Source organism: Nocardioides sp. Z21_20, from assembly GCF_059766585.1.
On the sequence record NZ_JCBAJX010000004.1, the window covers coordinates 166,149 to 222,081 of the forward strand.

Here is a 55,933-nt window from a genome sequence, read left to right on the forward strand (position 1 = left end):
TCCATGACACTTACTCAATCAGCGACCACCGACAGTCCGGCCCCCACAAAGGCGCCCCGGTCCCAATCTGTGGACAACCACCCAGAAAAGTTTCTGTGGGCCTCGGCCAGGGTGGCGACGCCCCGTCCGTCGCGCCCGGCGCCCGCCACGCCGCATCCACCCGCCACGCCGCATCCACCCGCCACCCCGCATCCACCCGGCCCCCACCTCAGGCGACGACCTCCTCGGGGCTTCCACGCTCCCCGAGCCAGAAGGCGAGCCGCCCCTGGCGCCCCACCGCCCGCAACCGTCGTTCGGTCAGCTCGCGCACGTCGTCGGAGGCGACCAGCAGTAGGTGGTCGCCGCTGCGCAGCGTGGTGTGCGTGTCGGGCACGAAGATCTCGCCGTCGCGGTGCACCAGCGCGAGGGCGGCGTTCCCGGGCAGCCGCAGCTCGTGGATGTGCACTCCCGCCAGCCGCGAGCCGGGCGGCACCCGCAGCTGCAACAGGCTGGCGCCCATCTCCTCCAGCGGCGCGGACTCGACCTCGAGCTCCTGGGTGCCGGACGTCACCGCCACCCCGGTACGCCGCGCGAGCCACGGCAGCACGGGCGCCTGCAGCAGCGTGAAGACGACCACGAGGAGGAAGACGACGTCGAAGATCCGGGCGGCGTCCGGGATGCCCTGGGTGATCGGGATCGTCGCCAGCACGATCGGCACGGCACCACGCAGCCCCGCCCAGGACATGAACGCCTGCTCCCGCCAGGGGATGCGCCACCAGGACGCGCAGGCGGCGACCGACAGCGGGCGGGCCACGAAGGTGAGGGCAAGTCCGACCAGGGCCGCGGCGGGAAGCGCGTCGAGCAGGCGCCCGGGGCTGGCCAGCAGGCCGAGCAGCACGAACAGGCCGATCTGGGCCAGCCAGGCCAGGCCCTCGCTGAAGCCGGCCGTGGCCCGGCGGTGCGGCAGGGGAGCGTTGCCGAGCCAGAGCCCCGCCACGTAAATCGCCATCAGCGCGCTGGCCTGGAGGGCGCCGGCAGAGGCGAACGCGAGGAACATGATCGCGATCGTGGCGAGCGGGTAGAGCCCGGCCGAGGGCAGCGCGCTGCGCGAGAGCAGCCACTGGCCGAGCCGGGCCACGGCCAGCCCGATCAGGATGCCCCCGACGAGCTGGTAGACCACCTGTCCGCCGATCGTCCAGGGGTCGGCCGCCTCCCAGGCGTCGCTGGTGACCACCGTGACCAGGATGATCACCGGCGGGTCGTTGAACCCGGACTCCGCCTCGAGCGTGGCCCGGACGCGGGACCGGATCGGCAGGCGCCGCATCACCGAGAAGACGGCGGCCGCGTCGGTGGAGCCCACCACCGCCCCGAGCAGGATCGCGGTGCGGGCGTCCACGCCGAGCAGCCAGTGGGCCAGCCCGGCCGTGACCGCGACGCTGATCGCGACGCCGACCGTGGCGAGCAATCCGGCCAGCCCGACCACGGGCCGCACCACCGACCACCGGGTGGTGAAGCCCCCCTCACCCAGGATCACCGCGAGCGCCAGGGTGCCGAGCAGCATGGTGAGGTCGGCGTCCTCGAACTGCAGCCCCAGCCCGGCCTCACCGATCGCCAGACCGAGGGCGAGGTAGAGCAGCAGGCTGGGCAGCCCGGCGCGTACGGACACCCGCACCGCGGCCACCCCGGCGAGCAGGACGAGCGTTCCTCCGAGGATCGCCGGATAGAGGCTCACCGAGGCGGCCCGAGGTGGTGTGCGCTGCTCGACGGCATGGCTCGATCCTGGTGGCTCGCCGCTAGGGGCCCCATGGGGACCGCTCCCCACTTCCCGCGGGCGACCACCCGCACCGGCCGCGGGCCCGCGCGGCCTCCCGACCTCCGCCGTACGCCCTGTGCCGGGTGCGCGGACCCCGGCGTGGACAGCCGGGATCGGGGTGCGTGAGGGTGACGCCATGCCCGGTGTCCGCCCGCCCTCCCTGTCGCTGCGGGTGATCGCCACCAACGCGGCGATCTTCGCGGCCGGCACGGCCCTGCTCGCCTTCTCGCCGGCGACCGTCTCGTCGCGCCCGGTGGTCTCGGAGGTCGTCGTGCTCGGGGTCGGGCTGGTCGTGCTCGTCGCCGCCAACGCCGTGCTGCTGAGTCGTACCCTCGGGCCGCTGGACCGGCTGGTGCTCGATCTGGAGCGGACGCGCGGTGCCGACGGGGTGAAGCGGGTGCCCGATCCCGTCCCGGTTCCGAACGCTCCGGTGGCGCGGGAGCTGGCCGACGCGGTCAACGACCTGCTCGCGCGGATCGCCACCGCCCAGCGGGAGAGCGACGCGGCGGCGTTGGCGGCCCAGGAGGCCGAGCGCGCCCGCATCGCCCAGGAGCTGCACGACGGAGTGGGCCAGTCCCTGACCGCCCTTCTGCTCGACGTCAGCCTGGCGGCGCGGTCGGAGCCGGGCGAGGCCGGGCCCCACCTGGAACGGATCCAGGAGGCCACCCGCGCCGCGCTGGAGGAGGTCCGAGCGGTGGCGCGCAGCCTGCGTCCCGACGTCCTCGACGACCTGGGGCTGCGCAGCGCACTGGCCGCCCTGACCACCGACCTCTTCGGGCCCACCGACACCCTGGTGCGGCGCGGGATCACCCCCGGTCTGCCCGCGCTCGACCAGCGGTGCGAGCTCGTCGTCTTCCGGGTCGCCCAGGAGGCCCTGACCAACGTGGCGCGCCACGCCGCGGCGAACACCGTCGAGGTGCAGCTGGGACTGAGCGGGGACGTCGTCGAGCTCCGCGTCCTCGACGACGGGGTCGGGATCGCCCGCGATGCCCGGGGGACCGGCCTGCGGGGAATGCACGAGCGGGCCACGCTGGTCGGCGGCACCGTCGAGGTACGGCGCCGCGACGGCGGCGGGACCCAGGTGACGTTGCGGGTCCCGGTCCCGCACGCCGACGCGCCCACGCCGGGGCGCCGGTGAGCACCCCGAGCGCGGCGGGCCCCGAGCCCGCGCGGGTGCTGCTTGCCGACGACCACGCGCTGGTGCGCCGCGGCGTACGGCTGATCCTGGACCAGCAGCCCGACCTCGCCGTGGTCGCCGAGGCCGGGGACGGCGCCGAGGCCGTCGAGCTGCTGCGCACCACCGCGGTGGACCTGGTGGTGCTCGACATCGCGATGCCGCGACTGACCGGACTGCAGGCCGCACGCGAGATCTCCCGGCGCCCGCACCCGCCCCGGATGCTGATGCTGACCATGCACGACAACGAGCAGTACTTCTTCGAGTCGCTGCGCGTCGGGGCCTCGGGCTACGTGCTCAAGTCGGCGGCCGACCGGGACCTGGTCGACGCCTGCCGGGCCGCGCTGCGCGGCGACTCGTTCCTCTATCCCGGCGCGGAGAGCGTGCTGGTGCGCGACTACCTCGAGCGTCAGCGTCGCGGCGAGCGGCTGCCGCGCGCGGTGCTCACCGCCCGGGAGGACGAGGTGGTCAAGCTGATCGCCGAGGGCCACTCCACGCGCGAGATCGCCCGGCTGCTGGTGATCAGCGTGCGCACGGTCGAGCGGCACCGCGAGAACGTGCTGGGCAAGCTCGGCATGCGCGACCGCACCGAGCTGACCCGCTACGCCATCCGGGTCGGTCTGATCGAGCCCTGAAGCCGCGGCCCGAAGGACATCGCGAAGTCGTCGGCGACCAGGCTTGTCACCGGGCGGGCCTCGCGCAGCCAGTGCAGTGGGCCCTCGGCGGAGAACGTCCAGCCGGCGCGGGCCGTCCGGACCCGGCCGCCGGCCCGGATCCGGCTGGCCACGGTCGTCTCCCCGAGGGTCTGCACGACGCGGCCGGGCAGCGTGGGCAGCGGTACGGCGGGCGGCCGGCGCGGGGCGAACCAGGCATGGGCCAGGGGAGCGTGACCGGCTCCCGCGCCGGGGGCCAGCGCCGCCGAGCGCACGGTCCGGGCCGGCTCCGCGGTGGTGGTGAAGGCGGCCATCTCCTTGGGGATGCCCCACAGCGCACGGCCACCGGCGCGGGAGGCGGGGGAGTCGACCCAGATGTCGGTGATCGAGAGCGCGCCGCCGCGGCCGTGGCGCACCACGACGGCGGCGAGCAGCTCGTCGTAGGCCATCTGCCCGGCCTCGGAGTAGGAGACGAACGCGGTGACCGCCAGGGCCCGACCGCGCACCGCGAGCGGACGCACGCCGGTGGGCAACACCGGCAGCGCCGCGACGGGCACCCGCCACACGGTGATCTGGCCGGCGCCGGCCAGGTTCCACGGCTCGGGTGGGTACTCGACGGACTCGGTCACGAGGGCTCCTTGACGAACAGCGGCAGCCGCAGGGCGGCCGGCGCGGTGGGCGGTACGACGGGGTGCAGCGGCGCGACGGGGGAGACGCGCCGGTAGCCGGTACCCGGCTCGGGCCGGGGGTCGGGGGCGCCGGCGTTCGGCCACAGCGAGACGGCCCGCTCGGCCATCGCGGTGATCGTCAGCGACGGGTTGACGCCCAGGTTGGCCGACACCGTCGAGCCGTCGATCACGTGCAGCCCCCGGTAGCCGTGCACGCGATGGTAGGGGTCCACCACGCCCTCCTCGGCGCTCGCCCCCATCGGGCAGCCGCCGATCAGGTGGCCGGTGGTGGGGATGTCGAGGAGGTCGGCCCAGGTCCCGTTCGGGATCCCGTCGATGCGCTCGGCGACCCGGCGGGCGACCGCGTGCGCGGCCGGGATCCAGGTGGGGTTGGGCTCGCCGGTGCCCTGCCGGGTGGTCATCGTGCGGCCCCAGGGCCGCCACCGGGTGAACGTCGTGAGCGAGTTGTCGAGCGTCTGCATCACCAGCAGCGTGATCGCCTGCTGCGACCAGCGGCGCGGGTCGTGCAGCCGGCGCAGGTCGCGGCGGTCGCGCACCATCCCGCGCATCCCCAGCAACCAGCGCCGCCGGCCCTCCTCGACGTCGGTGAGCACCGCGCTGAGCAGCCCCATCGCGTTGCTGCCGGGGCCGTAGCGCACCGGCTCCACGTGGGTGTGCTCGTCGAGCTGGACCGAGGAGGTGATCGCCACCCCCTCGGAGTAGTCCACGTCGTCGCCGCGCGCGCGGACCGCGAGGATCGCCTCGGAGTTGGTGCGGGTCAGCTCGCCCAGCCGCGCGGAGATCGCGGGCAGGCTGCCGCGGTCGCGCAGCCGGTGCAACAGCCGCTGGGTGCCCAGAGCGGCGGCGGAGATCACCACCTGCTCGGCGGTGAAGGTGCGCCGCGTCGTCCGGCCCAGCCAGCCCGGCCGCCCGGTGCGCTGGGTGGTGACCCGGTAGCCGCCGCCGGGCAGCGGGCGGACGTCGGTGACCGTGGTCAGCGGGTGCACCACGGCGCCGGCGCGCTCGGCGAGGTGGAGGTAGTTCTTGACCAGGGTGTTCTTGGCGTTGTGCCGGCACCCGGTCATGCACTCCCCGCAGTTGCGGCAGGCGTTGCGCGCGGGGCCGACGCCGCCGAAGTAGGGGTCCTCGACCCGCTCGCCGCGCTCCTTGCCGAGGCTGTCGCCGAACAGCACGCCGACCTGGGTGGGGCTGAAGGTGTGCCCCACGCCGAGGTCCTCGGCGACGCCGCGCATCACCTCGTCCGACGGGCTCGTCCAGGGGTACGTCGCGGCTCCCAGCATCCGCTTGGCCTGGTCGTAGCAGGGCGCCAGCTCGTCGCGCCAGTCGGTGAGGTGGCTCCAGGACGGGTCGAGGAAGAACGCCTCGGACGGCTCGTAGAGGGTGTTGGCGTAGACCAGGGAGCCGCCGCCGACCCCGGCGCCGCTGAGCACCAGCACGTTGCGCAGCAGCGTCATCCGCTGGATGCCGAAGCAGCGCAGGGCCGGCACGAAGAGGTAGTCGCGCACCTTCCACGAGGTGGTGGCGAACTCGTCGTCGGCGAAGCGTCGGCCCGCCTCCACGACGCCGACCCGGTAGCCCTTCTCGGTCAGCCGCAGCGCGCTGACGCTGCCGCCGAACCCCGACCCGACGACGAGCACGTCGTAGTCGAAGCGGCCGCTCATCGCGCGCCCCCGACCCGCTCGCGCCGGGCCGGCGCGGTGACGGTGAAGTCGCGCAGGTCCAGGTTGGCCGTGCGTGCCTGGTACTCCTTGACCAGCCCCGGCCAGTTCGTGGTGACCCGGCCCCCGTCCTCGCGGTACCAGCTCAGGCACGCGGTCCACACGCTGTCGCCGAGCCGGGACTGCATCTCGGCGTCGAAGTCGTCGGCGATCTCGGGGCGGACGTCGAGGCGCTCGACGCGGCCCTCGGCGAGAGCCCGGACGGCCTGGACCAGGTAACCGGACTGGGCCTCCATCATGGTGATGATCGAGCTGCCGCCCAGGTTCGTGTTCGGCCCGTAGACCAGGAACAGCTGCGGGAAGCCGGGCACGGTCATCCCGAGATGGGCGCGGGCGCCGTCGGCCCAGTGCTCGTGCAGGTCGCGGTCGCCGACGCCGCGCACGGTCATCGGGGCCAGGAACTCGGTGGCGGCGAACCCGGTGCCCCAGATCAGCACGTCGGCCTCGTGGACGCGACCGTCGGTGGTGCGCACCCCGTGCGGCAGCACCTCGGCGACGTGGTCGGTGACCACGTCGACGTGGGGGCGGGCGAGGGCGGGGTACCAGTCGTTGGAGAACAGCATCCGCTTGCACCCCAGCGGGTAGTCGGGCACCAGCCGGGCGCGCAGCCCGGCGTCGCGCACCTGCAGGCGCAGCTGGGTGCGCCAGGCGAGCTCCATCGCCGTGGCGATCGGGGTGCCGGTGGTCAGGGCCGCGTTGAGCCGCTCGGAGAGCACCCAGGTGAGCCGCCGGCCGAAGCGCTGGGTGCGCGGCCAGCGCGCGAACGCCCGGTGGTGCAGGTCGGTGTAGGCCCGGTCCGGCTTCGGCACGACGTACGGCGCGGAGCGCTGGAAGACCGTCATCGCGGCGACGTCGTCGACGATCCCGGGCACGAACTGGATGGCGCTGGCGCCGGTGCCGAGCACCGCGACCCGCTTGCCGCGCAGGTCCACGTCGTGGCGCCACTGCGCGGAGTGGAACGCGGGGCCGGCGAAGCTCTCGCGGCCCGGGAGCTCGGGCACCACCGGACGGGAGAGCTGGCCCACGGCCGGGACCAGCACGTCGGCCTCGAGCACCTCGCCGCCGGCGAGCTCGACCTCCCAGCTGCGGGTCTCCTCGTGCCACGTGGCGCAGACGACCTCCGCGCCGGTCCGGACGTGGTCGAGCACCCCGCTCTCGCGGGCCGTGCGGCGCACGTAGTCGAGGATCTCGGGCTGGCCGGGGTAGCGCCGCCCCCAGTCGGGGTTCGGCGCGAACGACCAGGAGTAGAGCGCGGACGGCACGTCGCAGGCGGCGTTGGGGTAGGTGTTGTCGCGCCACACGCCGCCGACCTCGTCGGCCCGCTCGACGATGGTCAGGTCGCTGAACCCGGCCCGCAGCAGCGCCATGCCGGCGCCCAGGCCGCCGAACCCGGCGCCGATGACGAGCACCCGGGGACCGGGCGGGCGTGGCCCGGGGGAGGGGGCGCTGGACGGCTCGGTCTGCGGGCGCGCGGAAGTCGGCATGGGGTGACGGTAGGGCCCGCGGGTGTGACTCACGAGACATCCGCGGACAGATGGATCCATAATTGCGGCCATGACCTCCTCTGCGCCCGCGGCCACCCTGGAGGAGCCGGCCGCGCGAGGCTGGGACTTCCCCCGCAGCGTCAGCGGGGTCGCGCTGCTCGTCCAGTACGCCGCGCAGCGGGGCCTCGACGCCGCCGGCGCGCTGAGCGGCACCGGTCTCACGGTGGCCGACCTGGCCCAGCCCGAGCGCGAGGTCACCGCCGGCCAGGAGCTGCACGTGGTCCGCAACCTGCTCGCCGCCACCCGCGACTCGCTCGGGCACGCGCCGGGGGTGGAGGTCGGCAGCCGCTACCACGTGAGCACCTTCGGGATCTTCGGCTTCGCCCTGCTCAGCAGCCGCACCGTGCTCGACGCGGTCAACCTGGCCCTGCGGTTCATCGACCTCAGCTTCACCTTTGGGATCCCGCGGGCGCGGATCGAGGGCGATCTGGTCCGCGTCGTCGTCGACGGCGCCGGCCTGCCCACCGACGTGCACCGCTTCCTGGTCGAGCGCGACCTGGCCGCCATCCACACGGTGCTCGGCGAGCTCGTCCCGGGCGGGGTCCCGCTGCTCGAGGTCGAGCTGGCGTTCCCCGCGCCGGCGGACCCCGCGCCGTACCGCCAGGTGCTGGCGACGATGCCGCGCTTCGCCGCGCCGCGCACCAGCTTCGCCTTCGAGGCGGCCCACCTGCACCGGCCGCTGCCGCAGGCGAACCCGCAGACCGTGGCGCTGTGCGAGGCGCTGTGCCACGACGCGGTGGCCCGGCGCCGGGTCCGCAGCGGGATCACCCAGCAGGTGCGGGTGCTGCTCACCCAGCAGGTGGCCTTCGGCGGCGGGATGGAGCAGACCGCCGCCGCCCTGCGGATCAGCCCGCGCACTCTGCGCCGGCGCCTGGAGGAGGCCGGCACCAGCTATCGGGCCCTGCTCGACGAGGTCCGTCAGTCGCTGGCCGAGGAGCTGCTGGGCAGCCGAGGCGGCAGCGCGCTCACCGTCGAGGACGTCGCCCAGCGGCTGGGCTACGCGGAGGCGTCGAGCTTCATCCACGCCTTCAAGCGGTGGACCGGGACCACGCCCGCGGCGTTCCAGCGCGAGTCGCGCATCTCACTGCCAGGCATGGAGGCATCGCTAGGGGGGTAACGCTCCGATGGCCCGCACGCGCGGGTCCTGACTCCCGGGAGGACCGCGTGCTCACTGCCGCAGAACAATCGCTACGACTCGACGCGCAGTGGGTCGACTACCTGTTGGTGGCGATCTACTTCGCCTTCGTCCTGGGCGTCGGGATCCTGGCGCGGCGCTCGATCTCGAGCAGCATCGACTTCTTCCTCTCCGGGCGCAGCCTGCCGGCCTGGGTGACCGGCTTGGCCTTCGTCTCGGCCAACCTGGGCGCGGTCGAGATCGTCGGCATGTCCGCCAACGGCGCCAGCTACGGCGTGGCGACCATGCACTACTTCTGGATCGGCGCGGTGCCGGCGATGCTGTTCCTCGGCATCGTGATGATGCCGTTCTACTACGGCTCCCAGGTGCGCAGCGTGCCGGAGTTCATGCGCCGTCGGTTCGGCACCGGGGCGCACCTGGTCAACGCGCTCAGCTTCGCGGTCGCGCAGCTGCTGATCGCCGGCATCAACCTGTTCCTGCTCGCCTCGATCGTCGAGGTGCTGCTGGGCTGGTCGCTGTGGGTCTCGCTGGTGGTGGCCGCGGTGGTGGTGCTCACCTACACCGCGCTGGGCGGACTGTCCGCGGCCATCTACAACGAGGTGCTGCAGTTCTTCGTGATCGTCGCCGCGCTGGTCCCGCTGACGCTGGTGGGCCTGCACAAGGTGGGTGGCTGGAGCGGCTTCACCGAGAGGGTCACCGCCAGCCCCGGCGGCGCCGAGCAGCTCTCCTCGTGGCCGGGCACCGCGCTGAGCGGCTTCGACAGCCCGGTGCTCTCGGTGATCGGCATCGTCTTCGGCCTCGGCTTCGTGCTGTCGTTCGGCTACTGGACCACGAACTTCGTCGAGGTCCAGCGGGCGATGGCCTCCAGCTCGATGTCGGCCGCCCAGCGGGCCCCGATCATCGGCGCCTTCCCGAAGATGTTCATCCCGTTCATCGTGGTGATCCCCGGCATGATCGCGGCGGTCCTGGTCACCGAGCTGATCGACCTCAAGGCGGGGGAGGACAACGGGGCCTCCTACAACGACTCGATCCTCTACCTGATGCGCGACCTGCTGCCCAGCGGCATGCTCGGGGTCGCGATCGCCGGCCTGCTGGCGTCGTTCATGGCGGGCATGGCGGCCAACATCTCGGCCTTCAACACGGTCTTCAGCTACGACCTGTGGCAGACCTACGTGAAGAAGGACAAGCCCGACGAGTACTACACGGCGGTGGGGCGCTGGGCCACCGTCGGCGCCACCGTGGCCGCCATCGGCACGGCCGTGCTGGCCTCGTCGTACACGAACATCATGGACTACCTGCAGACCCTCTTCGGGTTCTTCAACGCGCCGCTGTTCGCGACGTTCATCCTCGGCATGTTCTGGAAGCGGATGACCGCCACCGCCGGCTGGGTGGGACTGGTCAGCGGCACCGCCGGCGCCATCACGGTGTGGCTGCTCAGCGAGGACGTCCTCGGCGTGATCGGCCTGGCCGGCCAGGGCGCGGCGTTCGTGGCCGCGGGCGTGGCCTTCGCGCTCGACATCGTGGTCAGCGTGGTGGTCAGCCTGGCCACCAAGCCGCGGGTGGAGTCGGAGCTGCGCGGGCTGGTCTGGTCGCTGACCCCGCGCAAGGACTTCCGCGACCCCGACGAGCCGCAGCTCGCGTGGTTCCAGCAGCCGACCAAGCTGGCCGCGGTGGGCCTGGCCATCGTGATCGGCCTCAACTTCCTCTTCTGGTGACCCGAGCAAGGGATCGAGACATGACTCAGCACGACAGCCCCTCCGCACAGCCGAAGGCCCAGCGGGCAGCCCGGGCCTTCGACATCCGCACCTTCATCGCCGCGCTGATCGGCATCTACGGGGTGGTGCTGGTGGCGATGGGCCTCCTGTCCACCAGCGACGCCGACCTCGACCGGGCCGGCGGGGTCAACGTCAACCTCTGGGCGGGGATCGGCATGGTCGTGGCCGCGGCGCTGTTCCAGGCGTGGGCGATGTGGCGCCCGGTGGTGGTGCCGGCCGAGCCGGAGCCCGAGACCGTTCTCGACAAGCCCGCACGCGACGACTCCGCGGGCTGAGCCCCGGCTCAGGTGATCGTCATCCCGCCGTCGACGGCCAGGGTCTGGCCGGTGACGTAGCCGCCGGCGGGGGAGACCATCCACACCAGCGTCGCGGCCAGCTCGCGCGGGTCGCCCTTGCGCCCCGCCGGGATCCGCGCCTGCTGGGACTCCAGGTAGCCCGGCGGGTACTGCTCGGTCATCTCGGAAGTGAAGAACCCGGGCGCGATCGCGTTCACCCGGATGCCCTTGCGTCCGGTCCACTGCTGGGCCAGGTCGCGGGTGAGGCCGATCAGGCCCGCCTTGCTGGCCGCGTACGCCGCCTGCGGCAGGCCGGCGGTGGTGAGGCCGAGCACCGAGCTGATGTTGACGATCGAGCTGCCCGGGCCCATCACCCGCCCGCAGGCCTGGGCCATCCAGTAGCAGCCGTTGAGGTTGACGTCGATGACCTGGCGGAACTGCTCGGGGGCCTCCCGAGTGGCCGGCACCGCGGTGCCGATGCCGGCGTTGTTGACCAGCACGTCGACGCGGCCGAGCTCGGTCATCGCGGTGTCGACGAGGCGCTGGCAGGCGGCCGGGTCGGCGACGTCGGTGGCGACGGTGACCACGCGCCGGCCGAGGTCGCGCACCAGCTGCGCGGTCTCCTCGAGCCGGTCGGTACGGCGAGCGCCGAGCGCGAGGTCCGCGCCCGCCTCGGCGAGGGCCTGGGCGAACGCGACGCCGAGACCGCTGGAGGCGCCGGTCACGATCGCGACCTTGCCGTCGAGTCGGAACATGTCGTTGACAGTCATGCTGGCACCCTAGAGGGTCCGCGCCGGCGGGGGCGGTGTCCCGCTCCGGCTCAGATCACCCAGCGCACCGGGTCGCGGTAGGCGTTGCGGGGGTTGGTGAACACCACGGCGTCCAGCGGCGCGCGCCGCTCGGTGAGGATCGGCACGCAGGCCGTCCACGTCGTGCCCACCGCCACGCCCGTGCCGTCGTAGGGCGGCGGCTCGTCGGAGCAGGGCGCGAACTCCTCCCACAGGATCACCGGCAGCACCGACTCGCCGTCCGCCTCGCCCTCGATGTTCATCCCGACCGACAGGTTCAACAGCGCCGCGCCCCGGCCCTCGAGCAGGGTGGCCCGGATCCGCACGTAGGTCAGGTCCCAGGCGCCGGGGGAGTCGGGGCGCTGCTCGGCGGGCAGGGCGCTCGCCGCGACGTTCTCGAGGCCGATGATCCGGTAGCGCACCAGCGCCTTGGCCCGGCCGAAGGAGACGGGCAGGTCGGCGGTGTCCCCGATCGCCAGCTCGGTGCCCGGCGGGGTGGGGGTGCCCGCGACCGGGTCGGCCGGGGAGGCCTCGCCCGACGGCGACAACGACGGCGACGGCGAGACCGAGCCCGAGGTCGAGCCCGACGGCGGCTCCGGCGCGGTACCGGCGGAGGAGTCCTCGCCGCACGCGGCGAGGGGCAGGAGCAGGGCGGCGGTGAGCAGCCCCGGCAGCAGACGCAGCCGGTGACGGGGCCGGCGTCGGGTGATGGGGGGCAAGGCGGCTCCTGACGAGCGGTAGCATGACCGACATGGGTACGCAGTTCCTGCTTCTTCCCCAGCCGCGCTGATCGCCAAACGACCGCGCGGCCGCCCCTCCGTGTGAGGGGTTTTTTCATGTCAGGAGCAGGGGCGCGACGCTCCGAGCACCCCGGAAAGGGCACACGATGAGCCAGGACGGCACGCAGCAGCACGAGGTCGAGCAGGACGGGGCCACGACGTACGACGTGGTGGCCGTGCAGGAGAAGTGGCAGCAGGTCTGGGACCGGCTCGACCCCTTCGCCGCCGACGACGACTCGCCGCGCGAGAAGAAGTACGCCCTGACGATGTTCCCCTACCCGTCCGGCGACCTGCACATGGGTCACGCCGAGGTGACCGCGCTGCACGACGTGCTCGCCCGCTACTGGTGGCAGCAGGGCTACGAGGTGATGAACCCGATCGGCTGGGACTCCTTCGGCCTGCCCGCCGAGAACGCCGCCATCAAGCGCGACGAGCACCCGGCGACCTACACCTACGCCAACATCGAGACCCAGGCCGCGTCGTTCAAGAAGTACGCGGTCAGCTTCGACTGGTCGCGCCGGCTGCACACCTCCGACGTCGAGTACTACAAGTGGACCCAGTGGCTGTTCCTGAAGTTCCGCGAGCGCGGGCTGGCCTACCGCAAGTCCTCGCCGGTCAACTGGTGCCCCAACGACCAGACGGTGCTGGCCAACGAGCAGGTCGTCGACGGCGCCTGCGAGCGCTGCGGCGCCGAGGTCACCAAGCGCGAGCTGACCCAGTGGTACTTCAAGGTCACCGACTACGCCCAGCGCCTGCTCGACGACATGGAGCAGCTCAAGGGCACCTGGCCCGAGCGGGTGCTGACCCTGCAGCGCAACTGGATCGGCCGCTCCGAGGGCGCCCACGTCGACTTCGACCTGACCCTGGCCGACGGCTCGACGCGCACCGTCACCGTCTACACCACCCGGCCCGACACCCTGCACGGCGCGACGTTCATGGTGGTCGCCGCGGACGCCGCGCTGGCCGGCGAGATCTGCGCTCCCGAGCAGCGCGCGGCCTACGACGCCTACCGCGAGCAGATCCGCAAGGAGTCCGACATCGAGCGGCTCGCCACCGACCGCCCCAAGACCGGCGTCCCGCTCGGGGTCACCGCGACCAACCCGGTCAACGGCGAGCAGATCCCGGTCTGGGCCGCCGACTACGTGCTGGCCGACTACGGCACCGGCGCGATCATGGCGGTGCCCGCGCACGACCAGCGCGACCTCGACTTCGCGAAGGCCTTCGACCTGCCGGTGCGCCGCGTCGTCGACACCGGGGAGGACAACCCGGAGGAGACCTACGTCGCCACCACCGGCAACGGCACCTACGTGAACTCCGGCTCCCTGGACGGGCTCAGCGACAAGGCCGCTGGGATCAGCGCCACCATCGAGGAGCTCGAGGCCGCCGGCCGCGGCAAGGGCGCGGTCAACTTCCGGCTGCGCGACTGGCTGCTCAGCCGCCAGCGCTTCTGGGGCTGCCCGATCCCGATCATCCACTGCGAGGCCTGCGGCGAGGTGCCGGTCCCCGAGGAGCAGCTGCCGGTGGTGCTGCCCGAGCTCAAGGGCGCCGACCTCAAGCCCAAGGGTGAGTCGCCGCTGGCGGCCGCCTCCGACTGGGTGAACGTCGAGTGCCCCTCGTGCGGGGCGCCGGCCAAGCGCGACTCCGACACCATGGACACGTTCGTGGACTCGTCGTGGTACTTCCTGCGCTACTGCTCGCCGAACTACACCGAGGGCCCCTTCGACGTCGAGGAGGTGCGCCGCTGGGGCCCCGTCGACCAGTACGTCGGCGGCGTCGAGCACGCCGTGCTGCACCTGCTCTACTCGCGCTTCTTCACCAAGGTCCTGCACGACATGGGGATGCTCGACTTCGTCGAGCCGTTCACGGCGCTGCTCAACCAGGGCCTGGTGATCAACGGCGGCAAGCGGATGTCGAAGACGGCCGGCAACGGCGTCGACCTGGGCGACCAGCTCAACGAGTTCGGCGTCGACGCGGTGCGCCTGACGCTGGTCTTCGCCGGCCCGCCCGAGGACAACATCGACTGGGCCGACGTCTCGCCGGCCGGCTCGCTGCGCTTCCTGCAGCGCGCCTGGCGGCTCTCGGGCGACGTGACCAGCGAGCCCGGCACCGACCCGGGCGCCGGGGACGTGGCGCTGCGCAAGATCACCCACAAGACCGTGCACGAGGCCGCGGAGCTGGTGGAGTCCTTCCGGTTCAACGTGATGGTCGCCCGGGTGATGGAGCTGGTCAACGCCACCCGCAAGGCCATTGACTCCGGCTGCGGTCCCGCCGACCCCGCGGTGCGCGAGGCCGTCGAGGTGGTGGCGATCCTGCTGTCGCTGGTCGCGCCGTACGCCGCGGAGGAGATGTGGGAGCGCCTGGGCCACCAGCCCACCGTCGCCAAGGCCGGCTGGCCGGTCGTCGACGAGGCGCTGCTGGTCGAGGACTCGGTGACCGCGGTCGTCCAGATCCAGGGCAAGGTCAAGGGGCGCCTGGAGGTGTCGCCGGACATCAGCGAGGCGGACCTCGAGGCCGCGGCGCTGGCCGACCCGACCGTCCAGCGGGCGCTGGAGGGCAAGACGGTGCGCAAGGTGATCGTGCGGGCGCCCAAGTTGGTGAACATCGTCGCGCAGTAGCCGCAGCCAGTAGCCTCCCCCCATGGACCAGGGTCGCCGGGTGATCGTCACCGACTCGACCGCCAGCCTGCCCGCGCAGCTGGCGGCCGAGCGCGGTATCGAGGTGGTGCCCCTACAGGTCGTCATCGGCGCCACGGTCTACGAGGAGGGCGTGGAGGGCGGCGCGACTCCGGAGCTGGTGGCGGAGTCACTGCGCAAGTGGGCCCCGGTCAGCACGTCGCGTCCCTCGCCGGCGGTGTTCGCCGAGGCCTACCGGCGGCTCGCCGCGCAGGGGGCGCAGGAGATCCTCTCGGTGCACCTGTCGGCGGACATGAGCGGCACGTTCGAGTCCGCCCAGCTGGCGGCCCGCGAGCTGGGGGCGGGGGAGTCGCCGGTGCGCGTCGTACCGGTGGACACCCGGCAGGTCGGGCCGGGCACCGGCTTCGCGGCGCTGGCCGCCGCCGACGTGCTGGACGCCGGGGGCAGCCTCGACGAGGCCGGCGAGGCGGCGCTGCGCCGTTCCGCCGCGACCACCTCGCTGTTCTACGTCGACACCTTGGAGTACCTGCGCCGCGGGGGCCGGATCGGCGCGGCCGCCGCGCTGTTCGGCAGCGCGCTGGCGCTCAAGCCGCTGCTGCGCATCGACGAGGGCCGGATCGCCTCCTACGAGCGGATCCGCACCTCGGGTCGTGCCCTGAGCCGGCTGGAGGACCTCGCGGTGGAGGCGGCCGGCGACGACCAGGTCGACGTCGGGGTCTACCACCTGGCCAGCACGGACCGCGCCGGGCAGCTGCGCGAGCGGCTCACCGAGCGGCTTCAGGCGAACCTGGCCGAGCGTGAGGTCGACTGCGGCGAGCTGGGGGCGGTGCTGGGCGCGCACGTCGGGCCCGGAATGGTCGCGGTCTGCGTGGCGCCCCGGCTCTGAGCCGGCACTGGCTATCCACAGGCGCGCGAACGCGCCTTCCGCGGCCGCCCGCGGCTTCCTAGGGTCGCTGCATGCGATCGCGCCGCCCCACCCCCCAGCAGGCTGAGGCGGTCGCGCGGCGGCTCGCGCAGCTGAGCGCGGAGCTGGCGGTGGTGCGCGCCGAGTCCGGCCCACCCGCCCGGATGACCGTCCCGACGCCTGACCGGCCGGCCCCGGGCCAGGAGCTGCCGCCGGGGGTGCCCGACACCCACACCCGGATCCGGGAGCACCCGCCCCGGCCGGGCGGGGCGCCTGAACCCACCGCCGAGGCGGCGACGCGGGGAGCGACCCTGGAGACGCCGCCGGCAGCGCCGCTGGTGCCGATCCCGGGCCGGCACGCCGCCCGGCGCCCCGGCTCGGCGGTCGGCTCCGCGCTGGACGAGCTGGTGCCGGCGACGCTGCGCGGCCGGGCGGGCCTGGGCCCCGGCGCGCTGGCCGTGCTGGCGGTCGCGGTCGCCCTGGGGCTGGCGGTCACCTGCTGGTGGATCCTGCGCAACGACCCCGAGCAGGTGCCCGCCCCGACGGTGAGCTCCGCGGGGCCCGGCCTGTTCACACCCTCGGCGTCGCCCGGCGCCTCGCCCGGCGCGGTGCCCGGGACGGCACCGGGCTCCCCGGGGGCCTCCGGCGCGGCCGCGGCACCGGCACAGATCGTGGTCGACGTGGCGGGCCGGGTGCGACGCCCCGGGATCGCGGTGCTCGCGCCGGGCTCGCGCGTCGTCGACGCGCTGGCGGCCGCGGGCGGCGTCCGACGCGGGGTCGACCTGTCCGGGCTCAACCTGGCCCGGCTCCTCGTCGACGGCGAGCAGATCCTGGTCGGTGCGCCGGGGGCCGCGGCGCCGGGGCCCCCGCTGTCGCCTTCGGGGGCACCCAGCGGCGGGGCCGGTGGCGCGCTGGTCAACATCAACACCGCCGATCAGCCGACCCTCGAGACGCTGCCGGGGGTGGGGCCGGTGACGGCCCAGGCGATCATCGCCTGGCGCACCGAGCACGGCGGGTTCTCCGCGATCGAGGAGCTGCTGGAGGTCGACGGCATCGGCGACGCCACCCTGGCCGACCTGACGCCCCACGTCACGGTCTGAGCGGTGTCCGGACCGATCCGCGAGGAGGCCGCTGCGGCGCCTGCGGACCTGCGGATGCCCGCGGTGGCGGCCGCGGCCTGGGCCGGCGGGCTGGGTGGGCTGCTGCCGTGGCCGGCCGTGGCGCTGCTCGTCGTGGGCGGCGGATCCGGACTGCTGCTGCTGCGCCGGCGCGGTGTCGCAGCAGCACGGGTGCGTACGGCGACGGGGCTGCTGCTGGTGCTGGCCGCGGTCGCGACGAGCGCGCAGCTGCGCGAGCAGCAGGTCGCCCACGGCCCCGTCTCGGGCCTGGCCGCGAGCGGCGCCGCGGTCACCGTCGCGTTGAGCGTCACCTCCGATCCGCGCCGCCGCGAGGGGCGCTTCGAGGACTACGTGCTGCTGCGGGCCCGGGTCACCGCGGTCACCGGTCGCGGGCGCACGCACCGGGTGGGGGCGCCGGTGCTGGTGCTGGGCGAGGAGTCCTGGGCCGACGTCGAGCTCGGGGCGCGACTGCGGGCCGAGGGCCGGCTGGCCCCGGCCGACGGGCGCGACCTCGCGGCCGTGCTGCGCCCCCGCGGCGCCCCCGAGGTGACCCACGGCCCGGGAGTCTGGTGGCGCGGCGCCGACCGGGTGCGCACGGCCCTGCGCGCCTCGGTCGCCGAGAGACCGCCGAGCCAGCGGGCGCTGGTGCCGGCGCTGGTGGTGGGCGACGACGAGGGGATGCCCGAGGAGCTCGCCGACGACTTCCGCACCACCGGGCTGACCCACCTGCTGGCGGTCTCGGGGACCAACCTGACGCTGCTGGTCGGCTTCCTGCTGGTGCTGGCCCGCTGGGCGGGGGTGCGCGGGCGCTGGCTGATGGTCGTCGGCGGGCTCGGCATCGTCGGCTTCGTGCTGCTCGCGCGCACCGAGCCGAGTGTCGTGCGGGCCGCCGCGATGGGCACGGTCGCGCTGGTCGGGCTGGGTGGCAACGGCCTGCAGCGCGGCACCCGCGCCCTGGGGGTGGCGGTGGTCGCCCTGCTGCTGGTGGACCCGTGGCTGGCGACCACGGCGGGCTTCGCGCTGTCGGTGCTGGCCACCGCGGGGATCCTGCTGCTCGCTCCGGCCTGGCGCGACGCGCTCGCACGCTGGCTGCCGCGCTGGGTGGCCGAGGCGGTGGCCGTGCCGGCGGCCGCCCAGCTGGCCTGCACGCCGGTGGTGGCCGCGCTCTCGGGCGAGGTCAGCCTGGTCGCGGTGGTGGCCAACCTGCTGGCGGCCCCGGCCGTCGGTCCGGCCACGGTCCTGGGACTGGCCGGAGGGTTGCTGGGGGTCGGCTCGGGCACCGTGGGGGCGGTCTTCGGGCTGCTCGCGTCGTGGTGCGTGGCGTGGATCGTGACCGTGGCCCGCTGGGGGGCCACGATGCCGGGCGCGGCGATGGAGTGGGGCAGCGGCGCGGTGGCGCTGGCGGCGCTCACGGCGCTGTGCGTGGTGATCGCCCTGGGTGCGCCCCGGGCGCTGCGGCACCCGGCCAGCGGCGCCGGCTGCTGCCTGGTGCTCTGCGCGGCGGTGCTCGTCCCTGCGCCCACCCCGGGTTGGCCCCCGCCGGGCTGGGTGCTGGCCGCCTGCGACGTCGGGCAGGGCGACGCGCTCGTGCTGCGCGCCGGACCGGGCTCGGGTGTCCTGGTGGACGCCGGACCCGATCCGGGTGCCGTCGACGCCTGCCTGCGCCGCCTCGAGGTCGAGCGGCTCCCGCTGGTCGTGCTCACCCACTTCCACGCCGACCACGTGGACGGACTCGCCGGCGCGCTCGAGGGCCGTGAGGTGGGCGTGGTGGAGGTGACCGCGCGCGCCGACCCGCCCGAGGGTGCGCGCCAGGTGGCCGCCGAGGTCGGACAGGCCGCGGCCACCGCCCGGACCGCGACGTACGGCGCGACGACGGTGGTCGGCGACGTCACCGTGCAGGTGCTCTGGCCGCCCGCCGGCCTGGACCCGGCCGGGGCCGGCGACGGGTCCAGCGCCAACGACGCCAGCGTCGTGCTGCTCGCCGAGGTCGGCGGGGTGCGGATCCTGCTCACCGGCGACCTCGAGCCGCCCGGCCAGGCGCAGCTCGCCCGGGTGCTGGAGGGGCTCGAGGTCGACGTGCTCAAGGTCCCCCACCACGGCAGCAGGCACCAGGACCTCGACCTGCTGCTCGGGCTGCGCCCCCGGGTGGCGCTGGTCAGCGTCGGCGCGGACAACGACTACGGTCACCCCTCCGCGCAGACGATGGCGCCGCTGGCCGGCGAGGGCACCCGCGTGCTGCGCACCGACGTGGACGGGGAAATCCTGGTGCTCGCCGACGGCGACCAGGTGCGCACCAGCACCCGCGAGTGAGGCGCACGACCCCTCCGCGGTCGGAGGATCGGGTCGCGGACGGCGCTGTCGGCGGCCTGTGGCAGGCTGGCGCCACCATGGCAGGTCCACGCGCAGCAGACGTCCTCGGTCGGGTCACCCTCGTCACCGGCAAGGAGGAGTTCCTCAACGAGCGCACGGTCGCCCAGGTGCGCGCCGCGGTGCGGGCCTACGACCCGGAGGCCGAGCTGGCCGAGTCGGCCGCCGGCGACCTGACGCTGGCCACGCTGGGCGAGATGTCGGCGCCCTCGCTGTTCTCCAGCACCCGCTGCGTGGTCGTGCGCAACCTGGAGAACCTGCCCGAGGAGTCGGTCGCGGGACTGCTGTCCTACGCCGCCTCGCCGGTGGAGGACGTGGCGCTGGTGCTGGTGCACGGCGGGGGCCAGAAGGGCTCCGGCGTGCTCGCCAAGCTGCGCAAGCTCAAGAGCGTCACGGAGTCCAAGTCCGTGGAGCTCAAGACCTCGGAGTTCCCCCGCTTCGTCACCAGCGAGATGCGCGGGCACGGCTCGAGCATCGACGAGGAGGGCGCGGGCTTCCTGGTCCAGGCGGTCGGGCAGGACCTGCGCTCGCTCTCCGCGGCCGCGCACCAGCTCGCCAACGACTTCCCCGGCGAGCCGATCAACATGGAGAAGGTCAAGCGCTACTTCGGCGGACGCGCGGAGGCCAAGTCCTTCGCCGTCGCCGACGCCGCCTTCGCCGGGCGCCGGGGCGCCGCGCTGGAGGAGCTGCGCTGGGCGATGGACGGCGGCACCGCCTCGGTGCTGGTGACCTCCGCCTTCGCCACCGGTGCCCGCGGGTTGGCCCGCTTCATCTCCGCCCCGCGCGGCATGCGCGAGGCCGACCTGGCCCGCGAGGTGGGCGTGCCGCCGTGGAAGCTGCGCACGCTGCGCGAGCAGTCACGCGGCTGGGCCCCGGACGGCGTCGCCCAGGCGATCCGCGCGGTGGCCCGCGCCGACGCCGAGGTGAAGGGCGCCGCGGGGGACCCGGCGTACACCCTCGAGCGGCTGGTGCTCACCATCGCCGACCTGCGCGAGGCGCGCTGAGCGCTCCGGCGCGCGGGTGTCCAGCCGCGTGGCGGTGGCGAACGTCGTGAGCGCCACCGGGTAGGTCACCTCAGGCAGCCAGGCCGGGTCCAGGTACCCCTCGAGGGCCGAGCGGACTGCCGGCCACACCAGGTTGCCGCCCGCCAGGCACGACTGGAACAGCCCGCCCGAGGCGCGGGTGTTGACCTCGAGCAGGAACGGCCGACCGTGCGCGTCCAGGCGGAACTGCGCGTTCGACAGATACGACAGCGCGTGCTCCTCGACCAGCAGTCGGGTGTAGCGCTCCAGCTCCGGGTGCGCGTCGAGCAGCACGCGGCGCGTGGTGGGGCTCTTGAAGCGGGGGATCGTGCGCCCCACCTTGCCGTCGTACGAGAGCGTGTCGACGGAGTACTCCCCGCCGGGCAGCACCGGCATCACCATCAGCGGGGGGAACGTGTCGCACTGCTGGACGAGACCACGCATCTGCGCCAGCGGCATCCGGCGCCGCGGCGCGGCGTACAGGTCCGCCAGCGACGGCGCCTCGGTGGAGATGATCCAGAACCCGGCCGCCCCCACCCCGGTGACCGGCTTGACGCAGATCTCCGCGTGCCCGTTGCCGACCAGGGTGGCGTAGGCGGTCTCGAACTGCGCCGCCGTGGTGGCGACGTGGTGCTCGGGCACGGGTACGCCGAGCCGCGCGGCCGCCGCGTAGGCGGCGGCCTTGTCCGCGAAGAGGCCGATCGCCTCCGGCGGGGAGGTCAGCACCCGCACCCCGAGTGCCTCGAAGTCACCGCGCCGGGCGGCGACCGCCTCCGCCTGCCAGGTGGGCCAGAGCACGTCGATCGCGTGCCGCGCGCAGAAGGCCAGGGCGGCCTCGACGTAGTCGTCCCCGAGGCCCTCGGGCTCCGGATGGGCCTCTGCGGCCGCCGCCAGCACCGGCGAGTCGGGATCGCGATGCGTGGCCACAACGTGCACGGGGCGGCGGTCGGGGTTCTCCTCGAGCATCCGGATCTGGTGGTGGTAGGTGGCGTAGGTGCGGTTGATCCAGATGCGCAGCGGGGGCACGGGTGACACGGCTTTCACGGGGGTGGGTGCGGGACGGGTGGGTGTGGGACGGGTGAGGAGTAGGAAGCGAAACGCACGAAAGGCGCCGACCCCTCACGGGGTGGCGCCTCAGCGTGTGGACCTACGTCAGAGCGACGCGGCCTTCTTGGAGATCGCCGACTTGCGGTTGGCGGCCTGGTTCTTGTGGATGACGCCCTTGGAGGCGGCCTTGTCGAGCTTGCGCGTCGCGGCGCGGGCTGCCTCGAGGGCGGCGTCCTTGTCGCCCGCCTCGGAGAGCTCGCGGAACTTGCGGATCGCGGACTTCAGGCCGGTCTTCACCGACTTGTTGCGCTCGTGCGCCGCCTCGTTCTGCTTGTTGCGCTTGATCTGGGACTTGATGTTCGCCACTACGCTGCGCCTCTATTGGTCGAAGGGATTCGGTCGTGCAAGTTCGATTGCGCTCGGCGCGACTGCCTGCGGGCAGGCTCCAGACACGCGACGTGAAACTCTAGCAGCGGCCGCGCGGGCCCCCAAATCACAGCCAGCCCCGGCGTTCGCCCAGCCAGCCCCACGCCACCTCCGCGCACCAGCTCTGGTGCGTGCGCAGCCACGGCGAGGACGGCGGTGCGGGGGCGTCGCGCTGGCGCAGGAAGTAGCCGGCGAGCAGCGCGAGCACCACGTCGACGTGCTCGCGGGGGAGGTCGCGGGTCAGCCGGCGCTCGCGCAGCACCGCCTCCACGTCGATCCCGTCCCCGCGCGCGCCCAGCAGCAGGAAGACGGTGTCCAGCCACGGCGCGCCCAGGACCGGCCAGTTCCAGTCGCAGACCCAGACCTCGCCGGCCGCCCCCAGCAGGAGGTTGTCGTCGCGGATGTCGGTGTGCACCAGGGTGTCGCCGGCGCAGACCTCCGCGTAGCGCCCGGCCAGCGCCGCGGCCTCCTCGAGGTGCGGCAGCTCGGGCAGCGCGCGCCGGACGTGGTCCCAGGCGGCGAGGAAGTCGGCGAACGCGGCGGCGAAGGTGTCCCGCCGGGGACCCGGCGGTGCGGGAGTCAGCGTGGTGGCCAGCGCCTCGAGGGTGTCCAGGCAGCGGTCCAGGTCGGTCAGGCGCCAGGGCCGCTGCGGTGAGGCGGCCTCGACGTGCTCGATGCCCAGCACCACCCAGGCGTCGTCTTCGTGGGTCCACAGCAGCCGGGGCGCGGGGACGTCCGCGGGGAGGGCGCCGAGCTGGCGCGCCTCGTCGCGGTACGACGCGGCGACCGCGCGCTGGGCCTTGCACGAGGCTGCCTTGACGAAAATCCGGGACCCGTCGCGCCCGGTGAGGACCGAGGCGAAGCCGGGTGTGAACCCGCCGCCCTGGCTCGCCGCGTGCGTGACGGGGGAGCCGAGCCGGTCCTCGACCAGCGCGCGCACGTGCGGTGGCAGGAAGGGCCACTCGAGCCGGCGCGCGGTGCGGCCGTGGGGGATGGCGGCGATGGACATGGGCGCATCCTCGCAGAGCCGGCCGGGGCCGCCCGGGTCCGCCGGCGGCCCGGGCATTCGGGCCAGCCGCCGCTGCGTGGGAAGATGTGAGTCCCGACCCACCCGATCCGACGAGAGCAGTTCGTGGCCACTTCTTCGACCGCGCCCAAGCCGGGCAAGACCGATCCCGCGATCATCCGCAACTTCTGCATCATCGCGCACATCGACCACGGCAAGTCGACGCTCGCCGACCGGATGCTGCAGTACACCGGCGTCGTGGACGAGCGGGCCTCGCGGGCTCAGTACCTCGACCGGATGGACATCGAGCGCGAGCGCGGCATCACCATCAAGAGCCAGGCCGTGCGGATGCCGTGGACGGTGCCCGTCGACAACGAGCAGGGCGCCGAGCCGGGGGACTACGTCCTCAACATGATCGACACCCCGGGCCACGTGGACTTCACCTACGAGGTCTCCCGCTCGCTCGAGGCGTGCGAGACGGCGGTCCTGCTGGTCGACGCGGCGCAGGGGATCGAGGCGCAGACGCTGGCCAACCTGTACCTGGCGATGAACGCGGACCTGCACATCATCCCGGTGCTCAACAAGATCGACCTGCCCAGCGCCAACCCGGAGAAGTACGCCGCGGAGCTGGCCGGCCTGATCGGCTGCGACCCCTCCGACGTGCTGCAGACCTCGGCCAAGACCGGGCTGGGCGTGCGCGAGCTGCTCAACGAGATCGTGAAGCAGACCCCGGCCCCCGTCGGCGACGCCGACGCCGCGCCGCGGGCGCTGATCTTCGACTCCGTCTACGACACCTACCGCGGCGTGGTCACCTACGTCCGGGTGGTCGACGGCAAGCTGACCCACCGCGACCGGATCAAGATGATGTCGACCGGCGCCGTGCACGAGATGCTCGAGGTGGGCGTGATCAGCCCGGAGCCGGTCAAGACCGGGGAGATCGGGGTCGGCGAGGTCGGCTACCTGATCACCGGGGTCAAGGACGTGCGCCAGTCCCGCGTCGGCGACACCGTGACCAGCCAGCACCACGGCGCCACCGAGGCGCTGGGCGGCTACAAGCACCCGAACCCGATGGTCTACTCCGGGCTCTACCCGATCGACGGCGACGACTACCCGACGCTGCGCGACGCGCTCGAGCGGCTCCAGCTCAACGACGCCGCGCTGACCTTCGAGCCGGAGACCTCCGGGGCCCTGGGCTTCGGCTTCCGCTGCGGCTTCCTCGGCCTGCTGCACATGGAGATCACCCGCGACCGCCTCGAGCGCGAGTTCGACCTCGACCTGATCTCGACCGCCCCCAACGTGGTCTACCAGGTGGTGATGGAGGACGGCTCCGAGCACACCGTCACCAACCCCAGCGAGTACCCCGAGGGCAAGATCGCCGAGGTCCGCGAGCCGGTCGTGCGGGCCACGATCCTCAGCCCCAGCGACTACATCGGCACGATCATGGAGCTGTGCCAGACCAAGCGGGGCAACCTGCAGGGGATGGACTACCTCTCCGAGGATCGCGTGGAGATGCGCTACACGCTGCCGATGGGCGAGATCGTCTTCGACTTCTTCGACCAGCTCAAGTCCCGGACCAAGGGCTACGCCTCGCTCGACTACGAACGCTCCGGCGAGCAGGCAGCCGACCTGGTGAAGGTCGACATCCTGCTCCAGGGCGAGCCGGTCGACGCGTTCTCCGCGATCGTGCACCGCGACGCGGCGTACGCCTACGGCGTGATGCTGGCCGGCAAGCTCAAGGACCTGATCCCGCGCCAGCAGTTCGAGGTGCCGATCCAGGCCGCCATCGGCGCTCGGGTGATCGCCCGCGAGACCATCCGCGCGATCCGCAAGGACGTGCTCGCCAAGTGCTACGGCGGCGACATCAGCCGCAAGCGCAAGCTGCTGGAGAAGCAGAAGGAGGGCAAGAAGCGGATGAAGATGGTCGGCCGGGTCGAGGTGCCCCAGGAGGCCTTCATCGCCGCGCTGTCCAACGCCCCGGCCGCGGACAAGAACAAGAAGTAGCCGCGCCCGGCTGCCCGGCTCCGCGCCGGGCGGTCGGATGCGAGGATCCGGGGGTGCCCTCACCCGCCGCGCCGCTCGAGCTGATCGAGGAGTGGGGCCTGCGCGCCGAGGGGGCGCTCGAGCCGGATCCCCGCCCGGGCGGGCACCGAGGACGCCTGCTGCGGGTGCGCACCCGCGGCGGGGCGCCGGCGGTGCTGAAGATCGCGGAGCCGGTTCCCGAGACCGAGCACGAGTCGCTGGCGCTGCAGCACTGGCACGGACGCGGAGCCGTCCGCCTGCTGCGTGCCGACCCGCGCCGCCGCGCGCTGCTGCTGGAGCGGGTGCACGAGGAGGACCTCGCCGAGCACTGGGACGTGGAGGCGTGCGAGATCGTGGCGGGGCTCTACCGGTCCCTGCACATGCCGGCCGTGCCGCAGCTGAGGTCGCTGGCCGAGCTGGCCGGCGGCTGGGCGGGCGAGCTCGCGGCGCTGCCCCGAACGGCGCCGCTGCCGCGGCGCCTCGTCGAGCAGGCCGCCTCGCTCGCGGCGTCGTTCGCCCGCGACCCCGGCACCGCCGGCACCACCGTGCACGGCGACCTGCACTACGCGAAGGTGCTCGCGGCCGACCGGGAGCCGTGGCTGGCGATCGCGCCGCGGCCGCTGAGCGGTGATCCGCACTTCGAGCCCGCCCCGATGCTCTGGCACCGGTGGGAGGAGATGCTCGCCAGCGGCGACGTCCGCGACGCCGTGCGCCGCCGGTTCCACACGCTCATCGACGCCGCCGGTCTCGACGAGGGCCGGGCCCGCGACTGGGTGGTGGTGCGGGCGGTGCGGCGCGCGGTGCGCGACCCCGGGGCCGACCTCACTCGCTGGGTGACGCTGGCGAAGGCGGTGCAGGACTGAGGGCCTCGGCCTCGGCGAGGAGCTCGCGCAGCGCCGTGGCGTGCCGACGGTAGGCGGCGAGGCCGGCCCGGGTGGCGCGGTACGTCGTGGTGGCACCGCGCCCGCGCCCGCTCTTGCTGATCCGCACGTAGCCGGCCTTCTCCAGCGCCGCCATCTGCTTGGACAGGTCGGAGTCGCTGACGCCCAGCTGCTCGCGCAGGAATGTGAAGCTCACCGTGGACGCGCTGGCCAGCATCGCCATCGCCGCGAGTCGCTTCGGGGCGTGGATGATCGGATCGAGGTCGCCGATCATCCCAGTCGCTCGCGGGTCCGGCGGGCGGCCTCGGCGTAGAGCCGCTCGTAGAGGGCGAGCCCGGCGGTGACCAGGACCCAGGTGGCGGCCACGGCCGCCCAACCGCCCGCCAGCGCCCAGGCCAGGGCGACCAGCGCGACGACCACCACCACGCCGACCGCGTAGCGCGCGAAGGCCCCACGGAACTCCGCCGGCGGCTGGCGCAGCGAGGGCATCGCGCCGTGGCGGCGCGAGTACCAGCGCAGGAACGCCAGCTCGACGACCAGGAGCGCGCCCAGCCCGACCACGAACCGCGCGCTGACCAGGGGGGACGACACGTACAGGGCGACGAGGGCGGCCGCCCAGGTGCCGACGGCCGGCGGATACCAGGCGGGGGTGGGCGGGTAGACGACGTAGGGGGCGGCAGCGGCGCGCTCGATGGCGAGCAGCTGGGCGGCGAGGTCCTCATCACTTTCCATGCCGGAAAACTATCGGATCGCTTTCCGGTCTGGCAAGTGATGGTCTGCGCCCGGGGTGGCACTCCGCGCCGGTCCGGGAGAGCATGTCCGGGTGCAGAGCTCCGGACAGGTCATCTCGGTCAACCTCGGGCAGCCCGAAGGAGGGCAGTGGACCGGACGCGTCGGGCGCACCTCGATCCGCAAGCGCCCCGCCGCGGGGCCGGTGCGGATCGGCTGGCGGGGCCTGGCCGGCGACACGATCAGCGACACCAAGTATCACGGCTTCGCCGAGAACGCCGTCTACGCCTTCGCCCGCGAGGACCTCGACAGGTGGGGCCGCGAGCTGGGCCGCGTGCTGCCGGACGGGATGTTCGGGGAGAACCTGACCACCACCGGCATCGACGTCAACGAGGCGCTGATCGGGGAGCGCTGGCGGGTCGGCACGGCGCTGCTGGAGGTGGCCAAGGTGCGCACCCCGTGCAAGGTGTTCGCCGGCTGGCTCGACGTCTCCGGCCTCGACGCGACCGGCTGGGTGCGCCGGTTCACCCGCGAGGGGCGGCCCGGGCCCTACCTGCGCGTCCTCGAGGAGGGCGTGGTGGAGGCCGGCGACGCGATCACCGTGGAGCACCGGCCCGACCACGCGATCACCGTCGCGCTGATGTTCCGGGCGCTGACCACCGAGCGCGAGCTGCTGCCGGAGCTGCTGGCCGTCGACGACCTGGCGCCGTCGGTGCTCGCGAAGGTGTCGAAGGCGGCTCGGACCCCATGATCGTGCGTCGTTGGCGAGGGGCCGTGCGGTCCGCGGACGCCGAGGCCTACCTGGCCCACCAGAGCAGCACCGGTGTGCGCGACTACCGCACCACCCCGGGCAACCGCGGCGTCCTGGTGCTGCGCCGCGCGCTGGGCGACCTCGTCGAGGTGGTCGCGATCTCGTTCTGGGAGTCGATGGACGACGTCCGGCGCTTCGCCGGGGACACGCCCCACGTGGCCGTCTTCTACCCCGGTGACGACGACCTGCTGGTCGAGAAGGACGAGCACGTGGACCACTACGAGGTGGCCGAGGCCGACCTCGACCCCTCCCTGCTCACGGCCGGGACGGACTGAGGACCTCTCCCCCTGCCGCTCAGCGCGTCAGCGCGCGCCCCACGCCGTGCGCGGCCACCTGCAGGGCGGTCACCAGCCGGGACTGGTCGCGGGTCAGCGAGGAGACCACGAGCCCGAGCGCGGCCACCACCTGTCGGCCCTGCCAGACCGGGACCGCGGCCGAGCAGGCGCCCAGGCTCATCTCCTCGTTCGTGGTCGCGTAGCCCTCCGCGATGATGCGATCGAGCTGGCGGCGCAGTACGCCGGGCTGGGTGACGGTGTACGGCGTGACGCGCGCCAGCTGCGCGAGCGAGCGGGCCTGGACCTCCGCGGGCCCATGGGCCAGCAGCACCTTGCCGACGCCGGTGCTGTGCAGCGGCAGCCGGGAGCCGACCGCGCTCACCACCGGCACGGAGGTGTTGCCGCGCAGCCGGTCCAGGTAGAGCACCTCGAGCCCGTCGCGCACGGCGAGGTGCACGGTCGCGAGCGTGGCGGCGTACAGGTCGTGCAGGAACGGGGAGGCGCTCTCGCGCAGGTCGGCCTGCAGCGGGGCGAGCAGGCCGAGGTCCCACAGCCGGCGCCCCACCACGTACTCGCCGCTCGGCAGCCGGGCCAGCGCCCCCCAGGCGACCAGCTCGCCGATCAGCCGGTGCGCGGTCGGCACCGGCACCTCGGCGCGTGCGGCGAGCTCGGTCAGCGTCTGCCGCCGGTGTCCGTCGTCGAAGGCGCCCAGCAGCGCCAGCGCGCGACTGGTGACGCTGGTGCCGGGGCGCGAGAGGTTGCCGGGCATGGACCCATCCTCGCCCGAGGAGGCCGCGACGCCGCCCAGGCGCGGCGTCGCGGCCCCTCAGGCCTCGGTGTCGGCGTGGGCCGGGACGGTGGCCAGCGCCAGCACCGCGAGGAGCGCGGCGACGGCGAAGGCGTAGAAGCCCCACGGGTAGGCGATCCCGGCGGTCACCATGGCCCCGCCCAGGAACGGTCCGACGATCGCGCCGACGCGCCCCACGCCGGCGGACATGCCCAGCGCGGTGCCCCGGATGTTCGGTGGGTACAGGTGGCCGACGAACGCGTAGACGAGCACCTGGGCGCTGAAGACGAAGATCCCGGCGAGCATCACCGCGGCGTAGACCAGCAGCGAGCTGTCCATCCGCACCGACAGCAGCGCCAGGAAGATCGCGGAGAGCCCGAACCAGGCCAGCACCGTCGGCTTGTTGCCGCGCTGGTCGGCGATCGCGCCGGCGACCACCAGGCCGATCACCGCGCCGACGTTGAGCACCAGCAGCAGGCCGGTGCCGGCCTCGATCGAGTAGCCGGCCTCGCCCATGATCTTGGGCAGCCAGGTGTTGAGGCCGTAGACCAGCAGCAGGCCCATGAACGAGGCGACCCACAGGCCGAGGCTGATCCGCAGGTAGCGTCCGCGCACCACGTCCGCGGTGCCCACCGAGGCGACGGCTCCACCCTCGCGGCGGGTCTGGGTCGCGGCCAGGAAGGTCTCGGACTCGGGCAGCTTGGCCCACATCAGCGGCACGGTGAGCAGCCCCGCCACACCGCCGACGACGAACATCGACTCCCAGCCGAACGCGTCCACCAGCCACAGCGCCAGCAGCGCGGTCAGCACCGCGCCGACGTGGTAGCCGGTCATCATCCGGGTCATCGCGGAGCCGCCCCGTCCGGGCGGGGCGTACTCGGACATGTAGGCGAGCGCGGTCGGCAGGCAGGCGCCGAGCCCGAGCCCGGCCAGGAAGCGCAGCACGATGAACACGGTGACGTTGGGGGCGAACGCCACGGCCAGGGTCAGCAGCGAGAAGCCCGCGATCGAGCCGATCAGGCTGGTGCGTCGGCCGAACCGGTCGGTGAGCGGGCCGATCGTCACCGCCCCGATGCCGACGCCGACCAGGCCGATCGTGGAGGCCAGCGTCAGCGAGGAGTCGGTGAAGCCGAGCGCTCCGGTCTTCGACAGGGTCGGGATGACGGCCCCGAGCACGACGAGGTCGAACCCGTCGAGGGCGACGGCGATCCAGCAGAGCAGGACCGGCCAGAACCCGGTGGACGCGGCGCGGCGGCCGGTCCTCGGGCCCGGGTGGGCGGAGGGGGGTGCGGATTCGGTGGGCATGGCTCTCCTCGCCGAGACGGGCGGTCGTCGGGCGCGACCGCTCCAGGATGCGCTCCGTCACGGTCCAACCCGCCGGCGCCACGCGCGAGCATCGGCTTCCACTGAGCGGAAGCGCTCACCGACTCGGTGCTGGCTACCGGCAGGTAGAACTGGTGAGACGCGCGCGGATTCTGCCCCCATCGAGGGTCATTGTGATCTAGGTTACGGACATCGCAGTCTGTGGGCAGCCTCACACCGGTGGGGGCCCGCGGGAGGAGAGGGAACCCCGATGCCGATCACGAATGATGCGTCCTTCCTGGACACCATGCCGCGCAACGTCGCCGCCCAGTTCCTCGACCGGGTCGAGACCTCGGCCGCGCGCGAGGCCTACCGCTTCCCGCGGGGCGAGGAGTGGGTCTCGGTCACCTGGCGGGAGGTGGGGGACCGCGTCGCCGAGCTGGCCGCCGGCCTGATGGCCCTGGGCATCGAGCCCGAGCAGCGCGCCGGCATCTCCTCCAACACCCGCTACGAGTGGATCCTGGCCGACCTGGCGATCATGTCCGCCGGCGCGGCCACCACCACGGTGTACCCGACCACCAACGCCGACGACACGGCGTACATCCTCAGTGACTCCGAGAGCCGCGTGGTGTTCGCCGAGGACGACGAGCAGATCGCGAAGCTCACCGCGAACCGCGCCGAGCTGCCGCACGTCGCCAAGATCATCACCTTCGACGGGACCACCGACGGGGACTGGGTGATCTCGCTCGACGAGCTCGCCAAGCTCGGCCAGGGCTACCTCGCCGAGCACCCGGACGCGATCCGGGCGATGGCCGAGTCGATCCGCCCCGACCAGCTCGCGACGCTGATCTACACCTCCGGCACCACCGGACGCCCCAAGGGCGTGCGGCTGCGGCACTCCTCCTGGGTCTTCGAGGGCGAGGCGATCAAGGCGCAGGGCACGCTGTTCGAGGACGACCTGCAGTTCCTGTGGCTGCCGATGGCGCACAGCTTCGGCAAGGTGCTGCTCTCCACCCAGATGGCCTGCGGCTTCGCCACCGCCATCGACGGGCGCATCGACCGGATCATCGAGAACCTGGCCATCGTCAAGCCCACCTTCATGGGCGCGGCCCCGCGGATCTTCGAGAAGGCCCACGGCAAGATCATCACCATGCAGGCCGCCGAGGGCGGGGTGAAGGAGAAGCTGTTCACCCAGGCCTTCAAGGTCGGCCTCGAGGTGGACCGCCGCAACCGCGAGGGCAAGTCGATCCCGCTGGGCCTCAAGCTCCAGCACGGAGTGCTGGACAAGCTGGTCTTCGCCAAGGTCCGCGACCGCTTCGGTGGACGCGTCCGGTTCTTCATCTCCGGCGCCGCGGCCCTCAACCAGGAGGTCGCCGAGTGGTTCCACGCCGCGGGCATCGTGGTGCTGGAGGGCTACGGGCTGACCGAGACCTCGGCCGGCGCCTTCGTCAACCACCCGGAGAACTACCGCTTCGGCACGGTCGGCACCCCCTTCCCCGGCTCCGAGGTCAAGATCGCCGCCGACGGCGAGGTGCTGATCCGCGGCCCGCACGTGATGGAGGGCTACCACAATCTCCCCGAGCAGACCGCCGAGACGCTGCAGGACGGCTGGCTGCACACCGGTGACATCGGCGAGCTCGACGCGGAGGGCTTCCTCAAGATCACCGACCGCAAGAAGGACCTGTTCAAGACCTCGGGCGGCAAGTACATCGCCCCCTCCTCGATCGAGTCGCAGTTCAAGGCGATCTGCCCCTACGCCAGCCAGTTCCTGGTGCACGGCAACGACCGCAACTACTGCGTGGCGCTGGTGACGCTCGACCCCGAGGCGATGGCCGACTGGGGTGCGCGCAACGGGATGGAGGGCGCCTCCTACACCGACATCGTGCGCTCCGAGGCCGTGCAGAAGATGGTCGACGGGTACGTCGAGCAGCTCAACGCCCGCCTCAACCGCTGGGAGACGATCAAGAAGCACCTGGTGCTCGACCACGACCTCAGCATCGAGTCCGGTGAGCTCACCCCCTCGATGAAGGTCAAGCGCAAGGTCGTGGAGGCGAACAACCGAGAGGCCATCGAGCGCCTCTACGCCTCCTCCTGAGGAGGTTGACCGGCTGACGGCCGGTCCGACGCCGGTGGGAGGATGGGGGGCGTGCCCTCCACTCCTCCTCCCGGCGAGCCCGTGCCCGCGGACGGCTCGCTGCCGGAGTCCGCTCTGGAGGGGGTGGGCGCACGTCCCTTCGGGTTCTACGTCCACGTGCCGTTCTGCCGGGTCCGGTGCGGCTACTGCGACTTCAACACCTACACCGTCTCCGAGCTGGGCCCGGTCTCCTCGGCGCCGGGCGCCTCGCGGGCGTCGTACGCCGACGGCGTGGTCGCGGAGGTACGCCGCGCGCGCCGCGTGCTGGGCGAGCGTGACGTCCCGGTCGAGACGGTCTTCCTCGGCGGCGGCACCCCGACGCTGATCGAGCCCGGTGACCTGGCCCGGGTGCTGCAGGCGATCCGTGACGAGTTCGGCCTCGTGGCGGGCGCCGAGATCACCACCGAGGCCAACCCCGACAGCGTCACCCCGGCCAGCCTGGCGGCGCTGCGGGAGGCGGGGTTCACCCGGCTCTCGTTCGGGATGCAGTCGGCGGTGCCGCACGTGCTGGCCACCCTGGACCGCACCCACGACCCGCTGCGGGTGCCGCGGGTGGTCGAGGAGGCCCGCCGGGCCGGCTTCGACGAGGTGAGCCTGGACCTCATCTACGGCACGCCGGGGGAGTCGCTGGCCGACTGGCGCACCTCCCTGGAGGCGGCGCTGGCGTGCGGCCCCGACCATGTGTCCGCCTATGCGCTGATCGTCGAGGACGGCACCGCGCTGGCGCGCCAGGTGCGCCGCGGCGAGATCCCGATGCCCGACGACGACGACCTCGCCGACAAGTACCTCCTCGCCGACGAGGTCCTCGCCGCCGACGGGCTGCACTGGTACGAGGTCTCGAACTGGGCGCGCCGCGAGCGCAGCCAGTGCCGGCACAACGTCCTCTACTGGACCGGCGCCGACTGGTGGGGCGCCGGCCCCGGCGCCCACTCCCACGTCGGTGGGGTGCGGTGGTGGAACGTGCGCCACCCGGCCGCCTACGCGGCGCGGCTGTCCGACGACGTCAGCCCCGCCCAGGCGCGCGAGGTCCTCGGCGCCGAGGACCGACGCGTCGAGCGGGTGCTGCTGGAGATCCGGCTGCGCGCCGGGCTGCCCCTCGAGGTGCTCGACGCGGCGGGCCGGGCGGCCGTGCCCGACCTGGTCGCCCGGGGGCTGGTGGTCCCCGAGGGGGACCGGCTGGTGCTGACCACCCGGGGCCGGCTGCTGGCCGACGCGGTGGTGCGCGACCTGCTGCCCTGAGCCGACCCCGGGCGGAGGCTCGGGGTTGCCCCGAACGCCCCCGGACTTCGGTGTGATCGCCCCTCGGCGCGGCGTCGGCACACTAAGGTCGGAGCATGAGCCCAGGCCCCGACTTCAGCAAGCACCCCTCCGACGAGCCCGAGCCGTCGCCCGAGCAGCCGCACAGCGCCCCGCCGCCGCCGTACGGGGTGCCCCAGCCCGGCTACGGCCAGCCCGGCTACGGCCAGCCTCCCTACGGCGCGCCGGGCTACGGGCCGGGGATGGGCGTCCCGGCGCCGTACGGCGTGCACCCGGTCAGCGGGATGCCCTACTCGGACAAGTCGAAGCTGGTCGCGGGGCTGCTGCAGATCCTGATCCCGCTGGGCATCGGCCGCTTCTACATCGGCGACAGCCGCACCGGCGTGGCCCAGCTGCTGGTCACGATCTTCACCTGCGGCGTGGGCTCGCTGTGGCCCTTCATCGACGGGATCATGATGCTGGTCGGCAACCCGCTCGACGCCGAGGGCCGTCCGCTGCGGGGCTGACCCCCGACGGGCCGGCGGCGCCCGTGACCCGTCCGGGTCAGGGCGCCGTCACGAAGTCGATGAGCTCCTCGACCCGGCCGAGCAGCTCGGGCTCGAGGTCGGCGAAGGAGCCGACCTTGGACAGCACGTGCTTCCAGGCGCGCGCGATGTCGGCCTGGTCGCGGTGCGGCCAGCCCATGTGCTGGCAGATGCCCTTCTTCCACTCGATGCTGCGCGGGATCGTCGGCCACTGCTGCAGGCCGAGGCGGTCGGGCTTGACCGCCTGCCACACGTCGATGAAGGGGTGGCCGACGATCAGCACGTGCTTGCCGACCGGCGAGCGGGCGATGCCCTGGGCGATCCGGCTCTCCTTGGAGCCCTTGACCAGGTGGTCCACGAGCACGCCCACCTTGCGGTCCGGGCCGGGGCGGAAGTCGCGCAGGTGGTCGGCGAGGTCGTCCACGCCGCCCAGGTACTCCACCACCACGCCTTCGATGCGCAGGTCGTCGCCCCACACCTTCTCCACCAGCTCGGCGTCGTGGCGGCCCTCGACGAAGATCCGGCTCTGCCGGGCCACCCGGGCCGGGGCGTCGTGCACGGCGACCGAGCCGGACGCGGTGCGGGTCGGCTTCGCGGGAGCCTTGAGCCGGGTCGGGGGCGTGAGGATGACCGGCTTGCCCTCGAGCAGGAAGCCCGGCCCGAGCGGGAACGTGCGGCGCTTGCCGCGCCGGTCCTCCAGGGTCAGGGTGCGGATGTCGCGGTCGATCGCGACGACCTCGCCGCACCAGTCGGTGGTCACCTCCTCGACGACCAGGCCGAGCTCGGCCTCGGTCTCCACGGCGCGGCCGCGCTTGGGCGCGCGCCAGTCGGTGTTGAGGACGTTGGTTCCGTAGCGATCGCGGGAGGTCACCGGGCAACGCTAGGGCGCGCGAGCCTCATGGCCGGGCAGGGCACGCCGGTGAGACCCACTCCACGCGGCACGCCGGAGGCGGTTAGCGTCGTGGGCATGCCCAACCGCCTCGACATCGTCACCTTCCGCGACGAGCCGCCCCCGCCCGGGCGGTCGCCGTGGGTCCCCGGATCGGGGCCCTCGGTCGGGGTGGAGCTGGCCGCGCCCGATCCGGCCTGGGCGCGGCGCTACGAGGAGCTCGCCTCGCGGATCCGGGCCGCGCTGGGCACCCGGGTCCTCGACCTGACCCACGTCGGCTCGACCGCGGTCCCGGGGCTGATCGCCAAGCCGGTCATCGATATCGACCTCACCCTCGCCGACCCCGACCGCGAGGCGGCCTACCTGCCCGCTCTGGAGGCGGCCGGGTTCGAGCTGCGCGTGCGTGAGCCGTGGTGGCACGGGCACCGGATGCTGCGCAGCGAGCGGCCCGCGGGGCAGGTCCACGTGTTCGGCCCGGACAGTCCCGAGCCGCTCCGGCACCGGATCTTCCGTGACTGGCTGCGCGCCGACGCCGGCGACCGGGAGCGCTACGTCCGCGCCAAGCGGGCGGCCGCGCAGACGGCGGACGCGGAATCGCAGCTGGTGATGGACTACAACGCGGGCAAGGAGCCGGTGATCCTCGAGATCTACCAGCGCGCCTTCGTGGCGGCCGGCCTGCTCGAGGGCTGAGCTCGACGCGTGGCCGGCCCGGGCGCGCTCAGACCAGCGGCAGGTTGCGCTGGGCGCGCGGCAGGTGCGCATACCCGCGTCGTACGGCGTGGGCCAGGTCCTCGCGCGGGTAGGGCCACTCGGCGGCGGCGAGCGCCTCGTCGACGGGCACGCCGCGGGTGGACAGGTCGCGGATGGTCTCCGCCACCACGCCGATCGCGGCGCGCTGCTCCTCGACGAACTCCTTGCCCACCGGTGCGCCGTGGCCGGGGACGACGACCGTGGAGGCGGTGAGCAGGTTCAGGGTCAGGTCGAGCGCCAGCGGCCACTCCATCGGGTGGCAGTCCGCGCCGAAGCCCGGCACGCCGGACTCCTCGACGAGGTCGCCGGCGAGCAGCACGTCGACGTCGGGCACGCGCACCACCACGTCGCCGGCGGTGTGGCCCTTGCCGGGGTGGATCAGCTCGACCACGCGGCCGCCGCCGAGGTCGAGGGGCCAGACCGAGGAGAAGGTGTGGTCCGCGGCGACGATCTCGGTCGCCAGCACCTCCTCGCGGTGCGGGTCGTCCGGGTCGTCGCGGTAGGCCTGCTTGATCCGCTCGCCGGCGGCGACGGTGGCGGCCGCGGCGTCCTGGTGGGCGTGGATCGGCACCGCGCCGTACGCCGCGCGCATCGCCGCGTTGCCGAAGGTGTGGTCGAAGTGCTCGTGGGTGTTCACCACGGCCACCACGTCGCCGGCGCCCAGGGCCCGCAGATCGGCGATCACCTCGCCCGCGGCCGCGCTCGAGGCGTGGGTGTCCACGACCAGGAGCCCGTGCTCGCCGCCGATCGCGGTGACGTTGACGTCGAACCATGCATAGCGCGCGACCCAGACCCGGTCGGCCACCTCGGTGAACCTCATCTCACCACCCTAGGCGCGCGCCGGCCGGTGGGTGGGGGAGGGGCTCTCAGCCGAGGCCGGAGCCGAGCTCGCGGCTGAGCAGGGCGCCGAGCTCGGCGCGACTGCGGGCCGGCCGAGGGAACCAGAGCCGGTAGGTGTGCGCGCCGTCGACGTCGACCCAGTGCACCTCGACGCCGTCGCGGGTCAGGTCGGCGATGGCGGCGCCGGCCACGCTGCCCGCGCGCAGGCCGAGAGCCGTGGTCACGGTGTGGCGCAGCTCGGCGGGGTGGCCCTGGTTGGCGTGCTCGACCACGCGCCGCAGGTACCCGTCGTTCAGGTCGTGCTCGGTGCTGCGGAAGTGATCCAGGGAGACCCCGTGCGAGGACCGCGCGGTCCGCGCACTGACCCCATCCAGGTCCAGCTCGACCAGGAACGACGGCGGGCAGGGCGCGTGCCCGCGGCCCACCGGGCGCAGGCGCAGGGTCCCGGAGAGGGTGATCGAGGAGAGCGTGCTGCCCGACTCCGCCGCGAGGGTGAGGCGGGCCGCGCGCCCGCAGCCGGCGGCCAGCGCCAGCGCGCTGTCGGCCGGGCAGGTGAACGTCGGCACCCCGGAGGTGTCGCGGACCGCGAGGTCGACGATGTCGTCGAGGTGGCTGAGTCCCTCGACCTCCAGGGAGGCGGCGGCGGGGCACGAGAGCACCGAGCGGGCCTGTCCGGCCAGCGTGCTCGGGTCATGGGGCTGCTGGGTGGTGGTCATCGGTCTCCTCATCGACTTAGGGGAGCCTAACCTCACTTGCACCGGAACACCAGTGCTGTCTCACGGGCTTGTAGTCTTGGCACTCAGTAGGGATGAGTGCCAACGCGCTCAGCGTCGTCGGACCGAAGGGAGGCGTGACATGGTCGAGGACCGCAGACTCGCCGTCCTGCGTGCCATCGTCGAGGACTACGTGGCGACCGAGGAGCCGGTGGGGTCCAAGGCCCTGGTGGAGCGACACGGGCTCGGTGTCTCCCCGGCGACGGTGCGCAACGACATGGCCGTGCTGGAGGAGGAGGGGTTCATCACCCAGCCGCACACCAGCGCCGGCCGGGTGCCGACCGACAAGGGCTACCGGCTGTTCGTGGACCGGCTCACCACCCTCAAGCCGATGAGCGCCGCCGAGAGGCGCGCGATCGCGACGTTCCTCGACGGCGCCGTCGACCTCGACGACGTCGTCCAGCGCAGCGTGCGGCTGCTGGCCCAGCTCACCCGGCAGGTCGCCGTCGTGCAGTACCCCACCCTCTCGCGCAGCACCGTGCGTCACGTCGAGCTCGTCGCGCTGACGCCCTGCCGGCTGCTGGCGGTGCTGATCCTCAGCACCGGCCGGGTCGAGCAGCGCCTGGTCGAGCTGACCGAGCCGATCGGTGAGGAGCAGCTCGCCGCGCTGCGCACCCGCGTCAACCGGGCGGCCACCGGGGAGCAGATCTCCCAGGCCACCGCCGCGCTCGACGCGCTCGCCGACGAGGTGCCCCACGACGACAACGCGGTGACCGCGCAGGTGGTGGCCACGCTGGTCGAGGCGATGTCCGACCACCGCTCCGACGAGCGGGTCGCGGTCGGGGGAGCCGCCAACCTCGCCCGCTTCGGCGAGGGCTTCGACACCGCGATCCGTCCCATGCTCGAGGTCCTCGAGGAGCACGTGGTGCTGCTCAAGCTCCTCGGCGAGGCGACCAGCGGCGGGGCCGTCACCGTGCGGATCGGCCACGAGGGCCCCTACCAGGAGCTCGCCAGCACCAGCGTCGTCGCCACCGGGTACGGGCCCGGGGAGCAGGCCCTGGCCACCCTGGGCATCGTCGGACCGACCCGGATGGACTACCCGGGCACGATGGCCTCGGTGCGGGCCGTGGCCCGCTACGTCTCGCGGATCCTCGACGAGGCCTGACCCCTCCTCCAGCAGCCGCCACCAGCCAGCAACCAGCAGCAGAACAGGAACCCCACCTTGAGTCAGGACCTCTACGAGCTCCTCGGCGTCGACCGCGACGCGGACCCGGACGCCATCAAGAAGGCCTACCGGCGCCTTGCCCGGCAGCTTCACCCGGACGTGAACCCGGACCCGGAGACCCAGGAGCGCTTCAAGGAGGTCTCGCGCGCCTACGAGGTGCTCTCCGACCCGCAGAAGCGGGCGGCCTACGACCGCGGCGGCGATCCCTTCGGCGGCGGGGACGGCGGCTTCGGCCAGGGGGCGGGCTTCTCCTTCACCGACATCATGGACGCCTTCTTCGGGGGCAACGCTCCCGGCGGCCAGGGCGGCGGCCGCGGTCCGCGCCCGCGCGTGCGGCGGGGGCAGGACGCGCTCATCCGGCTCGAGATCGACCTGGCCGAGGCGGCGTTCGGCGTCACCCACGAGCTCAAGGTCGACACAGCCGTGGTCTGCACCACCTGTCACGGCGACGGAGCCGCCCCGGGCAGCGAGCCGGTGACCTGCGAGACCTGCCGTGGCGCGGGCGAGGTCGCCCAGGTCCAGCGCTCCTTCCTCGGCGAGATCCGCACGCTGCGCCCCTGCCCGGCCTGCCGCGGCTTCGGCTCGATCATCCCCGAGCCCTGCCGCGACTGCTCCGGCGACGGACGGATCCGCTCGCGCCGCAACCTGACCGTGAAGATCCCGGCCGGCGTCGACACCGGGACCCGGGTGCAGCTGCCCGAGCAGGGCGAGGTCGGTCCCGGCGGCGGCCCGGCCGGGGACCTCTACGTGGAGATCCACGTCCGGCCGCACGAGGTGTTCACCCGCGAGGGCAGCGACCTGCACTGCACCGTGTCGCTGCCGGTGACCGCGGCCGCGCTTGGCACCACGCTGACGCTGCCCACGCTCGAGGCCGACGTGCTCGCCGAGGGCCAGGACAAGCAGACCGACCTGGAGACCGAGTTCGAGCTCGAGATCCGTCCCGGCACCCAGTCCGGCACCGAGCAGGTGCTGCGCGGGCGCGGCGTCCCCGGTCTGCGCGGGCTGGGTCGTGGCGACCTCGTGGTCACCGTGGTGGTCGAGACGCCGACGCGCCTGGACGAGCGCCAGAAGGAGCTGCTCTTCGAGCTCGCCGCGCTGCGCGGCGAGGAGGCGCCCAGCGGCAACGTCGGGCCGGGGCAGCACCGCACGCTGAAGGACCGGCTGCGCAACGCCTTCCAGGGCCGCTGAGCAGGAGATGACGCTTCCGGTCCACCACCTGCCCGAGCTGGCGGCCTCGGGGGTCCCCGAGGCCGGCCGGCTGGTCGAGGTCACCGGTGACGAGGCCCACCACGCGGTCGCCGTACGGCGGCTGCGGGTGGGGGAGCAGGTCGTGCTCACCGACGGCGCCGGCACCGCCGTCACCGGCGAGGTCGTCGGCACCGGCAAGCGGCTGTTCACCGTGACCGTGCTGGCCGCCGAGGTCTCGCCCCGGCCGGCCCCGGAGCTGGTGGTGGTCCAGGCCCTCCCGAAGGGGGAGCGGGGCGAGCTGGCGGTGGAGATGCTGACCGAGATCGGCGTGGACGTCGTGGTGCCCTGGGCCGCCTCGCGCAGCGTGGCGGTGTGGCGCGGCGAGCGGGCGGCCAAGTCCCTGGCCAAGTGGCGCGCCACCTCCCGGGAGGCGGCCAAGCAGGCGCGGCGCAGCTGGTTCCCGCAGGTCCGTGAGCTGGCCTCGACCGCGGAGGTCGTCGAGCTGATCGGCTCCGCCGACCTGGCCGTCGTGCTGCACGAGGAGGCGGTCGAGCCGATCGGCGGCCTGGCGCTGCCCACATGCGGACGCGTCGTGCTGGTGGTGGGCCCCGAGGGTGGCGTCGCCGAGGACGAGATCGCGGCCTTCGGGGCCGCGGGCGCCCGTCCGATCCGGCTGGGCCACGAGGTCCTGCGCACCTCCACCGCCGGGGTGGCCGCCTGCGCGGCCCTGCTCGCCGGCTCCCCGCGCTGGGCCTGACCCGCGGGCCGGCTCGGCGCTACCTGACGACGACCGTCTTGGTGTCCCGAGTGGGGCCGGCACCCTCCCCGGAGGGCTCGTCGGTGAGGGCGACGAAGGTGTACCGGCCCGGAGCCAGCCCGGACACGTCGACCTCGGCCTGCCAGGGGTAGAGCCGGTCCATCCAGCCGGCCGCGGTCGCGAAGCCGGATCGCACGACCTGCGATCGGCGCCGCAGCTCCCACGGCACGGTGGCCTCGAACGAGCTGGCCAGACCCCGGGCGGTGAACGAGCCCCGGACCCGCTGGCCGTGGCGTGGCCAGGTGACGTTGGCCAGCGCCAGCACGTCCAGCGCAGGGGCGGCGGCGAAGCCGCGCCGGCGCTGCAGGCCGAGGACCGGCACCTGCTCGGTCCCCAGCAGGAACCTCACCCGGGCGCGTGAGCGCCCGGCGCCCTGGAGGGTGCGGACCAGCTGCTGTACGGCGAGCCGCGCCTGGCGCCGGGTCATCGCCTCCGGACGCTGGGTCCAGCTCCGGTCGCTGAGCCGCACCGAGTAGCGCCCGGTCCGCCCGGTGCCCTCGAGGCTGACGCTCTCGAGCGCGCCCGCGGGGAACAGCGAGCGGTAGTCGGGGTCCAGCGCCTCGCCCGCCGTGGTCAGTGCGGCGGCGGCCCCGACCGGGTCGGCGGCGGCGACCCGGCGCAGCTCACGGAACAGCCGGGGGCCGCCGGGGGCGTCCCCGACGAAGTACACCGGGACGGTGACGGTCTCGGGCCTCGTGCCGGGGGCGCGCCGGGGGGCCGCCCCGGGCGCCTGCCCGCGCGCGCCGGGACGCGCGGAGCGGCTGACCCGTGGCTCGACCCGGTCGTCGGAGGAGGCCTCGGGGGAGGCATCGGTGGAGCCGGCCGAGGCGCCGCTCGGCGGCGGGGACACCGGGCGCGCCGGCGTGCCGGACGCCGAGGGACCGCCGTCGGCCCGGGGCTCGGAGTCCTCGCCGCACCCGCTCAGCAGGGAGAGCGCGAGGGCGCCGGCCACGAGGGCGGCGGTCGCGGTGGCGGCAGGGCGGGCGGGGTGTCTCATCGACGTCCTTTGATCTGGTGCGGGAGAGCTGGTGCGGGAGAGCTGGTGCGGGGAGAGCGGGTACGGGGAGAGCGGGTACGGGGAGAGCGGGTGCGGTGCTGGCTGGTGCGGTGCTGGCGGGGCCGGTGCCGGTGGGGGACCGGACCGGCGGCACTCACTCCACGACGATCGTGCGGGTGTCCTCGGTGGGGCCGAAGCCCTCCTCGCCGCCACTGGGGTCGTTGGTCATCGCCGCGAACGTGTAGCGCCCCGGCGCCAACGCGGAGACGTCGATCTCGGCCCGCCAGGGGTAGAGCCGGTCCATCCACCCCTCCGCGGTCGTGAAGCCGCTGTCGACGACCGTGCTGCCCTGGCGGATCTCCCAGGGGACGGTCGCCTCGACGGAGCTGGCGACGCCCTCGGCGGTGAACGACCCGGAGACCCGCTGGCCCTCGGCGGGCTCGGTGACGCTGGCCAGCGCGAGCACCTCGAGCGGGTCCCCCTGGGTGAGTGGCTTCGCGGCGCTCACCCCGAGGACGGTGGCGCTGGGCTGCCCGTCGAGGAGGAGCTGCACGGGCGCGCGCACCTGCAGGGCGCCCTGGACGGTGTAGAGCAGCTGCTCGACGGCCAGCGACGCCTCCTGCTGGGACATGCCCGAGGGCCGCTCGCCCAGGGCGACGTCCGGGCCCGCGGCGAGGTCGACGGTGACGACGTCCGGCTCCTGGCCCTCGGCGGTGACCGCGCGCACGGAGACGTCGGCCGGCCACAGGGTGCGGTAGTCGGGGTCGTCGGCCGTGCCGGCGATCGTCAGCGTCGCGGCGGCCAGGCCGAGGTCGGGCTCGGTCGTCTGCTGGAACTCCCGGAACAGCCGCGGGCCCTGGGGCGCGTCCGCGGCGAAGTAGACCGGCACCACTGCCGACCCGGCCGACGGCGTCTGGCTGGGGCTGCCCGCGGGCGTCCCGGTCGGCGTCTCGGGCGTCTCGGGTGACTCGGGCGCCGCGGCGCTGGTGGCCGGCCGGCTGGCGTCCGCCGAGGCCGGGGCGTCGTCCCCGCCGCCCAGCTGTCCGCCGAACACCGCGACGGCGACGATCACCGCGGCGGTCGCACCGGCAGCGCCGCCGACGGCATAGAGCCAGGGACGTCGACTGCTCATGGGGGTCACCTTCGTTCGGTTGCGGATGGAGTCGAGGCGGTGAGCGGGCTCGATGTCCGAGACCGCCCCGGAGAGCAGCTCGCCGAGCGCCGCGTCCTGCGGGGACGGGTCGAGGGGACGGTCGTCGGGCCCGGGCGGGCGGTGGCTCATCGGTGCTCCTCCAGCAACGGACGCAGGGCGGCGGCGCCGCGCGAGGCATGGCTCTTGACCGCGCCGCGGCTGATCCCCAGGGTCGCCGCGATCTCGGCCTCGGACAGGTCGAGGTAGTAGCGCAGCGCCAGCACCTCGCGCTGGCGCTGGGGCAGGGCACGCATCGCGTCCAGCACGGCGGTACGGCGTGCGGCGGCCAGCGCGCCCGCGTCCGCGCCCGGCGCGTACCCCGCCGGCGCCGCGGCCTCGCGCCGTACGTGGCGATCGACCACGGCGCCGTGGCGCAGCACCGACCGGGAGCGGTTGACGACGCTCTGGCGCAGGTAGGCCAGCGCCTTGTCGGGGTCGCGCAGCCTCGACCAGCGGGCGTGCACCGCGACGAACGCGTCCTGGACGACCTCCTCGGCGGTGGCCGGCTCGCGCACCAGCAGCACCGAGAGCCGGACCAGCTGGCGCCAGTGCACGGCGTAGAGCTGCTCCAGTGCGGTGTCGGCGTCCCCCCACGCCGGGCCCTGGCCCGGGGAGTCCGGTCGCGGGGTCACCGCGAGGCTCCGTGACGTGAGGGGCGCATGGGTCATCACGGTAGTGGGACGCGCCGGGCCCGGACGCGGTTGACACGCCCCTAAGGTGTGAGACATGACTGCCTCCCCCGACTGCCTGTTCTGCGGCATCGTCGCCGGCGCGGTGCCCGCGACGATCGTGCACGAGAGCGAGACCACCCTCGCCTTCCGCGACATCAACGCCCAGGCGCCCACCCACGTGCTGGTCGTGCCGCGCAGCCACCACGCCGACGCTGCGGCGCTGGCCGCCGCCGAGCCGACCGTGCTCGCCGACCTGCACCGGGCGGCGGCCGAGATCGCCGAGGCCGAGGGGCTCGAGGGTGGCTACCGCAGCGTCTTCAACACCGGTGCGGCCGCCGGTCAGACGGTCTTCCACGCGCATCTGCACGTGCTGGGCGGTCGCCCGCTCGCCTGGCCTCCCGGCTGAGCGCGCCGGTGGCGGCAAAGTCGCGGGCCTCCGGCTCGGCGGACCACGTAGCATGGACGGGGCGCCACGACCAGGTGCGCCCGACCGCCTACAGGAAGGCCGCCCGCCCGGGCATCCATGACTGACACGCAGCGCGACAAGCCGGACAGCACGACCAACGTGGTCCGTCACACCGTGACCGTCCCCGCCAGCATCAACATGGTGAGCCTGCTCGGGCCCGGCGACGAGCACCTGGGCCTGGTCGAGAAGGCCTTCGCCGCCGACATCCACGTGCGCGGCAACCAGATCACCCTGGAGGGCGAGCCCGGCGAGGTCGCGCTCGCCGAGCGGCTCCTCGACGAGGTGGTGACGATCATCCGCACCGGTCAGGGGATCACCCCCGAGACCGTCGAGCGAGCGATCGACATGCTGCGCGCCGAGACCACCGAGCGGCCCGCCGACGTGCTGAGCCTCAACATCCTCTCCAACCGCGGGCGCACGATCCGGCCCAAGACGCTGAACCAGAAGCGCTACGTCGACTCCATCGACAAGCACACCATCACCTTCGGCATCGGCCCGGCCGGCACCGGCAAGACCTACCTGGCGATGGCCAAGGCGGTCCAGGCGCTGCAGGCCAAGCAGGTCACCCGGATCATCCTGACCCGCCCGGCGGTCGAGGCCGGCGAGCGGCTCGGGTTCCTGCCCGGCACCCTCAGCGAGAAGATCGACCCCTACCTGCGCCCGCTCTACGACGCGCTGCACGACATGATCGACCCCGAGACGATCCCCAAGCTGCTCGCCGCCGGCACCATCGAGGTGGCGCCGCTGGCGTACATGCGCGGGCGCACCCTCAACGACGCGTTCATCATCCTCGACGAGGCGCAGAACACCTCGCCCGAGCAGATGAAGATGTTCCTCACCCGGCTGGGCTTCGGCTCCAAGATCGTGGTCACCGGCGACGTCACCCAGGTGGACCTGCCGGGCGGCGTGAAGTCCGGGCTGCGCGTCATCGAGGGCATCCTCGGCGACGTCGACGACATCGTCTTCAACCGGCTCACCAGCTCCGACGTCGTACGCCACCGCCTGGTCGGGCGGATCGTGGCGGCCTACGACGAGGCCGACGCCCGCGGCGAGCTGAAGGAGGGCCGGCGGTGAGCATCGAGATCCTCGACGAGTCGGGTCACGGCCTGGACGTCGCCCACCTCTCCGCGCTCGCGCGCTTCGTGATGGACCGGATGCGGGTGCACCCGATGGCCGAGCTGTGCATCAAGGCGGTCGACGAGCCCACCATCGCCCAGCTCAACGCGCAGTGGATGGAGAAGGAGGGGCCCACCGACGTGCTCGCCTTCCCGATGGACGAGCTGCGCCCCGGCCTGGTCAACGAGGAGCCCGAGGAGGGGGTGCTGGGCGACCTGGTGCTGTGCCCCGACGTCGCCGCGCGCCAGGGCGAGACGGCCGGGCACGGCACGCTCGCCGAGCTCGAGCTGCTCACCGTGCACGGGATCCTGCACCTCCTCGGCTACGACCACGCCGAGCCGGAGGAGCACAAGGAGATGTTCGGGCTGCAGGACGAGCTGCTCGCCGCGTGGCGCGCCCGATCCTGACGAGCCGCCGATGATCCCCTCCGACGTCTGGCTGGTGCTCTCGGCGTCCGCGCTGGTGCTTCTCGCCGGGCTGTTCTCCGCGGCCGACGCCGCGGTGGGCGCCTTCTCCCACGCCCGCGCCGAGCAGCTCGTGGCCGAGGGACGCCCGGGCGCCAAGCGGCTGCTGACGCTGCTCGACGACCCGCCGCGCTACCTCAACACCGCGCTGCTGCTGCGGCTGCTGTGCGAGACCTCCGCGATCGTGCTGGTCGCGCTGCAGGTCCACGACGCCTTCGACGGGGCCTGGTGGCCGGCCGTGCTGGTCGCCACCGGTTCGATGCTGGTCGTCTCGTTCGTGGTGATCGGCGTCGCGCCGCGCACCCTGGGCCGCCAGCACGCGGAGCGGATCGCGCTGCTCTCGGCGCTGCCGCTGAGCGTGGTCACCACGGTGCTGGGGCCGCTGCCGCGCCTGCTGATCCTGCTCGGCAACGCGATCACCCCCGGCAAGGGGTTCCGCGAGGGCCCGTTCTCCACCGAGACCGAGCTGCGCGAGCTGGTCGACCTCGCCGAGGCCTCCGCGGTGATCGAGTCCGGCGAGCGCAAGATGATCCACTCCGTCTTCGAGCTCGGGGACACCTCCGCGCGCGAGGTGATGGTGCCGCGCACCGACGTGGTCTACATCGAGCGCTACAAGAACCTGCGCCAGACGATGAGCCTGTTCCTGCGCAGCGGGTTCTCCCGGCTGCCGGTGGTGGGGGAGAACCTCGACGAGATCGTCGGCTTCGCCTATCTCAAGGACGTCGCGCAGCGGGAGTTCGAGGAGCCGGGCATCGACATCGCCGAGCGGATCGAGACCCGGATGCGCCCGGCGCACTTCGTGCCGGACTCCAAGCCGGTCGACGAGCTGCTCTCGGAGATGCAGGCGCGCCGCCAGCACATCGCCGTGGTCGTGGACGAGTACGGCGGGACCGCGGGGCTGATCACGATCGAGGACATCCTCGAGGAGATCGTCGGCGAGATCACCGACGAGTACGACGAGGCCGGGATCGAGGTGGAGACGCTGCCCTCGGGCCTGACCCGGGTCTCCTCGCGCTACCCGATCGGCGACCTCGACGAGCTCTTCGGCATCGACGTGGAGGACGAGGACGTCGACAGCGTGGGCGGCCTGATGGCCAAGCACCTGGGCCGGGTGCCGATCCCGGGGTCCAGCGTCGTGGTGCACGGGCTGCGCTTCGAGGCCGAGGCGCCGACCGGGCGCCGCAACCGGATCTCGACGGTGCTGATCAGCCCGGTGGCCGAGGAGCCGGAGACCGCCGAGGAGCGGTCCGCGACGCTCGAGCACTACCCTGACGCGCATGCCTGAGACCCCGCCGCAGCCGCTCGCCGCCGAGGACCAGAAGCTGGTCACCCTGGCCCGGACCACCCGCGCCCGGGTGCGGGCGGCGGAGGGCGCCGCGGTCCGCGACGCCGACGGGCGCACCTACGCCGCGGCCACCGTGGACCTGCCCTCGCTGCAGCTGTCGGCGCTGCAGGTGTGCGTCGCGATGGCCGTCGCCTCCGGTGCCCGTGGCCTGGAGGCGGCCGTGCTGCTGGGCGAGGCGACCGAGCCGACCTCGCCCGACCTCGCCGCGCTCGCCGACCTGGCCGGCCCCGGGATCCCGCTCCACCTCGGGGACCCCCGCGGCGCCCTGGCGGCGACGTACCGCTCCTGAGGGGCGCCCTCAGCGCGGCCCCCGGCGGCGGAATCGGCCCGCGATGAGGTGATGCGCGGACGACCCGGGCTCGCTACTGTGCCAGAGGTGAGCTCCGCAATCGGGTGGGAGAGCCACCGTGCCGCGGTCGCACGACTCCTGGAGTCGTACGACGCGCTGCCGCCGGGCGCACCCGTCCGGCTCGCCAAGCGGACCTCCAACCTGTTCCGGCCCCGGGCCGCGGCCGGCACCGGCCTGGACGTGAGCGGGCTCGGCGCGGTGATCGAGGTCGACGCCGAGGCTCGGGTCGCGCAGGTGCAGGGGATGTGCACCTACGAGGACCTGACCGCGCTCACCCTGCGGCACGGCCTGATCCCGCTCGTCGTGCCGCAGCTGCGCACGATCACCCTCGGCGGGGCGGTCACCGGGCTGGGCATCGAGTCCACCAGCTTCCGCAACGGGCTGCCGCACGAGTCGGTGCGGGAGATGGACGTGCTCACCGGCGCCGGCGAGGTCGTCACCGCGCGCCCCGACGGTGAGCACGCCGACCTCTTCGACGCCTTCCCCAACTCCTACGGCTCGCTCGGCTACGCCGTCCGGCTGGCCATCGAGCTGGAGCCCGTCGCCTCCTACGTCGCGCTGCGCCACGTCCGCTTCGACGACGCCAAGCAGCTCGCCGAGGCGCTCGAGGAGATCGTCGCCACCCGCGCCTGGCACGCGCAGCCGGTGGACGCCCTCGACGGCACCGCCTTCTCGCCCGAGGAGCTCTACCTGACCCTGGCGACCTGGACCCACGAGCCGGGTCGCACACCGCCCAGCGACTACACCGGCCAGCAGATCTACTACCGCTCGATCCGCGAGCGCGAGCGGGACCTGCTCACCATGCACGACTACCTGTGGCGCTGGGACACCGACTGGTTCTGGTGCTCGGGGGCGTTCGGGCTGCACGACCCCCGGGTGCGCCGGGTCTGGCCCCGGCGCTGGCGCCGCTCGGAGGTCTACCACCGGCTGGTCGGGCTGGACCGCCGGCTGGGGGTCGTGGACCGGCTGGACCGGCGCGCGGGCCGGCCCCGGCGCGAGCGCGTGGTCCAGGACGTCGAGGTGCCGCTGGACCGGCTGGCGGAGTTCCTGGAGTGGTTCGACGCCGAGGTCTCGATGCGCCCGGTCTGGCTGTGCCCGCTGCGGCTGCGCGAGCCCGGCGGGCCCGGCACCGCCCGCAGCTGGTCGTCGTACCCGCTCGAGCCTGCGACGACCTACGTCAACGTCGGGTTCTGGGGCACCGTCCCGGTCGGCGAGGACGCCCCGCAGGCGCCTTTGAACCGGGCCATCGAGGCCCGCGTGCACGAGCTCGGCGGGCACAAGTCGCTCTACTCCGAGGCGTTCTACGACCCCGCCACCTTCGACCGGCTCTACCACGGTGAGCGGCTGGCTGCGGTGAAGGGCCGCTACGACCCCGACGACCGGCTGACGACCCTCTTCGACAAGGCGGTGAGAAGCAGATGAGCACATCCGAGGACCTGAGCATCGGCGAGGCATTCGGCACCCTGATGCCCGAGAGCCTGAATGTCCGCTTCACCGCCTACGACGGCAGCAGCGCCGGCCCGGCCGACGCGCCGGTGGCCATGCACCTGCGCAACGAGCGCGGCCTGTCCTACCTGCTCACCGCCCCCGGGGACCTCGGCCTGACCCGTGCCTACGTGAGCGGGGACCTCGAGCTGCGCGGCGTGCATCCGGGGGATCCCTACGAGGCGCTGCAACGGCTGCTGAGCACCGAGCGCCTGCGCCGGCCGACACCGGCCGAGGCGCTGCGGGTGCTGCGCGGGCTGGGGCTGCAGCACCTGCGCCCGCTGCCGCCCCCGCCCCAGGAGCACCTGCCCCGCTGGCGTCGCGTGGTCGAGGGAGTGCGCCACCCGCGCGCCCGCGACGCGGACGCGATCGGCCACCACTACGACGTCTCCAACCGGTTCTACGAGCTGGTGCTCGGGCCGTCGATGACCTACACCTGCGCGCTGTACCCGACCGCGGACGTCACCCTGGAGGACGCCCAGCGCGAGAAGCACGACCTGGTCGCACGCAAGCTCGACCTGCGCCCCGGCCAGCGGCTGCTCGACGTGGGCTGCGGCTGGGGCGGGATGGTCCTGCACGCCGCCCGCGAGTACGGCGTCCGGGCGCTGGGCGTGACGCTGTCGCGGCAGCAGGCCACCTGGGCGAAGGAGGCCATCGACCGGGCCGGGCTCGCCGACCTGGCCGAGGTGCGCCACCTGGACTACCGCGAGGTGGTGGAGTCGGGGTTCGACGCGGTCAGCTCGATCGGGCTGACCGAGCACATCGGGGTGCGCAACTACCCGGCCTACTTCGCCTTCCTGCGCGACCGGCTGCGCCCGCAGGGGCGGCTGCTCAACCACTGCATCACCCGCGCGCACAACCGGCCCCAGCCGACCGGCGCGTTCATCGACCGCTACATCTTCCCCGACGGGGAGCTGACCGGCTCCGGGCGGATCATCACCGAGGCTCAGAACGCCGGGCTCGAGGTGCAGCACGCGGAGAACCTGCGTGAGCACTACGCGCTCACGCTGGCCGGCTGGTCGCGCAACCTCGTGGCGCACTGGGACGAGTGCGTCGCGGAGGTGGGCGAGGGCACGGCACGGGCCTGGGGCGTCTACCTGACCGGCTCGAGGATCGGCTTCGAGCGCAACCAGATCCAGCTGCACCAGGTGCTCGCCACCCGCACCGACGAACAGGGCCGCTCCGGCTTCGGCCTGCGCCCGACCTGGTAGCGGCCGGGCCGGGTTGGGCCCGGGGGTGCGCCACGCCCTAACCTTGGCCGGTGAGCACCCGAGCCCTGACGTACGACGCACAGGTGCTGCGGCGCGTGCAGCTCTCCGAGCACCTGGTCCGCCTCGTCCTGGGCGGACCCGGGCTGGCGTCCTTCCGCAGCACCCAGACCCCCGACGAGTGGGTCGGGCTGATCGTGCCCGGTCAGTTCCAGAGCCGCTACTACACGGTGCGCAGCTGGGACGGGGCCGAGATGGTCCTCGACGTGGTCGTCCATGACACCGGCCTGGTCACCGAGTGGGCGCGCGGCGAGTGCGTGGGCGAGACGGTGACGGTGACCGAGGCCAGAGGCTCGTTCGCGATGCCCGAGAACGCGCGCTGGCTGCTGCTGGTCGGCGACCTCACCGCCCTGCCGGCGATGGCCCGGATCAGCGAGAGCGTGCGCGCCGACGTGGACCTGCGGATCTGGGCCGAGGTGCCCGACGACCTGGCCGGCTACCTGCCCGCCGGGCTCGACGTGACCTGGCTCAGGCCGCCCGCCGAGGCCGAGAGCGCGCTGGCCGCGGTCGTCGAGGGGATCGACTGGCCCGCGGGCGAGGGATACTTCTGGATGGCCGGGGAGTCCGCCCAGATGCGGGCGATCCGCAAGCACCTGATGCGGGTGCGGCGGCTGCCGTCCACGGCGTACGACGTGATGGGCTACTGGCGCGGCGGGGGACACCAGCGCCAGCCCCGGGCGGTGGACCCGGGCCCGATCCACCGGGCCGGCAAGGCCGCCGGCAAGAGCGACGCAGAGATCTGGGCGGACTACGACGCCGCCCGTGACGGAGAGGCACGACCATGACCGAGCCCGAGAACGCGCACAAGAGCGGGTTCGCCTCGTTCGTGGGCAGACCGAACGCGGGGAAGTCCACGCTGACCAACGCGCTGGTGGGCAGCAAGGTGGTGATCACCAGCTCCAAGCCGCAGACCACCCGCACCGTCGTGCGCGGCATCGTGCACCGCCCGGACGCGCAGCTGATCCTGGTGGACACCCCCGGGCTGCACCGGCCGCGCACGCTGCTCGGCGAGCGGCTCAACGACCTGGTCAAGACCACGCTGGCCGAGGTCGACGTGGTGGCGGTCTGCTTCCCGGCCAACGAGAGGATCGGCCCCGGCGACCGGTTCATCGTCAACGAGATGGGCAAGATCAAGCGCACGATCAAGGTCGCGATCGCGACCAAGACTGACCTGGCCACCCCCGAGCAGATCGCCAACCACCTGCTCGACATCCAGCGCCTCGGCGCCGAGACCGGCACCGAGTGGGCCGAGATCGTGCCCGTCTCCGCGGTCGCCGGCGACCAGGTGCGGCTGCTGGAGGACCTGCTGGTCGGCCTGCTGCCCGAGGGGCCCCAGCTCTACCCGGACGGCGATCTCAGCGACGCCCCGGAGGAGGCGATCGTGGCGGAGCTGATCCGCGAGGCCTCCCTGGAGGGGGTGCGCGACGAGCTGCCGCACTCGATCGCGGTGGTGGTCGAGGAGATGGGCCTGCGCGAGGGCCGTCCCGACGACAAGCCGCTGCTGGACATCCACGCCAACCTCTTCGTGGAGCGCGACTCCCAGAAGGGGATCATGATCGGCCACAAGGGGGCCCGGCTGCGCGAGGTGGGCACCGCCGCGCGGCACCAGATCGAGGCGCTGCTCGGCACCCCGGTCTACCTCGACCTGCGCGTCAAGATCGCCAAGGACTGGCAGCGCGACCCCCGTCAGCTGCGCCGGCTGGGCTTCTAGCCCGGCGGCGCCGCGACCTCGCGAGCGGGGCGTCGTGCCTCAGTCCGGGGCCCAGCACACGGCGTAGTGCTGGCCGGCCTTCCACTGGGCGGCGGTCGGCCACTCGTAGCCCCAGCGGTAGCTGAGCGGGTCGTCGGCCACGTCGCCGGCGGCCTCCTCGCAGGCGGCCTGCCCGGCGGCACGCGCCTTCGCGCCGCCGGGGTAGGCGCGCCCGGGCAGGTCGATGGTGGCGATCGCGCGCCAGGAGTGCCGCGCCGTGCAGACCACGCGCTCGAAGCCTGCGGTGCCCGGCTCGGCGGTGCCGCAGATCCCCCAGCGGGCGCGTCCCGCGGGGCGCGTGAGCACGCCCTTCAGCCGTCCGGTGAGCGGGGCCAGCCGGCGCTCGCCGGCCACCGCGATCACGTCGCAGCGGTACCAGTCCTGGCCGGCGTCGGACTGCGCCACGGTGGGGGCGAACCAGACCGCGCGCAGCACGCTGAGCCGCAGCTGCTCGGTCGAGCCGCCGAGGAAGCTCTTGACCCGGCGCGGGCAGACGGCGGCGGCCTGGTGACGCACCCGCGCGGCGTCGACGGCGAGCAGGTGCCCGTCCACCACGGTGTCGAGGCGGCCCACATAGACCGTCTGCGCGGTGTGCCGCTGCTTGCACGACGACGGGGCGGTGCTCGAGGTCGGCGAGATCGCCTCCTCGTAGTCCAGCTGCGTGCAGGCGCCGCGCGCCGGCACCGGGGCCGGCTGCGCGGGCGTCGGCGTCGCGCTCGGCGTCGACGAGGGTCGCGACTGCGGGGCGTCGTCGTCACCGGTGCAGCCGGTGAGCAGCGCGGCGGCCAGCGCCAGCGCGGGGACGGCCGCGGACCAGCGGGACAGCGGCCGGGCGCGGCCGCTCACTTGCTGGTCCTCGCCCAGCAGATCGAGCGGCGGTTCCCGGCCTCCCACTCGCCCTTGCCGAACCAGGTGAAGCCGAAGTCGTAGTCCGAGGCGTAGTTGACGTAGGCCAGGACGGACTCCGAGCAGAAGTCGCGGGTGCGCACCTGCACGATCCGGTCGCCAGGGTAGGGCTCGTCGTCGTCCCCGGGCTTGACGGTGCTCACGGCGCGCCAGTCGTGCGGCTCGGAGCAGGGCACCTTGACCGAGCCGGCCACCGTGGGCCCCTCGGCGCACACCATCCACTTGTCGTCGGGGTCCTGGCCGCGCAGCAGCGCCTTGGCGGTCTCCGGCAGCTCGACGTACTCCTTGCTCTGCTCGCCCCCGCCGACGATGTCGCAGCGGTACCAGCGCGCGCCGTCCTCCCAGGCCTGCTCGGAGGGGCGGAACCAGGCCCAGCTGACGACCGAGCGCATCACCGTGCTCTCCTCGGTGCCGAGGAACTTCGTGAAGGCGGCGCTGCAGGTGCGGTAGGCGAAGCGGCCGAGCTCCTCGTCGGCGTAGTCGGCCTCGTCGTACTCCTCGGGCAGGGTGCCGACCGCGTAGGTCTCCGCGGTGTGCGGCTCGGTGCACGGGATGCTGCGGGTGGCGTTGCTGGCCTGGGCGACGTCGTCGGGGGTCAGCATCCGGCAGGCACCCAGCTCGGGTGCCTCGACGGCGTCGACCTGCTCGGGGTCGACGTCGCCCCCCTGGTCGCTGCTGGAGCAGCCGGCCAGGAGGAGCGCGGCGATCGCCGCGAGTGCGGTCAGCGAGTGCCGAGGGCGGGCGCCGGGGCGCCGAGCGAGCGACAGGATCGCGGCCCTCCCAGATCGTCGTGCGTGCAGTCGGTGGTGTGGACGACTCCGCCGGAGCCGCGTGTGGCGATCCTACCGTTCGCGATCAGTCCAGTGTCAGCGCCGCGAGGGTGCCGCCCAGCTCGTAGCCGGCCTCGCGCTCCGCGCTGCCCACCTCGCCGAGCACCTCGAGCACCTCCGCGCCCTGGCGCCAGGGCAGGGCGCCGACGATGGAGAGCACCGAACGCACCGCCCCGGTGGTGTCGTAGCGCCCGTGCACCCAGAGCCCGAACGGCTTCCTCGCAGCCGCCCCACCCGCCGCGCCGGAGTCGCCGGACCCGTCGTCGCTGAGGGCTCCGCCGGCCTCGAGGAAGATGGTGTCGAAGAAGTGCTTCAGCGCGCCGGACATGTAGCCGAAGTTGGCGGTGGTGCCGAGCAGCACGGCGTCCGCGGCCAGCACGTCCGCGGCGCGGGCGACCAGCGCCTCGCGGACCACGACCTCCACGCCCTCCAGGGCGTCGTCGCGGGTGCCGGCGAGCACCGCGTCGCTCAGCGCCCGCACCCCCGGGGTGGGGGAGTGGTGGACGACCAGCAGGCGCGGCACCGGCTCAGCCCCGCCGGCGGGCGCGGACCGCCTCGTCCACGCGGCGGGCCAGGCGCAGCGCGTCCTCGGAGCCGGTCAGCTCCTCCACCGACAGCGGCAGCGGGACCCGCCAGTTGGCGCGCTGCACGGTGCCCGGCACGTTGGGCCGGCGCTCCTCGAGCACCGCGTCCTCCAGGGCCACCGAGAGCAGCAGGCTCGGCGAGCGGCCCAGCTGGTCGTAGGCGGCGTCCACCGCCTCGGCGACGCTCGCCTGCTCGTCGAGGCCGTGGCGGCGCAGCCGGCCGAGCAGCTCGCGCCGGCCCGAGTGCACGTCCTCGTGGGTCATCGTGCTGCTCGCCAGGGCGTCCTCGGCGTCCGAGCCGGTCCACAGCCCGGCGACCGTCGGCAGGTCGTGGGTGGTCACCGCCCCCAGCGCGCACACCGGCCAGTCCTGCGGCTCCTGGTCCTCGAACCAGAGCACCTTGTAGGAGAGGATGTTGCGCTCGGTGAGGGTCTCGCGCACGCCCGGCTCGACGACCCCGAGGTCCTCGCCGACCACGATCGCCTGGGCGCGGTGCGACTCCAGCGCGACGATGTCGAGCAGGTCCTCGGCGGGGTAGCGGACGTAGCCGCCCTCTCGGGCCCCGTGTCCCTGCGGGATCCACCAGAGCCGGAAGAGCCCCATCACGTGGTCGATGCGCAGGCCGCCGGCCCCGGCGATCGTGCCGCGGACCGCGTCGATGAACGGCTGGTACTGCGCGGCCTGGAGCTGCCAGGGCACCAGCGGCGGGGAGCCCCAGTCCTGGCCGGTCGAGTTGAGCATGTCCGGCGGAGCGCCCACGGTCATCGCGTCGGCCAGCACGTCCTGCCAGGCCCAGGCGTCCGAGCCGGCGCCGGAGACCCCGATCGGCAGGTCCTGGATCACCGTGGTGGCGCCGGTGGCGTGGCGCAGCTGCACGTCGAGCTGCCACTGCAGCCACGCCTGGAAGTCGATCTCGTCGGCGTGCGCGCAGCGGAAGGCACCGACCTCGGCGCTGTCGGGGCGGCGCAGCCCCTCGGGCCAGGTCCGCCAGTCCGGGCCGTGCTCGGCGACGAGCACCACCCAGGTGGCGAAGGTGAGCAGCCCCTCGCCCTGCTGCTCGCGCCACGTCGTCAGCTCCGGGTCCGCCGGCGCCGCGTCGTACGCCGCACGCAGCGCCTCGCCCTTGAGTGCCCAGACGGCGTCGCGGTCGATCAGCTCGCCGGCGTTGAGCAGGCGGCGCCGCTCCTCGTAGGCGGCCGCCAGCGCGGCGTCGTAGCCGGGCACGTCCTCCACGCGCAGGTAGATCGGGTTGCGGAAGCGACGGGTGGCCGGCAGGTAGGGGCTGGCCTCCTGCGGCGAGACCGGCGCGACCGCGTGCAGCGGGTTGATCAGCAGGAAGCCGCCACCCAGGCTCTCGGTCCAGCTGCGCAGCCGCCCCAGGTCGGCGAGGTCCCCGATGCCCCAGCTGTCGTGCGAGCGGGCGCCGTAGAGCTGCACCGCCCAGCCCCACTCCTGGTGCGCGGGAAGCCAGCAGCGTCCCGGGGAGACGATCAGCCGGCGACCGACGGCGTGCGCGTCCTCGGCGCCGGTGATCCGGTGGTAGCCCAGCGGGAAGTCCTCGGGCAGGGTGTCGCCCACCGTGCGGACGCTGCCGTCCTCGCAGGTGACCTCGACGGTGCCCAGGCCGGTGGCGCGCCCCGGCCGGGTGACCAGCGGGATGCGGTGTCGGTGGCCCTCGGGGGGTAGGCCGAGCGCGCCGCGCAGCAGCTCGACGGTCTCGTCCGGCAGGCGCTGGGGACGCCCGTCGGCGTCGATCCAGTCCTGCTGGATGCCCCAGGGGTCGGTCGGGCTGCTCATCGGATCCATGGGGGCGACATTGCCCGGGACCGACCCGACCTATGCGTTAAGGTGGTCTTCGTCATGATCATGCGACGCCTTCTCCTTCGCTGCCGCAGCGAGGTCTGACCAGCCGGACCTCCTCGCTGCGGAGTGTGTGTGCCTGCCGGCGCCCCCCGAAAACCCTGACCGTGGTCCTACCGGTCAGCCACCAGCGAGGACACCCATGAACCACCTGAGCAACGCCAGCAACCAGCAGCAGCCCAGCGGGATGCCGGTGGCACGCTACCGCCCGTTCGTGCCGGTCGACGTACCGGACCGGACCTGGCCGGCGAAGAAGATCACCGCTGCCCCGCGCTGGCTCTCCACCGATCTGCGCGACGGCAACCAGGCGCTGATCGACCCGATGACGCCGGCGCGCAAGCTGAAGATGTTCGACCTGCTCGTGAAGATGGGCTACAAGGAGATCGAGGTCGGCTTCCCCAGCGCCAGCCAGACGGACTTCGACTTCGTGCGTCAGCTGGTCGAGCAGGACCGGATCCCCGACGACGTGCGGATCTCGGTGCTGACCCAGGCCCGTGAGGACCTCATCGAGCGCACCGTCGCGTCGCTGGTCGGCGCCGAGCGGGCCACGCTGCACCTCTACAACGCGACCGCTCCGCTGTTTCGCCGCGTCGTCTTCGGGGTCACCGAGGCCGAGTGCCGCACCATCGCCACGCGCGGCACCGAGCTGGTGCTGAAGTACGCC

At 73.7% G+C, this 55,933-nt stretch carries 54 protein-coding genes and 1 pseudogene (2 of these 55 only partly in view); 31 read left to right on the top strand and 24 right to left on the bottom strand.

The genetic code is table 11. The features are described from left to right. Both AC6EH9_RS09520 and AC6EH9_RS09525 read right to left on the bottom strand, forming a co-directional pair. Nucleotides 1-5: the start of an HNH endonuclease signature motif containing protein gene (locus AC6EH9_RS09520; protein WP_498422551.1), read on the bottom strand. The gene continues 1,525 nt to the left of window position 1, outside the view; only the first 5 of its 1,530 coding nucleotides appear in the window; the start codon lies at nt 3-5; its stop codon lies off the left edge, out of view. A 203-nt stretch (nt 6-208) separates the two neighbouring features. Then, nucleotides 209-1,711: a potassium/proton antiporter gene (locus AC6EH9_RS09525; RefSeq protein WP_498422552.1), complete on the bottom strand. Its 1,503-nt coding sequence runs from the start codon at nt 1,709-1,711 to the stop codon at nt 209-211. Between the two features lie 217 nt (nt 1,712-1,928). Between AC6EH9_RS09525 and AC6EH9_RS09530 the strand changes: the two genes are divergently transcribed. Then, nucleotides 1,929-2,930 (top strand): sensor histidine kinase, encoded by a 1,002-nt coding sequence (locus tag AC6EH9_RS09530; protein ID WP_498422554.1) that lies wholly within the window; start codon nt 1,929-1,931, stop codon nt 2,928-2,930. Beyond that, nucleotides 2,927-3,601: a response regulator gene (locus tag AC6EH9_RS09535; protein ID WP_498422556.1), complete on the top strand. Its 675-nt coding sequence runs from the start codon at nt 2,927-2,929 to the stop codon at nt 3,599-3,601. The genes AC6EH9_RS09530 and AC6EH9_RS09535 overlap by 4 nt, the downstream gene beginning before the upstream one ends. Here the strand turns inward: AC6EH9_RS09535 and AC6EH9_RS09540 are convergent. The 3 genes from AC6EH9_RS09540 to AC6EH9_RS09550 are packed head-to-tail and all read right to left on the bottom strand — an operon-like array spanning nt 3,568 to nt 7,510. Then, nucleotides 3,568-4,248 (bottom strand): acetoacetate decarboxylase family protein, encoded by a 681-nt coding sequence (locus AC6EH9_RS09540; RefSeq protein WP_498422558.1) that lies wholly within the window; start codon nt 4,246-4,248, stop codon nt 3,568-3,570. The genes AC6EH9_RS09535 and AC6EH9_RS09540 overlap by 34 nt on opposite strands. Further along, nucleotides 4,245-5,969, bottom strand: a complete 1,725-nt coding sequence (locus AC6EH9_RS09545; RefSeq protein WP_498422559.1) for a GMC oxidoreductase — start codon at nt 5,967-5,969, stop codon at nt 4,245-4,247. The genes AC6EH9_RS09540 and AC6EH9_RS09545 overlap by 4 nt, the downstream gene beginning before the upstream one ends. Continuing rightward, nucleotides 5,966-7,510: a flavin-containing monooxygenase gene (locus AC6EH9_RS09550; protein ID WP_498422561.1), complete on the bottom strand. Its 1,545-nt coding sequence runs from the start codon at nt 7,508-7,510 to the stop codon at nt 5,966-5,968. Before AC6EH9_RS09550 ends, AC6EH9_RS09545 begins: the two co-directional genes overlap by 4 nt. A 70-nt stretch (nt 7,511-7,580) precedes the next feature. Between AC6EH9_RS09550 and AC6EH9_RS09555 the strand changes: the two genes are divergently transcribed. The 3 genes from AC6EH9_RS09555 to AC6EH9_RS09565 are packed head-to-tail and all read left to right on the top strand — an operon-like array spanning nt 7,581 to nt 10,755. Next, nucleotides 7,581-8,687, top strand: coding sequence for an AraC family transcriptional regulator (locus AC6EH9_RS09555; protein ID WP_498422562.1), 1,107 nt, complete (start codon nt 7,581-7,583; stop codon nt 8,685-8,687). A 47-nt stretch (nt 8,688-8,734) separates the two neighbouring features. Further along, complete coding sequence (locus AC6EH9_RS09560; protein ID WP_498422563.1) at nt 8,735-10,420, top strand: sodium:solute symporter family protein; 1,686 nt, start codon at nt 8,735-8,737, stop codon at nt 10,418-10,420. Nucleotides 10,421-10,440: 20 nt separating this feature from the next. Beyond that, on the top strand, nt 10,441-10,755 hold the full coding sequence (locus tag AC6EH9_RS09565; protein ID WP_498422564.1) for a hypothetical protein: 315 nt from the start codon (nt 10,441-10,443) through the stop codon (nt 10,753-10,755). An 8-nt stretch (nt 10,756-10,763) separates the two neighbouring features. Here AC6EH9_RS09565 and AC6EH9_RS09570 read toward each other — a convergent pair whose 3' ends face one another. Together AC6EH9_RS09570 and AC6EH9_RS09575 are read right to left on the bottom strand one after the other, a co-directional pair. Then, entirely contained in the window at nt 10,764-11,525 is a 762-nt protein-coding gene (locus tag AC6EH9_RS09570; protein ID WP_498422565.1) for an SDR family NAD(P)-dependent oxidoreductase, read from the bottom strand. Between the two features lie 50 nt (nt 11,526-11,575). Then, nucleotides 11,576-12,262, bottom strand: coding sequence for a hypothetical protein (locus AC6EH9_RS09575; protein ID WP_498422566.1), 687 nt, complete (start codon nt 12,260-12,262; stop codon nt 11,576-11,578). Between the two features lie 167 nt (nt 12,263-12,429). Here AC6EH9_RS09575 and leuS point away from each other — a divergent pair, with 167 nt between their 5' ends. From leuS to holA, 5 genes are all read left to right on the top strand, one after another. Next, nucleotides 12,430-14,937: a leucine--tRNA ligase gene (leuS, locus tag AC6EH9_RS09580; protein WP_498422567.1), complete on the top strand. Its 2,508-nt coding sequence runs from the start codon at nt 12,430-12,432 to the stop codon at nt 14,935-14,937. A gap of 22 nt (nt 14,938-14,959) precedes the next feature. Next, nucleotides 14,960-15,841: a DegV family protein gene (locus AC6EH9_RS09585; RefSeq protein ID WP_498422569.1), complete on the top strand. Its 882-nt coding sequence runs from the start codon at nt 14,960-14,962 to the stop codon at nt 15,839-15,841. A gap of 71 nt (nt 15,842-15,912) precedes the next feature. Beyond that, nucleotides 15,913-16,959: a ComEA family DNA-binding protein gene (locus AC6EH9_RS09590; RefSeq protein WP_498422571.1), complete on the top strand. Its 1,047-nt coding sequence runs from the start codon at nt 15,913-15,915 to the stop codon at nt 16,957-16,959. 3 nt (nt 16,960-16,962) lie between these two features. Next, a complete protein-coding gene (locus AC6EH9_RS09595; RefSeq protein ID WP_498422572.1) occupies nt 16,963-19,287 on the top strand; it encodes a DNA internalization-related competence protein ComEC/Rec2 in 2,325 nt (774 codons plus the stop codon). Nucleotides 19,288-19,364: 77 nt separating this feature from the next. Next, on the top strand, nt 19,365-20,348 hold the full coding sequence (holA, locus tag AC6EH9_RS09600) for a DNA polymerase III subunit delta (RefSeq protein WP_498422573.1): 984 nt from the start codon (nt 19,365-19,367) through the stop codon (nt 20,346-20,348). A gap of 90 nt (nt 20,349-20,438) precedes the next feature. Here holA and AC6EH9_RS09605 read toward each other — a convergent pair. The 3 genes and pseudogenes from AC6EH9_RS09605 to AC6EH9_RS09615 form a co-directional block, all read right to left on the bottom strand. Then, a pseudogene (locus AC6EH9_RS09605) lies at nt 20,439-21,332 on the bottom strand (ATP-grasp domain-containing protein); the annotation flags it as partial. A gap of 186 nt (nt 21,333-21,518) precedes the next feature. Next, the gene (rpsT, locus tag AC6EH9_RS09610; RefSeq protein ID WP_498422575.1) at nt 21,519-21,779 is read right to left on the bottom strand and encodes a 30S ribosomal protein S20; all 261 of its coding nucleotides are present in this window, start codon (nt 21,777-21,779) and stop codon (nt 21,519-21,521) included. 127 nt (nt 21,780-21,906) lie between these two features. Further along, nucleotides 21,907-22,848 (bottom strand): phosphotransferase family protein, encoded by a 942-nt coding sequence (locus AC6EH9_RS09615; protein WP_498422576.1) that lies wholly within the window; start codon nt 22,846-22,848, stop codon nt 21,907-21,909. A gap of 123 nt (nt 22,849-22,971) precedes the next feature. On the opposite strand from AC6EH9_RS09615, the gene lepA reads away from it, so the two are divergent. Together lepA and AC6EH9_RS09625 are read left to right on the top strand one after the other, a co-directional pair. Further along, nucleotides 22,972-24,846, top strand: a complete 1,875-nt coding sequence (lepA, locus tag AC6EH9_RS09620) for a translation elongation factor 4 (protein ID WP_498422579.1) — start codon at nt 22,972-22,974, stop codon at nt 24,844-24,846. A 53-nt stretch (nt 24,847-24,899) separates the two neighbouring features. After that, nucleotides 24,900-25,727, top strand: coding sequence for an aminoglycoside phosphotransferase family protein (locus tag AC6EH9_RS09625; RefSeq protein ID WP_498422580.1), 828 nt, complete (start codon nt 24,900-24,902; stop codon nt 25,725-25,727). Here AC6EH9_RS09625 and AC6EH9_RS09630 read toward each other — a convergent pair. Both AC6EH9_RS09630 and AC6EH9_RS09635 read right to left on the bottom strand, forming a co-directional pair. Beyond that, a complete protein-coding gene (locus AC6EH9_RS09630) occupies nt 25,687-26,019 on the bottom strand; it encodes a transcriptional regulator (protein WP_498422582.1) in 333 nt (110 codons plus the stop codon). The genes AC6EH9_RS09625 and AC6EH9_RS09630 overlap by 41 nt on opposite strands. Beyond that, nucleotides 26,016-26,477, bottom strand: a complete 462-nt coding sequence (locus AC6EH9_RS09635; RefSeq protein WP_498422584.1) for a hypothetical protein — start codon at nt 26,475-26,477, stop codon at nt 26,016-26,018. The genes AC6EH9_RS09630 and AC6EH9_RS09635 overlap by 4 nt, the downstream gene beginning before the upstream one ends. A 91-nt stretch (nt 26,478-26,568) precedes the next feature. On the opposite strand from AC6EH9_RS09635, the gene AC6EH9_RS09640 reads away from it, so the two are divergent. Continuing rightward, complete coding sequence (locus AC6EH9_RS09640) at nt 26,569-27,225, top strand: MOSC domain-containing protein (protein ID WP_498422586.1); 657 nt, start codon at nt 26,569-26,571, stop codon at nt 27,223-27,225. After that, complete coding sequence (locus tag AC6EH9_RS09645; RefSeq protein ID WP_498422588.1) at nt 27,222-27,560, top strand: hypothetical protein; 339 nt, start codon at nt 27,222-27,224, stop codon at nt 27,558-27,560. Before AC6EH9_RS09640 ends, AC6EH9_RS09645 begins: the two co-directional genes overlap by 4 nt. A gap of 19 nt (nt 27,561-27,579) precedes the next feature. On the opposite strand, the gene AC6EH9_RS09650 is transcribed toward AC6EH9_RS09645, so the two are convergent. Continuing rightward, on the bottom strand, nt 27,580-28,329 hold the full coding sequence (locus AC6EH9_RS09650) for an IclR family transcriptional regulator (protein WP_498422591.1): 750 nt from the start codon (nt 28,327-28,329) through the stop codon (nt 27,580-27,582). 57 nt (nt 28,330-28,386) lie between these two features. Next, entirely contained in the window at nt 28,387-29,652 is a 1,266-nt protein-coding gene (locus AC6EH9_RS09655) for an MFS transporter (protein ID WP_498422592.1), read from the bottom strand. A 268-nt stretch (nt 29,653-29,920) separates the two neighbouring features. Between AC6EH9_RS09655 and AC6EH9_RS09660 the strand changes: the two genes are divergently transcribed. The 3 genes from AC6EH9_RS09660 (at nt 29,921) to AC6EH9_RS09670 (ending at nt 33,546) form a co-directional block, all read left to right on the top strand. After that, a complete protein-coding gene (locus tag AC6EH9_RS09660) occupies nt 29,921-31,744 on the top strand; it encodes an AMP-dependent synthetase/ligase (protein WP_498422593.1) in 1,824 nt (607 codons plus the stop codon). Nucleotides 31,745-31,795: 51 nt separating this feature from the next. Then, nucleotides 31,796-33,022 carry a radical SAM family heme chaperone HemW gene (gene hemW, locus AC6EH9_RS09665; protein ID WP_498422595.1) on the top strand — a complete coding sequence of 409 codons (1,227 nt, stop codon included), beginning with the start codon at nt 31,796-31,798 and terminating at the stop codon, nt 33,020-33,022. 95 nt (nt 33,023-33,117) lie between these two features. Then, nucleotides 33,118-33,546, top strand: a complete 429-nt coding sequence (locus AC6EH9_RS09670; protein WP_498422596.1) for a TM2 domain-containing protein — start codon at nt 33,118-33,120, stop codon at nt 33,544-33,546. Nucleotides 33,547-33,583: 37 nt separating this feature from the next. Here the strand turns inward: AC6EH9_RS09670 and AC6EH9_RS09675 are convergent, their stop codons facing one another. Beyond that, entirely contained in the window at nt 33,584-34,435 is an 852-nt protein-coding gene (locus tag AC6EH9_RS09675; protein WP_498422599.1) for a DUF3097 domain-containing protein, read from the bottom strand. 96 nt (nt 34,436-34,531) lie between these two features. On the opposite strand from AC6EH9_RS09675, the gene AC6EH9_RS09680 reads away from it, so the two are divergent. Further along, entirely contained in the window at nt 34,532-35,143 is a 612-nt protein-coding gene (locus AC6EH9_RS09680) for a GrpB family protein (protein ID WP_498422600.1), read from the top strand. A 28-nt stretch (nt 35,144-35,171) separates the two neighbouring features. On the opposite strand, the gene AC6EH9_RS09685 is transcribed toward AC6EH9_RS09680, so the two are convergent. Further along, nucleotides 35,172-36,023 (bottom strand): MBL fold metallo-hydrolase, encoded by an 852-nt coding sequence (locus tag AC6EH9_RS09685; RefSeq protein ID WP_498422601.1) that lies wholly within the window; start codon nt 36,021-36,023, stop codon nt 35,172-35,174. A 46-nt stretch (nt 36,024-36,069) separates the two neighbouring features. Further along, nucleotides 36,070-36,759 (bottom strand): DUF2470 domain-containing protein, encoded by a 690-nt coding sequence (locus AC6EH9_RS09690; RefSeq protein WP_498422602.1) that lies wholly within the window; start codon nt 36,757-36,759, stop codon nt 36,070-36,072. A 139-nt stretch (nt 36,760-36,898) separates the two neighbouring features. Here AC6EH9_RS09690 and hrcA point away from each other — a divergent pair, with 139 nt between their 5' ends. From hrcA to AC6EH9_RS09705, 3 genes are read left to right on the top strand one after another with little or no spacing between them, the layout of a single operon-like run. Continuing rightward, entirely contained in the window at nt 36,899-37,921 is a 1,023-nt protein-coding gene (hrcA, locus tag AC6EH9_RS09695) for a heat-inducible transcriptional repressor HrcA (RefSeq protein WP_498422603.1), read from the top strand. A 57-nt stretch (nt 37,922-37,978) separates the two neighbouring features. Continuing rightward, entirely contained in the window at nt 37,979-39,169 is a 1,191-nt protein-coding gene (dnaJ, locus tag AC6EH9_RS09700) for a molecular chaperone DnaJ (protein WP_498422604.1), read from the top strand. Nucleotides 39,170-39,176: 7 nt separating this feature from the next. Beyond that, nucleotides 39,177-39,926, top strand: coding sequence for a 16S rRNA (uracil(1498)-N(3))-methyltransferase (locus AC6EH9_RS09705; RefSeq protein ID WP_498422606.1), 750 nt, complete (start codon nt 39,177-39,179; stop codon nt 39,924-39,926). 19 nt (nt 39,927-39,945) lie between these two features. Here the strand turns inward: AC6EH9_RS09705 and AC6EH9_RS09710 are convergent, their stop codons facing one another. The 3 genes from AC6EH9_RS09710 to AC6EH9_RS09720 form a co-directional block, all read right to left on the bottom strand. Beyond that, entirely contained in the window at nt 39,946-40,983 is a 1,038-nt protein-coding gene (locus AC6EH9_RS09710) for a Gmad2 immunoglobulin-like domain-containing protein (RefSeq protein WP_498422608.1), read from the bottom strand. Between the two features lie 154 nt (nt 40,984-41,137). Continuing rightward, nucleotides 41,138-42,265, bottom strand: a complete 1,128-nt coding sequence (locus tag AC6EH9_RS09715) for a Gmad2 immunoglobulin-like domain-containing protein (RefSeq protein WP_498422609.1) — start codon at nt 42,263-42,265, stop codon at nt 41,138-41,140. Continuing rightward, nucleotides 42,262-42,807: a SigE family RNA polymerase sigma factor gene (locus AC6EH9_RS09720; protein ID WP_498422610.1), complete on the bottom strand. Its 546-nt coding sequence runs from the start codon at nt 42,805-42,807 to the stop codon at nt 42,262-42,264. Before AC6EH9_RS09720 ends, AC6EH9_RS09715 begins: the two co-directional genes overlap by 4 nt. A gap of 94 nt (nt 42,808-42,901) precedes the next feature. On the opposite strand from AC6EH9_RS09720, the gene AC6EH9_RS09725 reads away from it, so the two are divergent. From AC6EH9_RS09725 to era, 9 genes are all read left to right on the top strand, one after another. Continuing rightward, nucleotides 42,902-43,252, top strand: coding sequence for an HIT domain-containing protein (locus AC6EH9_RS09725; protein ID WP_498422613.1), 351 nt, complete (start codon nt 42,902-42,904; stop codon nt 43,250-43,252). A gap of 117 nt (nt 43,253-43,369) precedes the next feature. After that, nucleotides 43,370-44,386, top strand: a complete 1,017-nt coding sequence (locus AC6EH9_RS09730) for a PhoH family protein (protein WP_498422615.1) — start codon at nt 43,370-43,372, stop codon at nt 44,384-44,386. After that, a complete protein-coding gene (gene ybeY / locus AC6EH9_RS09735; protein WP_498422616.1) occupies nt 44,383-44,835 on the top strand; it encodes an rRNA maturation RNase YbeY in 453 nt (150 codons plus the stop codon). The genes AC6EH9_RS09730 and ybeY overlap by 4 nt, the downstream gene beginning before the upstream one ends. Nucleotides 44,836-44,845: 10 nt before the next feature. Continuing rightward, nucleotides 44,846-46,177 carry a hemolysin family protein gene (locus tag AC6EH9_RS09740; RefSeq protein ID WP_498422617.1) on the top strand — a complete coding sequence of 444 codons (1,332 nt, stop codon included), beginning with the start codon at nt 44,846-44,848 and terminating at the stop codon, nt 46,175-46,177. After that, nucleotides 46,170-46,526, top strand: a complete 357-nt coding sequence (locus AC6EH9_RS09745; protein WP_498422618.1) for a cytidine deaminase-like protein — start codon at nt 46,170-46,172, stop codon at nt 46,524-46,526. The genes AC6EH9_RS09740 and AC6EH9_RS09745 overlap by 8 nt, the downstream gene beginning before the upstream one ends. A gap of 87 nt (nt 46,527-46,613) precedes the next feature. Then, nucleotides 46,614-48,008, top strand: a complete 1,395-nt coding sequence (locus AC6EH9_RS09750) for an FAD-binding oxidoreductase (RefSeq protein WP_498422619.1) — start codon at nt 46,614-46,616, stop codon at nt 48,006-48,008. Continuing rightward, a complete protein-coding gene (locus AC6EH9_RS09755) occupies nt 48,005-49,282 on the top strand; it encodes a class I SAM-dependent methyltransferase (RefSeq protein ID WP_498422620.1) in 1,278 nt (425 codons plus the stop codon). The genes AC6EH9_RS09750 and AC6EH9_RS09755 overlap by 4 nt, the downstream gene beginning before the upstream one ends. A gap of 50 nt (nt 49,283-49,332) precedes the next feature. Beyond that, a complete protein-coding gene (locus AC6EH9_RS09760; protein WP_498422621.1) occupies nt 49,333-50,124 on the top strand; it encodes a siderophore-interacting protein in 792 nt (263 codons plus the stop codon). Then, the gene (era, locus tag AC6EH9_RS09765) at nt 50,121-51,050 is read left to right on the top strand and encodes a GTPase Era (protein WP_498422623.1); all 930 of its coding nucleotides are present in this window, start codon (nt 50,121-50,123) and stop codon (nt 51,048-51,050) included. Before AC6EH9_RS09760 ends, era begins: the two co-directional genes overlap by 4 nt. Before the next feature lie 39 nt (nt 51,051-51,089). On the opposite strand, the gene AC6EH9_RS09770 is transcribed toward era, so the two are convergent. From AC6EH9_RS09770 to malQ, 4 genes are read right to left on the bottom strand one after another with little or no spacing between them, the layout of a single operon-like run. Continuing rightward, entirely contained in the window at nt 51,090-51,935 is an 846-nt protein-coding gene (locus AC6EH9_RS09770) for a septum formation family protein (RefSeq protein WP_498422624.1), read from the bottom strand. Next, entirely contained in the window at nt 51,932-52,795 is an 864-nt protein-coding gene (locus AC6EH9_RS09775) for a septum formation family protein (protein ID WP_498422706.1), read from the bottom strand. Before AC6EH9_RS09775 ends, AC6EH9_RS09770 begins: the two co-directional genes overlap by 4 nt. A gap of 55 nt (nt 52,796-52,850) precedes the next feature. After that, on the bottom strand, nt 52,851-53,348 hold the full coding sequence (locus AC6EH9_RS09780) for a flavodoxin family protein (RefSeq protein WP_498422626.1): 498 nt from the start codon (nt 53,346-53,348) through the stop codon (nt 52,851-52,853). 4 nt (nt 53,349-53,352) lie between these two features. Continuing rightward, a complete protein-coding gene (malQ, locus tag AC6EH9_RS09785; RefSeq protein WP_498422627.1) occupies nt 53,353-55,206 on the bottom strand; it encodes a 4-alpha-glucanotransferase in 1,854 nt (617 codons plus the stop codon). A 205-nt stretch (nt 55,207-55,411) separates the two neighbouring features. Between malQ and leuA the strand changes: the two genes are divergently transcribed. Then, nucleotides 55,412-55,933, top strand: the start of a protein-coding gene (gene leuA / locus AC6EH9_RS09790; protein WP_498422629.1) for a 2-isopropylmalate synthase. The gene runs 1,242 nt beyond the window's last position; 522 of the gene's 1,764 nt are visible here — the first part of the coding sequence; the start codon lies at nt 55,412-55,414; its stop codon lies off the right edge, out of view.

Excerpts from the sequence above, each read along its gene's own strand:
- AC6EH9_RS09530 (WP_498422554.1), top strand. The coding sequence starts at position 1,929 with ATGCCCGGTGTCCGCCCGCCCTCCCTGTCGCTGCGGGTGATCGCCACC.
- AC6EH9_RS09545 (WP_498422559.1), bottom strand. The coding sequence starts at position 5,969 with ATGAGCGGCCGCTTCGACTACGACGTGCTCGTCGTCGGGTCGGGGTTC.
- AC6EH9_RS09550 (WP_498422561.1), bottom strand. The coding sequence starts at position 7,510 with ATGCCGACTTCCGCGCGCCCGCAGACCGAGCCGTCCAGCGCCCCCTCC.
- AC6EH9_RS09555 (WP_498422562.1), top strand. The coding sequence starts at position 7,581 with ATGACCTCCTCTGCGCCCGCGGCCACCCTGGAGGAGCCGGCCGCGCGA.
- AC6EH9_RS09565 (WP_498422564.1), top strand. The coding sequence starts at position 10,441 with ATGACTCAGCACGACAGCCCCTCCGCACAGCCGAAGGCCCAGCGGGCA.
- AC6EH9_RS09570 (WP_498422565.1), bottom strand. The coding sequence starts at position 11,525 with ATGACTGTCAACGACATGTTCCGACTCGACGGCAAGGTCGCGATCGTG.
- leuS (WP_498422567.1), top strand. The coding sequence starts at position 12,430 with ATGAGCCAGGACGGCACGCAGCAGCACGAGGTCGAGCAGGACGGGGCC.
- AC6EH9_RS09585 (WP_498422569.1), top strand. The coding sequence starts at position 14,960 with ATGGACCAGGGTCGCCGGGTGATCGTCACCGACTCGACCGCCAGCCTG.
- AC6EH9_RS09590 (WP_498422571.1), top strand. The coding sequence starts at position 15,913 with ATGCGATCGCGCCGCCCCACCCCCCAGCAGGCTGAGGCGGTCGCGCGG.
- holA (WP_498422573.1), top strand. The coding sequence starts at position 19,365 with ATGGCAGGTCCACGCGCAGCAGACGTCCTCGGTCGGGTCACCCTCGTC.
- AC6EH9_RS09615 (WP_498422576.1), bottom strand. The coding sequence starts at position 22,848 with ATGTCCATCGCCGCCATCCCCCACGGCCGCACCGCGCGCCGGCTCGAG.
- AC6EH9_RS09630 (WP_498422582.1), bottom strand. The coding sequence starts at position 26,019 with ATGATCGGCGACCTCGATCCGATCATCCACGCCCCGAAGCGACTCGCG.
- AC6EH9_RS09635 (WP_498422584.1), bottom strand. The coding sequence starts at position 26,477 with ATGGAAAGTGATGAGGACCTCGCCGCCCAGCTGCTCGCCATCGAGCGC.
- AC6EH9_RS09645 (WP_498422588.1), top strand. The coding sequence starts at position 27,222 with ATGATCGTGCGTCGTTGGCGAGGGGCCGTGCGGTCCGCGGACGCCGAG.
- AC6EH9_RS09650 (WP_498422591.1), bottom strand. The coding sequence starts at position 28,329 with ATGCCCGGCAACCTCTCGCGCCCCGGCACCAGCGTCACCAGTCGCGCG.
- AC6EH9_RS09655 (WP_498422592.1), bottom strand. The coding sequence starts at position 29,652 with ATGCCCACCGAATCCGCACCCCCCTCCGCCCACCCGGGCCCGAGGACC.
- AC6EH9_RS09660 (WP_498422593.1), top strand. The coding sequence starts at position 29,921 with ATGCCGATCACGAATGATGCGTCCTTCCTGGACACCATGCCGCGCAAC.
- AC6EH9_RS09670 (WP_498422596.1), top strand. The coding sequence starts at position 33,118 with ATGAGCCCAGGCCCCGACTTCAGCAAGCACCCCTCCGACGAGCCCGAG.
- AC6EH9_RS09680 (WP_498422600.1), top strand. The coding sequence starts at position 34,532 with ATGCCCAACCGCCTCGACATCGTCACCTTCCGCGACGAGCCGCCCCCG.
- AC6EH9_RS09685 (WP_498422601.1), bottom strand. The coding sequence starts at position 36,023 with ATGAGGTTCACCGAGGTGGCCGACCGGGTCTGGGTCGCGCGCTATGCA.
- AC6EH9_RS09690 (WP_498422602.1), bottom strand. The coding sequence starts at position 36,759 with ATGACCACCACCCAGCAGCCCCATGACCCGAGCACGCTGGCCGGACAG.
- hrcA (WP_498422603.1), top strand. The coding sequence starts at position 36,899 with ATGGTCGAGGACCGCAGACTCGCCGTCCTGCGTGCCATCGTCGAGGAC.
- AC6EH9_RS09705 (WP_498422606.1), top strand. The coding sequence starts at position 39,177 with ATGACGCTTCCGGTCCACCACCTGCCCGAGCTGGCGGCCTCGGGGGTC.
- AC6EH9_RS09710 (WP_498422608.1), bottom strand. The coding sequence starts at position 40,983 with ATGAGACACCCCGCCCGCCCTGCCGCCACCGCGACCGCCGCCCTCGTG.
- AC6EH9_RS09715 (WP_498422609.1), bottom strand. The coding sequence starts at position 42,265 with ATGAGCCACCGCCCGCCCGGGCCCGACGACCGTCCCCTCGACCCGTCC.
- AC6EH9_RS09725 (WP_498422613.1), top strand. The coding sequence starts at position 42,902 with ATGACTGCCTCCCCCGACTGCCTGTTCTGCGGCATCGTCGCCGGCGCG.
- AC6EH9_RS09730 (WP_498422615.1), top strand. The coding sequence starts at position 43,370 with ATGACTGACACGCAGCGCGACAAGCCGGACAGCACGACCAACGTGGTC.
- AC6EH9_RS09740 (WP_498422617.1), top strand. The coding sequence starts at position 44,846 with ATGATCCCCTCCGACGTCTGGCTGGTGCTCTCGGCGTCCGCGCTGGTG.
- AC6EH9_RS09745 (WP_498422618.1), top strand. The coding sequence starts at position 46,170 with ATGCCTGAGACCCCGCCGCAGCCGCTCGCCGCCGAGGACCAGAAGCTG.
- AC6EH9_RS09755 (WP_498422620.1), top strand. The coding sequence starts at position 48,005 with ATGAGCACATCCGAGGACCTGAGCATCGGCGAGGCATTCGGCACCCTG.
- era (WP_498422623.1), top strand. The coding sequence starts at position 50,121 with ATGACCGAGCCCGAGAACGCGCACAAGAGCGGGTTCGCCTCGTTCGTG.
- malQ (WP_498422627.1), bottom strand. The coding sequence starts at position 55,206 with ATGAGCAGCCCGACCGACCCCTGGGGCATCCAGCAGGACTGGATCGAC.